The sequence below is a fragment of the Rhodococcus sp. ARC_M6 genome, assembly GCF_022810305.1.
Classification (GTDB): Bacteria; Actinomycetota; Actinomycetes; order Mycobacteriales; family Mycobacteriaceae; genus Rhodococcus_F.
The window spans coordinates 1-41,092 of sequence record NZ_JALGQH010000042.1; the positions used below are offsets into that span (position 1 = coordinate 1).

Here is a 41,092-nt window from a genome sequence, read left to right on the forward strand (position 1 = left end):
GTTGGACTTCTGCGACCATCCGAACCGCCCGCTCACGCAGCTCGGGTGGGTACCTCTTGTTCGTTGCTGACGACATGACTCCATCTTTCCCAAAGGATGAAGTCTCCGGAAACTCCGGTGCGATTCAGAACCTCCATCCTCACATTCCAGGGCCCTCTACATCTTGTGTCTCATCGGATCATCGGAAACCGAGTTCACGCACTCCGGATCCGGAAGAGCCAAGAAACCCGGCACGGTTCACAGTTCAAATATTGGCCCTTACGATGTTCCTTCATACAACTTCACCAAGAACGGATCGACTATGAATCCTGCTGCTGGTTGGCACCAAGATCCCTACGACTCAACCATCGAACGATTTTGGGATGGTCAGCAGTGGACATCGGAGACCAGGCCTCACGAGAGTGACGATACGCGGATAGTGGGCGCTGTCGATTTCGGTGATCCGACCAACACGGGGACTAGGAGCCGGCCATGGCAGTGGGTGATCGGCGCAGGTGTTCTCGTCGCTTTTGTACTCGGTTTCGTTCTCGCTGAGGCAGTGATCGATGCCGACCCGAAACCTGATTCGGCGGTAGGGGTATCAGCGACCACCGACTCGGCCGCATCGCCAACGTCACAAATGCCGGCCGTAGCTACTACCGCTACCGTGGCTTCCTCGGTAACTCCTGCACCTGAGGTCGCGGAGACCACAAGCGAGATTTACGTGCCGACGATCCAGACTGCTCCGACGACTAAGGCTGTGCCGACAACGCAAAGGTCGCTCGAGTATTCGTGCAGCGATGCAGACTGGAGAGACACGATGGGTACTGAAGGAAATGCACTGTGCGGTTCGACCTGGACGCCGCGCAACCAGCAGCAGTACACGCTGGTTCAACCGCCAGCGGATCCCACCAACCATCTCTCGGAACCGAGCATCCCTCCGGTGCCGCCCAAGACATCAACCGTGAATACGCCGACGCAGGACTACACCATCAAAGAAGTTTATCAAGGCCAACCATGTTCAGGACCGGAGGAACGCGGTAAATTTGGCAGAGTACCGGCAGGGTGCATCGAGGATGGAAAAGGTCACTACTACTGGCAGATATTTTTCTAGCGATGGAAGTTGCGTGCTTCGCTTCGAGTGTTTCCAGAGTTGTGTTCTCGACGGTGCCGCGACTGCTGGAATCCCAGCCCCTCTCGAACGGGTGATCAGTAAGCACCAATTGACTTACGACAGCTGAGTAAATCTGACTGATCCGCCACGAGGTGACGGGCATCGTCGGGCCAACCCAAAAACGAGGTCACAAACTCTGTCGAGTTCGTAACCTCGTTGCACTTTGTGCCGGCCGTGGCCACGGAGGTAGTCGACGATCTCGGCCGGATAGCTAGCCACCGACAGATCGTAGCCACTCGCCAGAGAATGGCACGAGCGCTTCGGGCCGTCGGGGCGGCTCATCGTCACCGACACACAAGGGCAGATGCTCTCCGTGTCCGGCAACGACACAGATCCGCGCAACGTGCTGATCGACCAGATTTTCCTCGACGATTGGCGTAACGGTTGGTTCGGCGCGAACTTCAATGACGAGGAACTCAAACTCGGCCCTAAACTACGTGACGCCTTGGCGTTCTCGTATGCGGAGCAGCAGGAGATCGACGAAGACAACGCGGGCATCATGATGTCCGCGCCGTTCGAAGGTTCACCTCTCGAACAGCCCGATCAACACCAGAAGCGCACTCCAGTAGGTGAGCGGGCCGCACGACGAAAGGGCTCTCATGGTTCCGTACCTACCTTTGGGGGTACGGCATTGTCCGAGGTGCATGAAACTCGGCGCAGTCGCCAACCCCATCGTTCCGCATATGCTGACATATGCGCATCTAATTTAGAGTTCCACGGAGATCGACATGAACGTCGACCCTGATAAACACCGAATCGATGCACGAATCATACGTCCGATTAACACTCCATCGCTAAAGATACGATGCCCCTCATTTACCGTCTGTGTACCAATACCCGAACGGCACCTTGACGGTGTATATATTTAACTGCTTCGAGATACATCCGATCCGCTCAGGCGAACTTGGCGCAGACATCATGCAGACGTCACGCCACTCGTCGATTTCGTCCACTGCCTCCGAAACACCTGCTCGAGTTTCATTGAAAGAGACGGGCAGTCGTGAGTCGAACTCACTGAGAATGTCGACGACCTCTCCAAGCGCTCTGTAGCATCCCATACCCATTGATGCCAATGGTATCGATACAAGAATTGAACTTTTCACTCGCTTCAGCCTCGTACTTCTCAACGTCAACTTTGGTCAGCGCTGATATCTTTGCCGCACTCGACACTGCCGATGTTGTCGTATCCGAACCCGCCGCGGATGATGCGTCTGATTCCGATTGATTCGTCGCGCATCCCGCTAGTAGCAAAATTCCGGCACTCAATGCGGCGACTGCCACGTTCATTTTCATCAGCGCATGATGTCACGAAAATCGGACATCGCATCAACTTTGATGCTGCCGAAGGCAGTTGAACTTGGCGACCCAGGGCCACAGCAACTGCCCCACGTCGAGTAACTGAGACTCGCATCGTGTCTCAATCGCATAGCTAGATTCCCCTCTGCTCCACTACGGTGAGAAGGGTGCAAATTGGGGGCATGGTCGAGAGTTACCGCAGTTGGTGAGCAGCCCGATAGCCCCTCGTCGATTCAATGACTGTGGTAGACAGCACATTCGTGTCGACAAGACGGATCGTCGCCACTTCGGGCCTCGATCTGGACGAAGTCGGAGAATTCGTGGGTGAGTTCGAACGCTCTGCCGGAGGATGACTCTCTGTCACCCAAACTTTGAATTTTTGAACCCAGGAAACGATTCATTGTGGTCTCAGTTTTCGCATGGAAGCCAAAATCCGCCGAGGCTGTTTTGCCGGCAGTTCTGCGCGCGGCGAGCGAGAAACGAACAACCTGAGGCAGCACCGCGTCCATTGATCGCACTCGATCTGGCGCATCGAACTCCGGAAATGCCAGGATGACCCAATGTTAGGCGCGGAACGCATGCGGCGAACTCACTAAGAAACTATTCGATGTCCGACATCTGCAATTCACCATTTCGAACCGGGGGAGGAATTTTTCCACACTCTTGGTAGTAGTCGCGGGCAATCGTCTTGTTCGAGTCGTAAGCATTTTCGCTATACCAACTCTGCAGTTCAGAGCATCGATCCGATCCCCCCGAACTAGAAAATGAATCAAAGATTGCGCCACCCACGATGTACACAAGATAGCAGGCCCCGAAGATAAGTGCAGCGATCACTAAATAGGTAAAGGCGCCGATAACCTGTTCCGCCGTAATTTTGACTCGCGGACTCGTAGATTTATTGATCTTTTCTGCAGGCATTTTGGAACCGGACGGAGTTTGCGGTTCTTTCGGAAAATTTTCCTTGAACGTAGAATTTTTCTCGACCAAAACTTTGGATTTAGGCGATGGCGTGTACGAACTACCGGTACCTGGATCCTTTTTCAGCAGCACCTTGTCACCTGTCGGATGGCGTTCCGGGTCCCGCGACCTCGGTCCATGAACAGTCAACGGTGCGACTTCAGAAATCTTTTGCCCAATAAATTTAGCATCAGCATTACGCATCAATCGAAATCTGACGGTCGGCGTATTTTTGGCCGTAATATTGACATACTCGCCGTCCGCTACGTCAACTCCAGCCAAGTCCGAAATATTGAATTGTTGATTGTTGACACGACCCTCGGACGGCGTTGAACTGCGAACGAGAATTCGCATAGTTGTTACACCCAGAATCATTCCGATCTTGTCACGACCCCCGATAATGTGAGCAACTCCCAGTAGAGATTCACCTGGCCGGCAGTAAAAATACTGTCGGTAGTCTTCCCCTTCACCGCGGTTCATGGTTGGTGACGAAATATCGCTCATTTCAACACAATTCCTGTTCGTCACTTATCGGGTGGGGCGCAATAATCTCGGCGTTATTCTGTACTGAATATCACTGGGAGTCGTCAAAGCGTTACAACGCTATCCGAAGAAGGACGCCCCGTTGGGGGGAAGGACAATCGGCACCGCGATCCAGGCCAACTCAGAACACCTGACATGAGCACAGTCATCACGAAAATTTCGGCGCACTTGCGCTGACAAAACTTTCTGCGTTCGGACAGTGACCACGAGCCATCCGAACCGTTCCTCGGGCGCGAAACCCGTGCTGCCCTAGGTGTCGAGTTAATATGGCGACCCCACTCGCGCAGTCGAGAGGGAGAGCACATCGCCGAACCACCGCCGGTGCGCCCCAATTGCCCACCTTGCAGTTCCGCTCGTCAGTGTTGAGGTCCGATGCCAGCGACCGCACTGTCCTCCTGCATCCGTTCATGCTCACCGAGAACATGGTGCACAACAGCGTCAGCCATATTCGGGAAGTGGCTTCGTAGCCAAGTCTCAAACAGTTCGACGGTAGGCGCATACTCGTCGACCACCGGCATCAAGGATGTCGAGACACTTGCCGCTGATCCAGGTTCCGCCATATGTTGCACACCGCATCTCTCAGTATGGTTATGCCCCAAAGTTTTCCGCCCGTTCGATCAACGCAATCAAAATGCACTGCCACGGAACTCTTGCCCACGAAGTCGGCCTTGTCCGAGAATCGTGCCCAATCACATCGCTCGCACAAACCGCCCGAATACCGCCATCATTCCGTACCCGAGCCATCCAGACGAATCCGCTCAGATTCTATATCCGCCTCACCCCTGGCGGCCCCGTCGGACCCCGCATAATCGCTTCCCCACTCAGGCAGGAACTTTCGGACAAGTCCCCTAACCTTCTTGCCTCCGCGGGCGCACCCCTGCCAAGCCAGTGCCGCTCAGAACCCGTCCGTCCCTGGCCGGCGCATCGTGACGACCACAAGTTCTGGCTATCCGCACTGAAAAGGAAATCTCGAACGCGCGCATCGAACTTCGTGACGGTAACGGCGTGCGTCCCATACCCGATACGTAGTCGACGCACTGAGGAGAATCACGATGACTGCCGACAACAACGATGCACCCAAGGAAAAATGGTGGGCTACCGGTTCCCGCGGCGGCGCAGCACTCGCATTGGGCTTCCTTGCCACTATCGCCATGATCGGCTCGCTCACATACTTCGCACAAAAAGAGGAACCACCGCAGTACAAGGCGTTCATCCTTGATTGGCCGGGTAGTTCTTCGCAATGGAACTACCCTGTTCGCGACGTCGCACTGTACAACGCACTCAACGTGAACGCCCCGAAGGCATTCGACTACGGCGGCGAATCAACCGCCAAGAGATTAGCAACGATGATGTGCAGCGACCTCTCGCGCGGACTCAGCAAGGAACAGGCGATCAAGAATGCCATGGGATCGGCCAGCAAGTTCCCACGTCAAGATGCGCTGGGTGTATACAAATCGATCGATGACATCGGATACTGCTGATAGATCGGCTGATCGCGCAGTGAACTCCCTTGCACAGCTGAGCAGTTCGAGCCGGCACTGAATCAACCCATGTACATCTCGACCACTCACATCACTCTCCGGCCCCCTCAGATATTCGGAGAGCCGTCTGTTCTCGCCAAGGTCGCTTCCGTCCACTCCTCTCCATCGAACCAGCGAACTCTGGTCGGATCCACCTGATCGGGATACCAACCTGCTCCAACCGATGAGACGGGCCGAGCACGGGACTGTGGTTGGTGCTGCGGAGCAGTCAGGGGTTGGTACTGCATATGCTCATTTGCCGTAGCCGTGTGTGGTGCGGCAATCCGCCGCGGACGGGTCCTGTTCCACGCAAGGAAACCGTAGACCGATCCTCCTGCGCCGATGAGCATCAGAGGCCATCCAATTCCGTGACGTAGCGAAAGCGCATTCGTGCATTTCGTGTAGGCGCTGTCTGCGAACGGTCGACTGGTACTTCGCCCCAGAGCCTTGTTGTAGCTGTCGAAGAGTTCGTCGTCGTCGTTGGCCTCAGCGTTGTCCCGGGAGAACGGAGCGCCGCAGTTGACGGTCGAGAAACCGTACCCTTCGATCGTCGCGGGGAACGCGAGGACACCGAGGCCCACGATAAACAACGCGATCCCCACCCAAATAAACTTCGTTGGTGCAACGCTTCGGATCCGGTCTGACAGCGACAACTGTTGCTCCTCGTAGCTCGCACCGTCGCGTCAATACGACAGCCTATTTTCAGACGTATCGGTCTGTACGACACTTTCGTTGCACGAGGCAATCGAGTACCCATCTACTCACAGCCAAATGCAGTCAGCGGCATGCCCCCAGTCCCGGCTGAGACCGAAAACTGACGCCCGTTCCCTCTGACTACGCGAGACCACGAAATCCAGGAAAAGCACTCTGGCCAATCCGCCTGCTACACAGGTGTGTTGATCACTGGTGCACATGTCGGTCGACCGGGTCGCCCTCGACGCACTCCTCATGGCTGCGACGATTCGACGGCACACTTTCCTTCAATGGTGTGGGCGGGAGGTTCACGGATGGACTTCATCCCCGTGAGGTCCGCGCCGCACATCCGAGGAAACCTGAAGCCGTCAGCGAGAACAAACTCGATGCAGACCCCACTAATCGTGCATCGAATGATCAACTACATCACCGGACTAACAAACATCCTCCCGTAACCCGGTCACGGCGACAGCGCACGCCACTGTCATCTGATCGATGGACACGAGGTAACAAGCCGTTACCGGTTAGCGATGCTTCCAAACATGTGCGCAAACAACTCCGTTCCGGGACAACTGCTTCGAAAACCCGACCATAAGCGCATTGCCATCCTGGTCGCCGGACTCTGCGGGATCGGACTCATCGCAGGATGCAGTTCTTCGTCAACCGCAATTCCCGAATCACCAGACCAGAGCTATCTCCGCGAAGTCAATAACGCTGAAGTTCCTTTCGACAGCGACGAAGTGGCCGTCAAAGTGGGAACAGGCATGTGTGAACTGATCGAACGAGCAGTCACTAGTGGCCAGAGTATTGCCGATGCGAAGACCATCTTGAAGCAACAATCCGACCGTGCCGGTGTGTACAGCGCCGCCCACAACCTGACGATCATCACCGCTGCTGTGAACTCGTACTGCCCGGAATACGCCCCCACCAAAGTCCAGTCGACCGTACCAACTCCCCGGGCCACCACCGCCACCATGACACCCGAGGACACCCTGAACCGGATGATCAAGCAGTTCGACCAGGAAGGACTCCCGTACGAAAGTCCCCAGTGGCTGCAGGACCGCGCAACCGAAGTGTGTGCCGACTGGGAAAAGATGGGCAGCGCACGCGGATTCGAGTATTCGGTCCTCGGGCAGTCGTTGAACTTTCGTCCGGTCGACTTCGAACGATCCGGTTTGGCGGTCACCTATCTGACCCAATACGGCTGCCCGCAGTGGTTCAAGTACATCCGCTAGACCGACCCGCCGAAGGAGGAACCACATGAACAAGACACTGCCCTCGACCGCATTCAAGGTGGCTGCCGTCGCTGCTGCAATCGCAATCCTCTTTGGCGTACTCGCGCTACTGATCCCGGTGAGCGTCTCCCACGCAGGGTCCAAAGTCGGCTGCGGGAATGCGCTGATCCGCGACCGCGGACCGACTGAGAGTTACTTGATCGATCATAGTTCCAGCAGTTGGGGGAAGATACTCGGCTACGAATCCCGTTCTGTGTCATCGGATTCCTGGAATCCGTCCAGCGAGTGCACCGATGCACTGACCTTGCGTCGTTGGATCGCGTGGGTCCCGATCATCGGTGGCGTCGCGGCAGCAACCTTCGCTTTCACACGAAGACCCGCCTCGGGAACCGGACCGCGGTCGCAGGACCCTGATAGCAACCACGACCATCCCACATCGACTCTTGTTGCCGAGCGTTCCGAGGGAACACCACAGACCATCGCGACGGGAGCAATGGGCGCGCCTTCAGCAGGGTGGTACCCGGACCAGGTCGACCGCACACGTCTGAGGTGGTTCGACGGAACGCGTTGGACCGAAGCCACACTTCCCAATCCCAATCCGAACGCCGGACCGCCATCGACACCATGAACGTCGCCAACCACCAAAGATTACCGGTGGCAATCTTTTTGGAGTAAATGCGCATGAACGCCAAAATGCCTACGCCACACGCGACTCGACCGCATTGATCGGTCCACTTTCAACTCGGTCGACTATGTTGTCGGGACGATTCCCTCTCGATTCGCGGCGCCCGAACCATCCCATCCACCTGGCACACGCCTGACCGATCGGATCCCTAACTGCTCCAGAAACTCGACATAGCCCTCACCAACTGAAACTAATGTGCCTCAGCGAACTTGCACATCAAGGTCGCCAGGTCGGCCATCTCCATCGGTGCTGGAATCGTCTTCATCACCAACGGCATCAGCGAAAGGACGCAACGCGGACTGAACACTGCGGTGGTGTCTAGGGGCCCTTGTCGGCGGCCCACGGTGAGACGATCCGTCTGTCAAGTTCGCTCGATTTTGTTCGGTGTAAGCCATAAAAGTGCGCCGATGATCGCGACCATGAAGATCGCAACAAGGGCATCTACTGCGTTGCGATCTCGAAATCCGTTGACTGCGAGGATGATCAATGCCGCGGCCGCGAGTACCCACAGCAGCTTCGCGATCGATATGTGCCGCCGCCTCACAGTGCTGGCGCCGATGATCAGGGCCACAGCTGCGATCCAAACGAACCACATAATTTGCACTCCCCGCCGATTTTCGTCGCCCCTCTACCTAACACTGCAGTCTCGCACACAGTCCCGATACATCGGTACCACCGACCTGGGGAAGGCAACAACGCTGTCGCGGCACCGTCGCGTCAGTGCGCGGCCGCGATGGTAGGTGCCTGGTCCGGTGAGGACGTCGAGGTCAGGACCCGAAGATCGCGCCGAGGGAGCCGAGGGCCCGGTCCAACAGGATTCGTTGTCACACCTCAGGCTGTGCATGATTGGGTCATGAGCAGGGTGTCCCGGTGTGTCGTTGTGAGTGCGGCACGCTCAGCGTCGCGACGAACCGGTCGGCATTCGGGCTTCGTTTTGCGTAGTCGTAGGTACTCGTTCAGGGCGGGACCCGACGGCCAACCATTTCGAAGTACCGAAACACTTATCGAGTGACACCAACGATCGACCGTTACGACGCGTTGCGATCGTTCCGAGCGCAATCAACCAGTGTATCGGCTGTTCCCGCAGTGTATCCCGCATGATTCGAAGGTTCTCGTCGCCTCCGAATTATCGGGAGCACACCGAGTCGATAGCGCCACATGATCTCTCCGACAATCAGACCGGCGAACACACCGATCTTCGTTCCGTACTCCACAGACCTCACGATCAGTTCGGTGGCAGGTCCGCCGGATGGGTCGTCGACTCCCAGTCAGGTAAGCACGAGAGCCCACGTCATCAGATAGCCGATGCCGGCACCGATCACTGCGCCGCCGAGGATAGGCAGTGCCCACTCGGAACGACTGCGTCTGCGAGCCCCCGGCAACCAGATAACCGACCAGATTCGACCAGTTCGCTTCAACCACACCGTCGACACGCTGCCGACACAGTCGCCTGGTAGCCCTTGCACAGGGACATCCGATCGTCCCGCCTGATCCCGCACGTCCGGGTCGAAGCCATCGTATTGCGAAAACTGTTCAGGCACTTCAATATTTCCTTCCGCTCGTACTGTGATATCGGGTCCGCCGCGATCACCTGCCGACCCTGGACTCGCGCGTATCAAGAAGCCCGACTGCGGTGGCGATCTTCTCAACGGAATCGGATGAAGTGCACGGATGCCACCGCCGTCGACAACAGGACTTCATTTGAGATCAGGCAAACGGGAGCGATTCAGGCCTCCGCGAAGCCCAACGCGGATCCGGTGGCTGCACTATCCGGCCGCGACACCGACGATCATCATAGAAATGACCGACATCACCGCGATCGCCACGATGCCTAATAGCGGCCAGAAAAACGTGGGCATGTGATTTCGCTTTGACCGCCAGATGCCGATGATCGTTGCGACTAGGACAACAGGAATCCCGATTCACATCAGCATCATCGCCACCCCGATCGCGGTGGTGCTGCAGTCCTTGTAACACGAGGCAGTGACCATCGGGTAGAACATACTCAGCCAAAGTCCCACGAGTGCTGCACCGACGGCCAATATCCCGAATGCAATGGTGGCGATGATATCTACTGCCACCCAACGGGATCGGGGAACTCGAGTCCGACTGGCGGAACGGATAGATTTTGCGGTCACGATTTTCTCTCTGAAATTCGAGCCCTGCTAAGTGTGCGCTTTCGCCCGCAGAATTTACTGTCCCGCGGTGTGGGTCAGCACCGTCCGAGAAGGGTGTTGTACACCAAAAAGAATGACAACCGAATGCGGGGATGCAGCCAGAGCGGAAAAGAAGCAAAAGTGCGCCTAGAATTCGACGGATTCGACAGGATCCATGACATGAGCACGACGTACGCGCCGAACACCGCGACAGTCATCACGAACCAGACCACCAACGAGATGACACCGAGCTTCTTGGTGCGATCCGCTGCACGTTGGGCACCGGCGTGGTCGCCGCTCGCCCACAACGGATACACGCTCAGCGCGTGAGTGAATGCCGAAAACGCCAACGGCCAGAAGAAGACCACCGCTGCAACCGCCCAGCCGACATTCGGTCGCGGCAGGTCAGGTTGTCCGGTGAAGTCCGCCGATACAACAGCGCTCTCGTGAGTGGGTTCGTACGTGGAATACATCGTCAATGTCCTTAGCTGCTTGTTGTGAATCCGTCAGAGATTAGATGCGGGCCGAGCATGAAAAGTTCCCGAGAACAGACAACTTCTTTGCGGGCAGTGCGCCGAACACGGTCAGACCAGGGCGCTTGCCGGTCGCGCAATTATGTTCGCCGACAACGCTTTTCTATGTGAGTAGTGGTCGAGATCCTTAACTGCCCAGCGAGGAAGCGGTGGAGATCGCCATAAAAGCTCACCCGCATGATCGGGCCGTCAATGCTGCACCCAGACCCACTCTGGTCGCAGCCTCGGACTGTGTGGGCTGCAACTTCACCCTCTGCGTGAAGGGCCGGCAGCGGACTCCGCCCACATCTACGTGAGGGCCGTGTCCGAGAAAAAATATTGGTCGGGAACTTTTTGCATTCCCGCCGCATCTAACTACTGACACCAGCGAACACCTCGCTGCGTCACCACAGCGAAAGGGCTCCCATCATGGCTACTCCAACCGACACCTCCTCCACTGCTCAGGTCACCGGCAACCCCGACGATGCCCAGTTCAGCGGCAGCACCGACGCTCCCTCAGCCTCCCCCTGGACAGCTCCAGCCCCGGCCCCGGCCACGTCGCCGGCTTCGACCCCCCCGGAATCGGCACCTGTGTCCGGTTCAGATTCCGGCGGGTACAGCTCCGCCCGCGACATCGACGGCGACGGCATCATCGACACCCTCGAAATCGATCTCGACGGTGACGGCGACGTCGACCAGATCAAGCACGACACCGACGGCGACGGCATCGCGGACGTCGTGGAGATCTCCTCCGCCGGTAACGGGCAGTTCGACATCGTCGACATCGACAGCAACGGTGACGGCTATGCCGATGTCACCCTCCTCGACGTCGACAACGACGGCCGCATCGACGGCAACATCATCGACCTCAACCTCGACGGCACCGCCGACCAAGCAAACTTCGACTTCGACGGAGACGGGCGCGTCGACACCGTCCTGGTCGACACCAACAGCGACGGAATCCTCGACGCCGGCGGAATCGACACCAACGGTGACGGCTACGCCGACCAGTTCATCACCGACCCCACCCAGACCGGCGCCTGGGAACCTGTCACCGACTACCCCGATACCTCCGAAACGTACGTCCCGGAGCCGACCGCACCCGACATGACCGATCTCTGAACCGACAGATCGCAGTTCGCTTTACGTTGCTCTGCAACATCTTTCGTCGTCTTCCGCACTTCGGTGCCGTTATCTGATTGGGAAAGCTATGTACGAGTCTTTCGGTACCGACCTCACCGACACCGACAACTACACCGGTGGTGACAACTACCCCGATGACGGCACCGATCTGCTCGGCGACCTCGACCAGAACCCGCTCGGGGACAGTGCGGTGACCTGCATGCCGGCGATGCCGACCATGTTCGACGACACCCCTGCTCCGGACCCGGTGACGATGCCGGTCATGCCGTCGATGACGGTCCCCGACCTCGACCCTCAGGTGCAGCCACTGCCGGAACCGGCGGCTCCGGCGCCGCTCCCACCGAACGACGAAACCCCCCCGGCTCCCGCCGAATCCCCCGCACCCGATACCGAGGGCACGCCGGTGCCGGAGGACGGAACGTACGGCACCCCCACCGCATGGACGGGCGACTGGTTTTACCAGGAAGTCGACGGTTACTGCGGGCCGTCGTCCGTCGCGCAGGTCGTCTCCGAGTACACCGGTCTCGACATCAGTGACCCGCAGCAACTCGTCGACCGCGCCCTCGAACTGGGTTTGTTCGCGAACGGTGATCCGTCGCAGGGAATGACGTCTGCGAACATGGAAATCCTGATGGAAGACCAGGGTGTCCCGTGTCATCTCGAGCCCGGCTCGATGAGTGGTCTGGAAGAGAAACTTTCCGACGGGTACGGGGTGATCGCGATGGTCGATTCCGGTGAAATCTGGTATCCCGGAGAGGAAACCACCGAAGACAACACTGCCGATCATGCTGTCGTCGTCGTCGGGATCGACACCGAGCGTGGTGTCGTCATCCTGTCCGACCCCGGGCATCCGGACGGAAACCAATCCGAGGTCCCGATCTCGGTGTTCGAGGATGCGTGGGCCGATTCGGGGCACGAGATGCTCGTCGCCGACGCCCCCGATGTCGACCTCGCGGACAGCACTACGGTCGATCCGACGCTGGCGGCGTTGACTCCGCGGCCGTGGGCGATCATTACGCTGACCCACAGCTGACCCACCACCGAACCCCGCCACGCATGATCGATGAAAGTGAGACCGACAATGTCCGGTGACGAGCGCAGCCTGTTCGAGGAACTGGGGATCTCGAAGGAGTCGCTGCTGCCCGAACCACCCGAGGACGTGTGGTCGGCGGCTCTTGCGCGCGCGCTGGACCCCGAGAGTGCGCCGGTCGACGACGCGCTGGTTCCGCAGATGGACGACGATCCCGTTTACACCGAGTTCGGCGGGGATGGTTCGGCGTTGCTCGATGGGGACGACGGTGCCGATTCCGCTGATGGTGACGGGTCTGATGTGGACTTCCGGGACTTCGGCGACATCGACAGTTCCGACGACGCGGTGGAGGACATCGACGACATCGACCTCGGCGATGGCGGCGGCTTCTAAAGCCCGCCTCGAGGGTTTTCGGGACGAACCGGATAACGCTCCCACCGGCGAATCTTCGCAGAACGGACGCGGCGGCGGGCACCCGACCACGCACTGAGCGGCGGCCGATACTCTGACCGCGAACCAACCGGGGGGATACCGATGGACGACACCGAACTACTGGCACTGTGCCGAGAAGGCGACGCCGCAGCGTTCGGCGAACTCGTCCGCCGGCACCGCAATCACGCGTGGGCGGTGTGCCTGCAGATCACCTGGAATCAGCACGATGCGGAAGATGCTCTCCAGGACGCACTGACCGCGGCCTGGCAGAACTTGCACCGCTTCCGCGGCGACGCGAGGTTCGGTACGTGGTTGCAACGCATCGCCGCGAACGCGGCACTCGCCGCGATCCGCCGCCGCACCCCAATCCCGACAACGCCGGACGAGCATGTCGAACTTCATGATCTGGCGCCGTTGACGGCGGAGCGCGTCGTCGACGTCGATGCAGTCCGGACCGCTCTGGCCAGGCTTTCGGAAGATTTTCGGGTCGCGATCGTGCTTCGCGAATTTGCTGATTTTTCCTACGAGGAGATCGCCGAACATCAGGGGATCAACGTTCAAACGGTGCGAAGTCGCCTCAACCGGGCCCGCCGACAGCTCGCCGCCGCCCTCGCGCCCGTCGAATGACCCCAGGTCGCCGAGCTTTGGCACTGTGTTCGCCGCGGCGGTAGGTTCGTCTACCGTCCCTGGCGGTGTTTTCACTTCAGGGCGGTGGCCCGCTCGGTACCGGGTTGCGATCAGGGGAGTTGGTCGTTGAGACTACCCGCTCCGAAGCTGTCTCTTGCCTTCCGTCACAGAGAAACGCTGTGCGGGTAGACCACTTTTCCGTTCTCCTTCACCCACGTCTCGTCTGCGCCGTCGAAGCTTTCGACGAACAACTCCACCGTGGGAATCTCGGCGGCGAGCGGATCGTCAAAGGTCGCGCGGGCGTTGTGGGCGCACACCGTAAACTGCTGCCTCCGGTGTAGAGGGCGTCGATGACGAACGCGGGCGTGAAGCGGCCACCGAGAGGATCGCCGCCACGCAGCGCTGTTTCACGGCCCCGCCACCACCGGTTGAGGGCGCGTGCCCGCGTAATATCTTGTGGCGCTTCGACATCGAGGATCGTCAACTTTTGGTAGTCAGCTTCGACGAGTTCGGACAGCAGGCGCCGGCCCAGACCTGGCCAGCTGAAAGTCCCTTCCTTGACTTCCTCTCGGCCGTTCAACGACCAAGATTCCCCACGAGACTCACACCCCGTAGTCGCCCCTGAAACTCACATCCCAGGGTTCCTGTTTCACAGACAGTTGCCTCGCCTCGCTTACACGAGAAGAGGACTCACACCATCTCCACAGGCTGACACCGCCAGTCCGACGGCCAAAATATTGATCGCAGCATTCACATCCCGATCGTGAACGGCACCGCACCGACACGTCCACACCCGCACATCCAACGGCAACGACTCCACCACAACACCGCATACCGAGCAGGTCTTCGACGACGGATAAAACCGGTCGATCGCCACCACCCGCCGCCCGTACCAGCCCGCCTTGTATTCGAGCATCGACCGGAACTCCGACCACGCCGCATCCGAAATCGCCCGCGACAAACTGCGATTCTTCAGCATGTTCCGCACACTCAACGTCTCGACGGCGATCACTTGGTTTTCGCGCACCAGCCGAGTGGAGAGTTTGTGCAGATGATCGCGCCGCCGATCGGCAACGCGCCCATAGATTTTCGCTACCTTCAACCGGGCCTTCGCCCGGTTTGCGGATCCTTTCTGTTTCTTCGCCAGCGCCCGGTGGGCTTTCGCCAATCGGACGCGATCCTTCGCCTCATGACGCGGGTTGTCGATCTTCTCCCCCGTCGAGAGTGTGAACAGGCTCGTGATCCCGGCATCGACCCCCACCACTCGATCCGCCGGAGTGAACTCCGTGATCGTCTCCTCGACGAGAATCGAAAGATGGTACTGGCCACGCGAATTGCGGGACACCGTCACCTGAGATGGAACGGCACCGTCGGGCAATGGTCTCGACCATCGGATGTTCAACGGCTCCGACTGCTTCGCCAACCGAACGACACCGCCCCGGTAGGTGAAGCAGTTCGCAAAATACGTTGCCGAATCCTTCGAGACACCCTTTTTCTTGAACGTCGGATACCGGGTCTGTTTCCGCCAAAATTTGTCGAATGCGCCTTGCAGCTGCCGTAATGCTTCCTGCAGTGGCCCTTTCGACGGCTCCGCCAACCACGTCGTGTCCGGCTCACGTTTCCAGCCGGTGAGCATCTTCGACGTATCCGCATACGAAACCCGCTGCTGCTCCTGCTGCCAGGCGCGGGATCGCTCAGCCAGTGCACGGTTGTAGACGTAACGAGTGCATCCGAACGTACGGGCAAGCTGCTCAGCTTGCCCGTCGCTCGGATAGAAACGGTACTTGTAGGCCCGCTTCACCACCCCCGTAGCCATACCCGAGACACTAACGGCAGCCACCGACAGGTTCGGCTATCCCGGCCCTGAAGGACCGGGTTTGCGCCGAAGGATCATTGATCACTACGTTTTCGCCGATGTTCACGCAGCGTTCGGTAATGGCATCGATGATGATCATCGACTCCGTGTGTACGAGTGTCGCGAGCTCACGGGGCATCAGGTGGTGTCCGTCTGCGAGTTCAATCTCGAGGAGGTCGTCGTAGAAACCCTGCTCGAGCGCGTCGCGCAGTAGATAATCCTTGACTCGGTCGGCGTCGAGGACTCTCCATCCTCGGCCGGCGAGTTCGCGGCGTTCGATGCTGGAGCTTTTCCCGGCCGCGGGTGGGCCGGCCGTTGCCAGCGCCAGGAATTGCCCGCCCACGGCGATTTCGGTTTGCTCGGCCAGGTACATCTCGACGATGGTCCTGCGGGTTCGGCTACGCGATTCCGCATCCCGTGCGTGTGCGGAGGATCGGGCTCCGTTCTTGTCCAACGGCTGATTCGTGCCACAGAGTGTTTCGAGCTGAGCTGCAACCGCCTCTAATTGTTCAGAGTGCATTCGCCTGCGCACGCTGATCGGCGGTGCCCTCGAACAGTGCATGACGGTCGTCATCGGTGAGGAGGTCCCCGGCGCGTTCGATCTGATCCCACGTTCCTCGTACGTACGATTCCCCGATCGGGTCATCCTGTGCGATGTGACCGAAGGTGTAGTCCCAGTGGAGGAGTTCGCGCATCATCTGCTCGTGGCTGATGTGGCCGGCAGCGTGTTCGAGCATCACTTCACGGGGACTGCGCTCGCGGGCAGAGGGGTTCAGGCGCAACTTCTTCAGGATCCGGCTGACCTCGGGTTGCTGGACACCGAGCATCTGGGCGATGGTGCGTTGCGGGACGTTGTCGTCGGTCGCTTTGCCTACTGCTCGCAGGAGTTTGAAGTGCAGCAGTTCCTTCTCCGCTGGGATGGCGCGGAGGTCACGTTCGATTCCGTAGTCGACGGTCATCATATTCCCCTCTCAGCTGCTGTTATACGAAATTGTATCAGGTTGCCTCTTTGTTCGGGGCCTTGCCGATCGCGGCGACACCCGGATCGCCTCTGGCCGCCGACCGACAAGCCCCAACCCACCACCTCGGCCACCTGATCCGTCGCCAATGTCCCACCTGGCCGCAGCTGCTCGAATACTCTCAACCAGACGCGCACGTGTTGCCGAGAACAGGATGACCCCGATGACCGAACTCCCCGACGCCCCTTCCCCGGAGATGACAGGCCCACCGAAGGGCACGCCTGACGAGGTCATGGAGCTCGAACTCACGTTGCGACTTCCGCACCCCGTCCTCACATTGTTCTTCCGCATGGGCGAACAGTTGAACCTCGACAGCAACAAGCTCGCACGTCTGGCGATCGAGGAGTATGCCCGCAACTACTTCGATCCCGACCTCCCGAAGCCCGACCTCGGGTGGCCCGCGGTCAACGAACCGTAGCGGCAGCCCGGTGGGCGCTGCAGCCGCCGAAGGGACCATCTGACGACCCTCGATAAGGGGCGGAGCAGATTGCTGTGTCCCTCACCCCGCTCATACCCCAAGCGTGACGTTGTTGACAGTCGACTTTCGCAAAGATCTGCTCTCGTCCACACGAAAAGCTACCGGCGCTCGTGGGCAACTCGGGAGCCTTCGAATTCTCGCATCGTCAGGATCTCACGAAACATCAAGTGCGATAAGTCCTTTTACCGAATATCTCTACCCGCCCGCCAGGATCGGTGTCGGGGTGGGCAGGTACATTGTTCTCGGCATCCTTTAAAAGTGTCCAGCGATAACAACCATCCCCCAAGCAGTTATCGCTGCTGGTGGCGGAGTACGCCTCGCAATCTCAACCCTCTGCGAGATGACGCCTCCGCCACCCTGAAACGCAGTCCGGCGCACACCCACTCGGGTGTGCGCCGGAATTCGTTGCTGTGAAACTTATTTCACTGTGTCGCGAGAATCTGATACTGCGCTGTCGTCATCTGGTGGACCTTCTTCTCGTCGTCGAGGACGCTGATCTCGCCGAGGTAACGTCCCTGGTGGACGATGCAGTAGTTGTAGGTTCCGCGCGGGGTGTCCTTGGTGAAACACGCCGTGTTGGGGATGCCGGGCGGGTTCGCGGACTTCGTGAAGCCTTGATTGGTGATGTCGCTGCTGAACAGGTCGAACAGTGTCGAAGCTCCCTGCTCCGTTTCGGACCGGTACACACCGGTGCCGGCAACCGCGTTCAACGTGGTCTTCGATTCGCTCATGAACTCGATGGTCAGAGTCGGATTGGACGAGAAATGCGCCGCGCCGCGGGGCCCGTACACCGCACTGGAGCTGGTGGTCTTGTTGCCGTCTTCCTCCGGGACAGTCAGGACAAGGACGTTGTCGATGTCCATCGGCAACTCTGCGAATTTGTCGGCGGGTGTGGCGGGGAACTTGTCGATCATCGGGGCCTGCTGTGCGAGAGCTTTCGCGGTGACCTGCGCGGTCCACGCTTTCTCGGCGATCGGTGCGGACGCCCAGGTGTAGATGATGTATTGCCCGTGCGGGGTGAACGAGTTGGAGCTGAACGAACCGTCCGAGGCTTCGCGGGTGGTGGTCAGCGTGTCGGGCAGGATGTCGATCGGTGTGGGCACACCGCCATCCGAGTATTCGCCGGGCAGTGCGTCGTCGGCGGACATGTCGACTGCGGCGCGTTTCGCGGATGCGGCATCCGGAAACCGCAGGACCGCATGCACGATGGATTTGTCGGCGACTTTGTCCTCGTATTTGCGGGAGGTGGAGAAGCCGGTGAGCATCCCTTCGCGTTCGGCGATGTCCGGCGACTTGCCGGTCAGCAGAATCGAAAGCGCCTTGCCGGATTTGATCACATACGTCGACATCGGTACCGACCCGACCAACAGCGGATCAAGTTCACTGGGGAGGACGACGAACTCGGCCATCCGCTGACCTTCGACGTAGCGGCCACTGTTGACGCTGGTCACTTTCCCGAAAGCGGGCTGCGGGGTGGTGCGGAACGTCCCCGGATCCATCTCCCCGGGTGCGGCGTCCTGCGCTGCGACCGTTGCACTGCCGCCGCTTTCACCTTCCGCGTTGGGTTGACCATCGCTGGTACTCGAGCATCCGGTCACCAGCAAGATCGCTGCTACCGCCGCTGCTATCGGCGCAAATGTTGTCGCGCGCATCGTATGTCCCTCTCTCGGTGCTTCCATATCCCCTGACGGTGTTCCGGCCGCGGTACGTGTCGTACCGGAGTGAAATCTGTCGAGGAGCGTCAGAGATTAGATGCGCCGAGATGGCGATTAGTTCCCGCTGGGCTCAAACTTTTTTTCGGGACTGATAGGTGAGAGTTCCGTCGGTGAACGCCACTAATGCCGTGATCTGCAACATGCTTGCGTCTCTGTCGGTCGAGCCCGTTTATCGGACAGGTTGCTCCACCAGCGTCAGCATTTGCTCGTCAAGCTGGCGGGATGCTGATGCGCCGCGTTCGTCGAGTACCTGGTCGAGTGCAGTTGTCGGGATCGTGAAGTCGGCGCCTTCCTTCGAGCGTAGGAACCGGCGGACGTCGGCGAGCATTGCCAGTTCTTCATCGATACGTTCGGTCACACGGTGCAGTATGCCGCGGCGGCAATACCGAGAGATCCTTGGTCCAGAACTGGGATTGCACCCAAATCCCCCAACCCGCACAGATATAGGCGGTGCGCTCAACTACTGTCGTCTCCGAAGTTCAGCTGTATTCGGTTACCAGGAATCTGCGGTGGCGATTGCATACTGCGAGAGAAGTTTTCCACCGCATGTTGCTGCGGCAGCCTGGCGACGGCACGGCAATTCCTGCCCGCCGCACCCGATATGTCCGCTACATCCGCAATCTTCGTGCAACCAATTTTTGTTGCGCGGGAACTTTCCGCCCTCTCGCCGCATCTAACGTACATATCCGCAGAACACTGCGCTGCCACCTCCGATAAGGTTTCATCCGCGAGTCGTCTGCGGCTCACGATCCCAGGGGTGGGCGGCAACTCGGCACATGACGAGTTACCGGATAGGGAGAAGCAAACAGGGGGACATACAGGTGGGAAACGACGCTGCCGCCGCACCAGCGCACGAGAGCACCGACAACCCGCTCACGCCGGTCGAAACGACGTTGGCCGGCGCGACGAAAATTTTGCGCACCTACGGTTTCAACGCGACAGCCGATCTGGCGGCCGAGAAAGCAACTGCCGGGCAAGTGCAGCGGACGGTGGTCGTGGTCGGCGAACTCAATCGCGGAAAAAGTTCCCTCGTCAACGCCCTCGCCGGAATTCGCGGTCTCTCCCCCGTCGATGTCGATCCCACCACCTCCGCCACCATGTCCGTGGTGGCGGACAGCGCGGAGCATCCGTGGGGATCGGCGGACCTGGTGTTTCCCGGCGCAGTGCGGCGCATCCCGGTCGCCGAAGTCGCGGACTGGGTCAGCGCCGCCGGCCGCCACGTCACCGACCCGGCGGTCGAGGTGTTGCCGACCCGCGCGATCGTCCCCGTACGTTCCCCGCACCTGGCGAACCTGATCCTCGTCGACACTCCCGGATCCGGAGGGCTCGATGCGGCGGCCGCGAAACTGTCCGCGCAGTCCGCTGAGCAGGCCGGTGTCCTCGTCGTCGTCTGCGATGCCAGCTCCCCACTGACCGCCCCGGAAATGAACTTCATCCGAGACTGCACCGCCACAGTCGAAGCCGTGATCGTGGTCGTGACCAAAACGGACAAGCACCTGCGCCGCTGGAAACTGATCGTCGAAGAGAATCAGCGACTGCTCCGCACCCATCTGCGGCGCACCATCCCCGTCGTGGGCGTCTCGAGTGTCCGTGCGCTCGCCGCCGTCGAGATCACTGATCCCGTACGGCGTAGCGCGGCGGAAGCCTCGTCGGGGATCACCGCACTGCGGACCCTGATCGGCAGTGCGCTGGACTCCGATCACCGCGCCCAGGTCGACGGGCTGCGGACAGCCCGCGAAGGTTTGCGGTTGGTGCACGGCAAGGTCACCGCGCACATCACCCGCACCAAGGACGGTGATGCCGCGCTCCCGGAACTGGAGGCGCAGCGGGATCAGCTCACTGCACTGACCGAGCAGTCGGCGCAGTGGGATCAGCATCTGGGCCGGGACCTGACTCTTGCTCGTCAAGCGGCAGTCATGCACCTCGAGGAACAACTCGACGTGGTGAAAGAAAAATGGACCACCAAGATCAACGCCTCCGGGATGGAAGTGCTGCGGAAGAATCCGCAGGTGTTCACCAGTGAGATCGAATCCGATCTCCTCGCGGCGATGACGTCGGCGGTGCAACTGTTCCTCGACCGCCTCCGCGGTATCGTGACCCCGCTCTTCGGGTCCGAGTCCGAAACCGTGTGGCGCAGTATCGAATCGGAGATCGTCGCGTCCATGCAGTCGGACCCGCTCACCACCGGGCAGGTGGTCAGTAAGAAGCAAGGCTTGCTCGATCCGAGTGTGTTGACGATGGGCATGATCGGCACGTCGATGCTCGGCGCGCTGATCGGGGTCGGCGCAATCGCCGGTGTGGTGTGGATCGGGGTGAACCTCGGCTACAAGGCGATGCGGGCGGGAAAGACGAACTTGCTGACGTGGCTGCGGGAGACAGTCGCGACTGCGAAGGTGAGTACCGCCCGGATGCTTGATCTGGGTTTGGCTCTCTCCCGGCCGGAGATCGTGATCCGCTACCGCGAGCACCTCAAATCGTCTATCGCGCAGGTGCAATCGCAGATTGCGCAGGCGCAGGATGCCCAGCGTCTCGATGCGGCGACGCGGGACAGCACGCTCAAAAAGCTCAACACCAATTTGCGGGTGGTGACCGCGAAGTCGTCGGAGATCGAGAACCTCATCGCACGACTGACCACGCCTCCGCCTGCGCCGACCCCCGAATCCGTAGCCGAGAAGGTGACCGTTTCATGAATGCACCGTTCGCGTTCGCGTTGATCGTGCTGGCCTGCGCCGGCGGCATGGCGGCCGGCTGGATGCTGCGCGCCGCCCGAACACCGGCAGCGGCACCTGGTGGTATCTCTGCCGGTTACCCACCTGCCCATCACGGACCTACCACCGTCGTACCTACCGGCGCCGGGGCGGTCCCGGCAGCGGTCCCCGCCCCGTTGATGCCGGTGGAGCCGGATCGGCGACTGATCATCGCGATGATCGGACTACACGACCTCGACGGCGGTATCTCTGCCCGTGAGCGAATCCGCGAAGACCTCGCCCAGGTCGGTGTCCAGATTCTCGACGCCGCCCCCGGCACCGTCTTCGATTCCGCCCACCAGAAAGCTGTCACCGGCGTCGCCGCGCAGACACCCGATCAGGTCGGCACCATCGCCGCCCTGATCCGGCCCGGCTGGACCAGCCCGGCGGGGATCATCCGGTTCCCCGAGATCGCCGTGTACATCGCCTCGAACGACCCGATGCCCACATGAGCGCTCCGTACCCGCCGCATCCGGCGCAGTTCGACCGCCAACAAGCCGTCCGCATCGCCCTCGACCGCGGCCTGTATTCCGTCAACCAACTGGGCGGCGACCTCGCCGATCACGCCCACCGGATCCGCGCGATCCTGTGGTCACCGCCAAGGGTGGTGATCGTCGGACGTCTCAAAGCCGGTAAATCAACGCTGGTCAACGCCCTGATCGGGGCTCCGGTCGCCGAAACCGCAGCGTTGGAAGCGACGAACGTCGTCACCGTCTACCAGGCCGGGGCACCCTCGCGGGCGGAGTTGGTCGGCCTCGACGGCACCCGCCGCCCGGTCCCGCTCGAAGCCGGACGCACCGTGAGTCTCGGCGCGGAGGCAGCGGACATCGCGTACGTTCACCGGCACCTGCCGTCCCTCTCCCTCGAGAACCTCACCCTCGTCGACACCCCAGGGTTGGCGACTCTGACCGTGGAGAACGAACACCGCACCCGCGCTGCGTTGATCGACGGATTCGCGCAAACCCGCTCCGCGTCCGTCGATGCGGACGGCGCGGTGTTTCTTTTCGACAGTGCCCCCCGCGCCGACGAGATGGATTTCCTACGTCAACTCGGCTTCACCCCGCTGAACACGCTCGGGGTGCTCTCGCGGGCGGACAGTTTCGGGGAAGGCGCTCTCGGTGGGCGTAATCCGATCGAACACGCCCACGCGCACGCCCAGAAGTTGGCGCAGGCTCTCGCGTCGACCGTCTCGACGGTGGTGCCGGTGGCGGGGTTGCTGGCCGAGAGCACCTATACCGGGCAGGTCACCGAAGCCGACGCCATTGCCCTGCACACCGTCGCATCGATGGACACCCTGGAATTGATGGACCTCCTCGAATCAGAGAACCCACAGCACCTCGGCCCCGTCATGCGGGACCGGTTGCTCGATCTGCTCGGCGAATACGGTGTCCTCGGCGGACGGGCGGTCGCCGGCCGCGGCGCGCACGCTCTGAACCGGTGGCTGATCGAGCATTCCGGGATCGCGGAGGTGAAATACCTCCTCGACAGTGCGGTGCAGGATTTCGCGGCGGTGCACCGCGCGGACCGCATCCTCGCCGAACTCGACACGCTCGCCGCCGCGCACCCCGCCCGCCAGCAGATCCGCACCATCACCGACTGGGTGCGCAGCGATCCGGCGATGCAACCGGTACTGCTGTATCGGGCACTGCGGGCAATGTTGCTTGCCGACCCGCACGCACCGGTTGTCGCGGAGTTGACCCGGATGCTGGCCGGGCGCACCGACGCCGAACGTCTCGGCGTGCACCCCGGCAGCACGCCGGAGCAGATCGCCGGCCATGCCGGTGAGCGGTTGACCCAGGTTCAGCGGCGAGCGATGTCGACGGCTACCGCCGCCGAAGACGCCGCGTTGGCGGAGCTTGTCCGCACGTACACGAGCATGCGGAGGCAGCCATGAACCAACCCCACCCCACCCCGATCAGTGCGCCGCCGGGATCTCCCGCGTGGGTTCTCGCGGTCGACTTCGGAACCTCCAACACCGCTGCCGCCCACACCGGAATCCGCTCCGGAGCACCGGAAACACTGCCCCTGACCCACGAGGGAAACCTGATGGGTTCGGCGGTGTTCGTCGAGTCTCCGGCCAGCATCGACGTCGGTGACGTTGCCGTGAATCGGGCGCAAACGAACCCGGCGGCCTTCATTTCGTCCCCGAAACGTGTCATCGGCCAAGGCATGGTGCACGTCAACGGCTACGATCTCCCCACCTGGGTGCCGGTGGCGGCGGTGTTGCGGTTCGTTCTCGAGCGGGCCACCGCCGTGCACCGCGGCCTGCCGCCGGTCAGGCTGGTCCTGACCCATCCGGAGGGGTGGGCGCTCCGCGAAATTCAGGTTCTCCACGGCGCCGCCGCCCAACTGGGATTCGTCGGTGACGGCGTGGCGACGGTGTCGGAGCCGCGGGCGGCTGCGCACTTCTACACCCGCACCGAGCGCATTCAACCCGGCGAGGTGATCGCGGTGTTTGACTTCGGCGGCGGAACCTTGGACGTCGCCGTCCTCACCGCCACCGGCATCGACACCTTCGAGGTGATCTCCGCGCGCGGCGACAACGCCCTCGGCGGAAAGAATATCGATGCCCTGATCCGCCGCTGGGTCGATCACCAACTCGCGGACGAGAACCCGGAACTACTGGCATTCCTGCGTTCCGATGCGCCGCCGCACATTCTGCGGACCCTCGACGACTCCATCCGGCGTGCGAAAGAGCTGCTCTCGTCGACGGATTCGGCGACGATTTCCGTGGTGGACAGTCGCCGCGATCACCGCGAAACGCTGACGTTGACCCGGGGCGAGTTCGAGTCGATCATCGCACCGGAAATCGAGCGCGCCGCCGTGTTGACGCACGCCGCGCTCGTCGACGCCGGTGTGCGCGGACCCCAGGATCTGACGGCCCTGTATCTGACGGGTGGTTCGTCGCGGATTCCGTTGGTGGCGCAGCGGATCGCTGCGTTGGGTCCGATCGCGACGCTCGATGATCCGAAAACTGTTGTCGTGCAGGGCGCGTTGATTGCCGCCGCACGGCCTGCTGCGCCACTGCCGGTGGCCCCGCCGCCGGCCGCCGGCGGCTCTCCGACCTCTATCTCGCCGCCGGCTGTGTTGTTCGGTGCGTCGCCTCGCACCGGCGCAACTCCCGTCATCACCGCGCCCCCGCGGCCTGGTACACCGCCGCCATCGCAGCGCCCGCGCCGCCGTGGTGTGCTCATCGCCGCCGGAGCAGTGGTGGTCCTGGCGGTGGTCGGCGGCGCAGTATGGTTCGCCGGATCCTCCAGCACCGACAACGCTGCACAGTCCAGCACTTCCGGTCGCTCCGCGAACACCACACCCGGTACAGCACAAGACATTCAAGCCGTCCAGGACCGCACCACCGAATACTTCGCTGCCCTCAACTCCCACAACCGCAGCAAGATCGACGCCATGAAATGCACCGGCTACATCGGTGTCACGACGACACCGGGCGAAGCTCCCCCGTCGCAAAACCTGACCTTCACGCTCAAAGACTTTGTCTCCACGACCGTGATCGGCGACACCGGATCCGTCCGCGTCCGCATGAACACCCGCGACGGCGACACCTCAGCGGACAGCGACGGCGTCGTGCTGATGGAATTCGTCCGCGAACACGGCACCTGGATGTTCTGCGCCGTCACCGACCAATAACCCCCACCGACCAATAGCCCCACTACACAACACTGTTCGGCCGGCGCCGCCTGCCACCACACACTCCACGCAGCACACAGGAAAGAGCACATCATGTCGGGTTGGATGCTGAGCGTCGACTTCGGAACCTCGAACACCGCCGCCGCGCACACCGGAGTCGTCACCGGAGCCGTCGAAACACTGCCGCTCACCCACCAGGGCAACCTGATGTCCTCGGCGGTGTTCGTCGTCTCCCCGGATGCGATCGACGTCGGCGACGTCGCCCTCAACCGTGCGGAAACGAACCCGGCAGCGTTCATCCCGTCCCCGAAACGTCTCATCGGCCAGGGGATGGTGCACGTCAACGGCTACGACATCGCGCCGTCACTACCCGTCACCGCTGTCCTGCACTCGGTGATCGGACGCGCCGTCGCCGCCCACCGCGACCAACCGCCCTCCCACCTGGTCCTCACCCACCCCGAAGGCTGGTCCCCACGAGAGATCGGGGTACTCCTGGAAGCGGCCGCACGTCTCGGATACGGATCCGGCCGCGTCAGCACCATCTCCGAACCCCGAGCCGCAGCGCACTACTACTCACGCACCGAGACAATGCCTCCCGGAACGAAGATCGCGGTCTTCGACTTCGGCGGCGGCACCCTCGACATCGCAGTCCTCACTGCCACGGATACCAGCACGTTCGACATCATCGCCGCACGCGGCGACAACAGCCTGGGCGGCAAAAATTTGGATGCCGTCCTGCGCCGCTGGGTCGACGGGATGCTCGACGACCGCAACCCGGCGCTGCTCGCGTTCATCCGCTCCGACGCACCGCTGCATGTCACGCGCAGTCTCGAAGACTCCATCCAACGCGCCAAGGAACTCCTTTCATCGAGTCCGTCGGCGACGATCACCGTCAGCGGCAACGGTCATCAGGAAACGTTCACGATCACCCGCCCCGAATTCGAATCTCTCATCGCTGTTGCCGTCGATCGCGCGGTCTCGTTGACGCAGCAGACGTTGACTGATGCCGGCATCAGTCATCCGAGCGAACTGTCCGCGCTGTATCTGACGGGTGGTTCGTCGCGGATCCCGCTGGTTCATCAGCGTCTCGCGGCGCTCGGCCCGATCGCGACCCTCGATGACCCCAAAACGGTGGTCGCGCAAGGCGCCCTGATCGGTGTGGGCGCTACGCGTGATGTCACGAACCCTCAACTCGCACCACCGGGCATCGGAGTCGGACCGAACCCGCCCCACGGGCAGAGACCATCCCCGTTCACCTTGAGCAACAACAGGTTTCCGGAATCAGCTCCGGCGGCTCCGCGTGTGAGCGGCGGATCGCTGCGCACCCGGGTCCTCATCGGCGCCGGCGCAGTGGCAGTTATTGCCGCGATCGCCGCGGCCGTCATCCTGATCCCGGGCAACAGCAGCGACACCCCGACCGCGACCGGCGGCACCTCGTCCGCCCCGACAAGCGCCACCAAAGCCGGACCAGCCCAGGACGCCGACACCATCATGGCCGCATTCCCTGCTGGCTTGAAGGCTGCCGTCGAAAAATGCGAGCGCAGTCGCTTCACCAGCGATCAAGCCCTCGAAGTCAACTGCACCGTCAACAAATCCAACGCTCTCGCCGCGAAATTTCCGGAGTACGGGAAGACATTCACTGCCAGCGTCGACCCGAAGGAAGCGAAGAAAACGCTCCTCGGATACCGCGAATACGACAACACCGGCTACACCCTCACCGAAAACGCTGCCGGCACAGCAGGAGTGAACATCCGCGACGGCTCTGAATACGTGTACGGAACCTACGTCAACTTCGAGAGCGGCCTCACCCTCGCATTCAGCGGTCAAGACTCCGCCGAGAGCATCCTGAGCGTCCTGCGCACCGTCGGACTGCTCTGACACCCGACCTGCCCTACCGCGCGCATACGCGCCACGCCTGCGCGCATCCAACTGGTACCGGTCCCACAAAAAGGGGCCACCACCACTCGAGCAAGGACACACCCATGTACAAGGTTCGACCCGTATTCCGCACCGCGATCATCGGCACGGTCGGCGCACTGACATTGAGCATCGCTGCGTGCGGCGCAGACTCCGGTAGCTCTACACCGGCTGCAAGCAGCACCCGCGCCGCAAGCTCTGCCAGCGACGGTGATTGTCGGTTGGCGCTAGGCGCCGGGACCGAAATATCGACGCGGTTGAGCGCGTACAACTCCAAACGCGACCCTAAAGACTTGATCGTCATCGACAGCACCATGTCGCTCCATCAGCGGACGGCCGCACTGATCAAAGACCCAGCGCTCCGTGAGCTTGGCGATCAGACCATGGCTAGCCTCACTGCGTGGAACACCGCCGCAGCTTCCGGCGACACTACCGAGCTGAAGCGCCTCATCGGCGCACAAAAAATCGTCATGACCTCGATGTTGGATTCATGTCGAGATGTCCTCGATACGGAGACGTTCTCGACTTTCGCGAGTTTCCTGGATTTCCTCGAACGGGGTCTGGCCGCACCGTCCACCACCACCTCCGTAACACCGAAACCAACGCCGAAACCAACGCCTGTAGCGCTCACACCTGCCGCCACCTTCTTGAAGGTCGGGCAGCCCGCGTTTCTCGAATTCGCCGATGACGAGAAGAAAGGTACTTTCAGCTTCACCATCACCGCTATCGACAAGGCTCCCGACGCTGATCTGAAGACGTTCGACAAGGACTCGCTCAAGGGCGTCAACTACATGTTCTATGTGCGAGCCGAGGTGCAGCAAGTCAATCCTGAAGCATCATCGTCTCCTGAATCACTGATACGGGCGATGACCCCGGCCTACACGATGGTCACTTCCGACCACAACCGGAGCGGGGAGATCACCGCCTTCAGGACGTTCAAACCGTGCGCCGATGACATCGGATCCGCGAGCGAACCGACAGGTCGATCCACACTGTGCGCGATGATCGGTGTGCTCAGTGAAAGCGGCGCACAGCCAACTGTCACCGAAGTTCAATTGAACTCGCTCACCTCGTCGCTGAAGACGGGTGAACCCCCGCTCGCAATCTGGAATCCGTGACCGGGCGCTCGGCCGGCTCCCTCGCGGCCCAATCCCCGAACAGTGGGCGCTGCCGAGCTTCATCGCTTGATCGCCCAGTCATGAGTGAATGAGAAACAGGTCGCCGCATGTGACCGATCCACAAAGGGTTCTTGCAGATCAGGACCGCCGATGGTGCTGGCGATCGAGGTCAGTGTGTGGCGACCTGTTGCTCGTCGCGGTATCGACGATAGTTGCAGGGTCCGACATTGATGCGTCCCCGACGGATACATCGCTCGCAAAGTAGCCGGCGAAGTCGACCCGATCCTCGGTCCGGTCACCATCTGGCAAGAAACGTACCTCCACCGCCGGCACTGACGCGCACGAAAAGGGCCCTCACCGAATACCGGTGAGGGCCCTGCTGTTTCACGAGTTACGCGGGTTCTGGTACTAGTACCCGCGCTTCTATGTGTAGACCTACGGTGCCGATCATCTCCGCGAGTTTGTCTACGGAGAACTTGGATACCTTGCCTCGCATGAGGTCGGAGATTCGGGGCTGTGCGACGCCGAAGTGTTCTGCGGCTTCGGTTTGGGTCCATCCTTGTTTGCTGATGTGTGTGCGGAGTGCTCGCATGAGGGTGGCTCGTAGTTTGAGCTGCTCCGTCTCGGCGGGTGTTCGGCCGAGCGAGTCGAATGCGCTTGCGTACTCGGGCATGTGGGTGTTCCTCTTGGTCGGGTCGGTGTAGCTGGGTGGTGATGCTGCGCGGCCGGGGTGACCGCGCAGCGTCACGGGTTCCTCTGGGTGGTGGTGCTAACGCCGCCGCTGAACTGGAAGCATCACGCCGACGATCTGGCGGATCCGTACAGGTCACAGCCATGTTTCGCGCGAGCCACCTTCGTTTGCAGGGTGGGTCGGGCATGTCACTGAGCCGTGTCCCACCCTGCCTGAAGGAAGGGCCTCACAGTGTGGAGAGTGTCGATTATCTGGTGGACTACTCGCTCGATAGCGGCGGCGCCGAGCAGTGGGGAACCGTCTGAACAGCCGAGTTCACCGTTCCAGATCACGCCGCCTGCGGCTCGTATCTCCAGCACGTCGCTGTCCGCGACGTACAGGCCGTAGCCGGTGGCGGTCTGCTGTTCGGTGATTTCGTCTCGATGTACATATGTGGACGTCAACCTTCCCGGTGCCGGGAGTACGACGACACCATCGTCGACCGCCTTGCGGATCAACGCTTCAGGAAAAAAGACGTACGGGGTATACGGGATTCCTGGAAGATCGCTGCGAACATACGCCGCATCCAGCGCCGCGGTCGGTGCATCAGCCATCTCCGCCGGCAACCATGTACGCGCCCACTCCTGTGCGTCTCCGACAACACGGAACGGCCATGTGCGTGAGTCGAACTCGGCTTGAGCCTGATCCCACGCTACGCGTCGACGCTCGTAGAACTGAGTGTGCGCGCTGGGTGTCTCCGGCACCTCGACCTGCGGTTCGTCCGGCTACTGCCGCTGAAACCACTTCCGCATTGACCATGTCATGTCCAGAGTCAAGCACAGCTCGCAGGTCTGCCCGTGGCCCGGCACGTGAGCAAGCCATAGCCCGGTTGCAGCACGGGCGAAAATTAGACAGATCCGACTCCACAGGCGCCTCCAAATCCTTGAATTGGCAGCTCAGGACGCTGCGAGTCCTCTGATCGGCCCGTTAAAGTAGCGTCGAGTTTCACCAATCTTCGCCGCATCTCGGCAATCTCGACGGCCTCCAATTCACGCCGAGAGCGCCGACCTACTGGTCTGGCTGGACCTGCCGTTCATCCGCGTGACTCTGGATCCGGCGAACCCTGTGCCGCAGATGGCGACGCGAGGTCCTGCGGAACGGCAATATTGAACCGCCCTTTCACAACGTGAGGTCGACTACTGGGTTGACGGTCCACTCACGAACTGGGCGCAGTGAAACTACTGATCTGATCCGCGGAAACACCGAGGACCTGACCCCCGATCGGCACCAGCGCGGCCAGTTCGTCCATGGACCACAGGACTTTTCCGGTCCGAATGTCAATGGCCCGAACGACTGCCGACCGACCGACGTTCGTCGAATGGGGTTCGGTGAATAGGCCGATCGTTCCGTCTATCGCAACAGCCGACACGGGCGCCCCGATGTCATCACCGGGATGAGTCCATAGCACCTGTCCAGTGAAGGTATCGACGGCTGCAACGTAATGTGTTGTCAAACCGGTTATTTCATGACCGGAGATGCTTTTGACCAGACTGACCCGCCCGAATGTGGTCCCCGGACCGGGCGCCGGAGCTCCAGGAAATCCAGGCATGGCGGTGGGCAGTGGCGGAAGTTTTTGACCAGATTCAACGTCGAAAAACTGATACCTAGGCAGCGGCGACGAAGCCAAGCCGTCTAGGACATAGCTCTGGGAACCGTCGTCAGCCGGGGGATTGACTGTGAGGTCCAGGTAACTCTCACCGGGATGGTGCGTGATCACTTCCCCAGATCGGTTATAGATGTCGATCCCGTGTTCTCGTATCACTGCGACCCGTTCGCCAGGCATCGACCTAGCCCGGTGCGCTCCCCCAGTATTGGGTACATCCGCCACGATATTTCCGGAATCGACTGCAACGACAAAGGATTCATTGTCCCCACCGAAGACCTGGATGAACCCATCGGACAACGGAAGGATTCTCGCCGCCTCGTTGTCAATTGCCCAGTCCGGCTGATCGGCCCTGTTCACGGGGACTCGCGTTGTCCACGCAATCGATCCGTCGCCGGCATCCTCGCGGGTAACCAGAATCTGCCCATCTAAGTCGCGCAGCGGCTCCCATGCGGCAGTCACCGCCGAATTCCCAGCTGCGGCGAGATCATCGAGGTCGCCGCGATGCTCGACGCGACTCTCACCGTCATCCAGGTTGTAGTAGTGAAGAAAGAGACCATCGCCCTGCTCAACGTCGGGCGCCACGTCTCCACGACAAGGCGGCATCTTGGACGCGTCCACCACGGCCGCGTACCCACAGTAAGACCGGTTGACCTCAGCCGGATTGACCGCACACACGATCTCGCGGCCCACCGGCCCGGACTCGCATTGCGCGCCCCGCGGCAACGCGGATTTCCACAACACCCGACCGGACGCGGGGTCAATGGCGACAAGTTTCCGGTCACCAAGAAGTTGATACAGCGAGGAACCATCGTCTACCGGTGGCGGCGAGACAATCACCGCGATGAGCCGTCCGCACATCAGCTGCGGACCAGGCGATCCGACGGAGTGTTTTTGGTTCAACGCCTCGACGTCGAACTGAGAGTTACTGACGATGTCCCCAGGCTGCAATGCCCAACCAACCTCAAGCTTGCGTTCAAGATTCACCGGTGTGGCGCGGTCAGAATCGTCGCATCCCGACTGACCCGCGCCCAGCCGGCCGCTGGTCACTGTCGACTCCGTGACCGGAGATGCCCCGCTCGCGCATCCGACACAGAGCGCCAACAGCGCCAACAGCATCCAGCGCAGATTCTCTCGAGGACGCCACATACCTGGTAGATCATCCGCGTCACACAGTTTGTTACTCGTGTTGTTACTCGTGGCGCCACGGGAACGACCATGATGGATGATCAAACCCAGATCTCCCATTACCCAATCGCCCGGGGCGGGCCGTGCGCGGCGAAGAGATCGGCGTAGACGTGCGCGGTGCCGGCAGGCCTCTCGAGGCGGACAACCTCGCAGAAGAACTCCACGGAGCCGCCCGCGACAAGACGCCAGTACCGGGTTCGGGTCTGTTGCCCGGCGACTACCCGTGTCCCGAGGGTGTCGACCTCCTGAACTGGTCTGTTGCCATTGGGGAACAGACCGCTGGGCGCACCTACCGCGCACGAGTCGCGGCGGCGGCCGCTCAACACTGATTTGATCCAACGCATATAGACCGACACCGCGTCAGCGCTGAACTGGAACCATCACACAGGGCGCTTGCAGCATCTAAGCAGGTCACAGCCATTTTTTGTCCGATCCACCTTGCTCGGCAAGATGGGCCGCTGTGCCGATTTTTCGCGTCATCTCGGCCCTCTCGACTTCCCCGATTCACGCCGAACCGGTCTCCTCTACCTCCCGGCATTGTCACTCACTATTTTTGCGCGATTACCGACGAGAATTTCCTTTCTCGCAGCGTCTCCGAGAAAAGGCCACCTCGGCGCGTCCATCAGCTCCGCCCGGGATTCTCAGTCGCAGGTATCGCATTTTCCATTGAGCGGCGTGGATACAAAGCATGTCGGGCACAGCGGTCCAGTTGACCCAGCGGAGCCTCGTGCCCGCGACTCGCGTTCGCCGGAGGACGTTCGGCTCACGCAGTCCCGGCAGGGGGGCAAATTTCGCATCTGCTCTTCGGTGGCTAGCTGTGGTTGACCAGGAACTGTGCCGTCATCGAATTTGAAATGTCCGCAGTCCAGGTCATGTCGCTTTCGGGGCGCTTGGCCTGTCGCCGCCCCGTTCATATCAGCCGGCGGTACGACGTACTTGATCTCTGGATGACTAATCGTGTCCATGTCGACGCCTTTCGCTCGGGTGCCCATGCAGGTTAACCCGCACACCGAAACTAATCGTTTCTGGCCAGACCTGCGAATAGGTTCTCCGATGTTTCCAGTAGTGGGTGCATCAACTCTGACCGTCCCGCGGCGTGACACAGCGTCAGTGGTGCCCGATAGTGTGATGCCCCCGACCTGAACCAGGTTGGGGGCATCCTTCACTCGGGAGAGAATCGCTCATCTCACGAGGAGGTTTTCTACTGCCATACGTCACCGGCTGAATGTCCTGGCGTCTGGTCGACAGTGCTCCAAGTTGAGCACTGTTCTGATGGTGCGAAAGATGGTTGCTAGCACCCCGTTACGTGCGCGCCTTTGGTCAAGACACCGAGCGCCAAGTCCTGACGAATTCAATGGTGGTGGCTACGCTGGGGAAATGCGAGTGGACGGTGTCGACGACCGCCTCATCGAGGATGCAGGCGAGTTGCTGCTCGATTCCCTCGACGTGCTCCTCGAACGTGTAGCCAGCCGGCCAGAATTCGCACCCAAAGCGGGCTCCCCACAATGGCTTACCGAATGGAATGACCGCGATTCCGATGCGGGACGTGTCCGCGCACGTCAACACGTGCTCGTCAGAATTGCGCTTGCTGCCACCGCTCACATCACCCCGCGCCTTGACATCGAGCTAGCTCGACGGATGGGCATCGCCGAGGACGTTATCGAACGCGCTCAAGGAGTGCACCCTCGGTCCGGGAAACGTAAGCGCCAAAACATATCCGATGAATCACCCTCGCAACCTGCACTGTGGTGAGGTTCGAGCAAGCATCATGCCCACCCGAAAATTCAGGTGGAGGATGACCGTTCGAGTCGATCTTGTCGTTCCATAGCTGCCGCGCCACCGCTTCGCGCCGGCTTGCCAACGGATAAACACTCGACAGACTCAGCGACCGCGGTCCTGATCGCGCTCAATGCCGTCGAGAACTCCTGGCACCCGCAACGATTCGACATTGATTCTCGACACGGGTTTTCGACAAACTCGACCTGCACAATCGCCGCGGCCGACCAGATGCCGAATAACGATCTATTTTCGACGCCAAGTTCTACTATTCGCGTCCGATAACCATCCTTCACCCCAGCCACCATCTCAGGGTCTACCTCTTTCCGATGCGCCGTAGGCTCCTTCGCTCGGCCATCGGTGTGATTCCCAGCAGTATTTGGCGCTGGTTTCACAGCGCTATCTGGCACGGCACTGCCCTTGAGCACTGCGTCGCAACTGAGCGGTTATGATGCCGAGCTACCGATGCACCCGATCTACGGGTTGCCGGGGTTCGACGCTGACAACAAAAAACGGAGAAGCCTACATGCACAGACAACGAGCTGGTGCGGCCCTGGCGCACGGGAGACTGCGACGGATGCGGGCCGGCATGGTTGCCGCGACTAGCCTTATCGTCGCGGGGATGGTGTTGCTTCCCGCGCAGGCGACTGCCGAACCTGATTCGGCGCCTACCCAGACCGCTCTGCCATTCCCCGGTGTTGTAGCTGCGCCAGTCGACGTGGCGGTGAACAGCGCGGGCGATGTGTTCGTCGCCAACGGGTCCTCCGGATCGGGTGCAGGCCAACCTGTCTCCATCCTCAGGGCTGGCGAGACCACGCCTACTGCCCTGCCATTCGCAAGAAATCGGTCGTACTCCAGCGTCGCGGTAGACAACTCAGGAAATGTGTTTGCCTCCGTTTCGGGTCCGGGGTCGAACCCTGTCGTGCTCAAAGCTGGTACGAACGTTCCGGTTGAACTGGAGCTTCCCAACGCCGTCGTCAGCTTTCTAACGGTGGACCGGTCCGGCAACCTCTACATGGCCGACATCCGTGGCAAACGAGTGTTGAAACTCGAGGTAGGCGCGTCCACCCCGATCACACTGCCTTTCGGCGATCTGAGCTTTCCCGAGGGCATTGCCGTAGACGACAGCGGAAATGTGTTCCTCGCCGACGCTATGAGCAACCGGGTCCTGGAACTGAAGCCTGGCGCGTCCGCCCCAACAACCCTCCCGATCGAGGTTGATTTCCCTGCCGGGGTTGCGGTCGACGGCAAGGGAAACCTGTACGTCGCCGACATCATGAACGGCGGCGGCCGTGTGCAGAAGCTCAAGGTTGGCGCGACTACCCCCATCACCTTGCCTTTCACTGGCATCAAGAGCACCGGCGGTGTCGCGGTCAATGACAAGGGAACTGAGGTCTACGTATGCGACTACAACGGCGTAGACAACAAGGTCCTGAAGCTATCCATCCCAGCGTCCGAACCGACCACCCCGCCCGCACCGGTAGCCCCGCGCTTCGTAGATCCCCCGGCAGAACCGCTGCCCGCAGTAGTCGGCACACCCTTCACCCACACCTTCACTGCCACCGGAACACCCGACCCCGCCCTCACAGTCCTCGGCAAACCCGACTGGCTCACCCTCACCAACGGAACCCTGACCGGAACACCCACCGCCCCCGGTTTCTACTACTTCACCATTGCCGCAGCAAACGGCACCACCCCCAACGCCACCCTTCAGGTGACGGTCAACGTCACCGCCGCGCCGGTGGTTGAACCACCCGTGACGGGATCCCTCGGCTCGCTAGGTAGCTCATTCTTCGCTTTCGGAAGCTGATCTTTCTGCCTGTTCCGACATGCTGACGACATGGCCCTCTACCCCTTAATGAACTGGGGTAGAGGGCCATGTCAGTTCGTGGCCATTTCTCTCGCCGATCAGTGTCCGAGAATGGATCGGTTGACGGACACGGCGGCTTCGATAGGAACACCGATCAATGCCAGGACTCGACTGGTTCAGTCGTCCGTGCCAATAATTTTGTAAAAACGTGCCAAATAATTCCGAGAGTCACAAGATTCAATCACCGTCCGATTGTCGGTAACCGATCTTGGTCTCAACACGTCAACGCATCACTACTGGTGACATGATGCGTGATCGTGGAGGCATGGATGGGCAACAAAGGCGCTCGGGTTCACCGTGGAACAAGAGAACACGATCTGGGAGATGTGGCGGCGAGGCGAATCGCTGAGTGAGGCCGGTCGGGCCATCGGGGAGAGCGTCCCTCAGATCGGCCGGTTCCTGCGTAAATCCGGCGGTATCCGGCCGCTCCCACGTCGCCGGCGAGCATCGCATCTCACTGTCGGGGAGCGTGAAGAGATTTCCCGTGGGATCGCCGCCGACGACAGCGCTCGGACGATCGCCGACAAACTCGGAAGATCCCCGTCCACGATCGCACGCGAGATCGCCCGCAACGGCGGCCGCGCACACTATCGGGCGGTCGAGGCGGATGCCGCGGCGGATGCCCGCGCGCGCCGCCCTCAAGACTCGACCCTCTCTACCAGGCATTTTCTGCGGGAGATCGTCACGGGGAAGCTGAGCGAGCAGTGGTCACCGCAGCAGATCTCCGCTTGGCTCCGGCGCGAGTACCCGGACGATCCGCAGATGTGGGTTTCGCACGAGACGATCTACCGTTGCCTCTACATACCGTCACGACAAGTATTCGACGACACAAAATTTCACGAACTGCGTACTGATCGGCGGATCCGCCGACCTCGCGGGAAGAAACGCTCCCACGGGCGCGGACAGATACGGAACAGAGTCTCAATCGATCACCGCAGCTCCGCGGCCGGCGATCGTAGCGAGCCCGGACACCTCGAAGGTGATCTCGTGTTCGGCACCCGCCCGTCGGCGGTCGCGACGCTGGTGGATCGACAATCCCGCGTCACGCATGTGGTGGCATTGCCGGACGGGTACCGGGCCGAGACGGTAGCGGACGCCTTAATTGCCTATCGGGGCAGATTGCCTGCGCATCTGCGTCGGTCGCTGACCTGGGATCGGGGACTGGAAATGGCCGCGCATGAGCGCATCACCGCAGCGCTCGACCTGCCCGTCTACTTTTGCGCTCCGCATCATCCGTGGCAACGCGGGACGAACGAAAACACGAACGGGCTCCTTCGCCAGTACCTGCGAAAGAACGCTGACCTGCGTACTTTCACCCAAGACGACCTGGATTCGATCGTGGCCCGACTCAACGATCGACCTCGGCGGGTGCTCGACTGGGACAGCCCACGCCAGCGAGAAGAGCAGGTGTCCGGAAGCTGCGCAACGGCATAAATAACGGTTGTCACCAGCGGTTGGCATGATGATGGTCATGGCTGCTACCGGACTTCCCGAACTCGATGTCGCCCGGATCGTGAAGTATTGCGCCAGTAGAGTTCCCGATCGCCTGCGTCATGAGATTCGGGTCGAATGCGACATCGCGCCGCGCCATGTCACGATCTGCGAATGCCGGCCGCCGTGGCGTGAGGACTTCGGACCGGAGTGGACGCGTTTCCCGATTGCCCGGCTGCATTTCACGAAGAAAACCGGGTTGTGGACGTTGTTTTGGCGGGACCGGCACCTAAAGTTTCACCGTTACCAGTTCTTGGATCCGAGTCCGCATGTTCAGGATTTGCTCGATCACATCGAAAGCGGTGGGGATCCGATCTTCTGGGGTTGATCCGTTATCGTCGGTGATGCGTTGACCTATTGAGACCAAGTTCTCTTTCGGAAATCGGGGAACAATTTTCGGTGACCTGGACGACGCATGTTCCGAAACTCATGTCCAATATCGATGGTTCGTTATATGGATTATCGACGAGTTGTGGAACACCATTACTTTTGAGATACGCCCGAGTCTCGGACTGTAACTCCCGGAATTATTTGGCACGGTGAGGCCCGTCAGGCGAGATGCCGTCCGGAAGAAACTCGTACACGAAGCGGTCCTGGACAAGATCGACCGCGAACACCTCTCGATCGACACCGACAAGGTGCGCGCCAGATTGCAGACCAACCGTGAGCACGTTCACGGGAAATTGCTCCGCAACTGCCTGGACCGGTGGGAACGCATCATCGCGGACAACCACATCGACACCGTTCGAAAGATCAGCGTTTCCGATACCGAGACCGACCGTGAGATGCGAAACATGTCGCCCCTGTCGGTGTTGTTGAGTGAGAGCGAACGCCTGCGGGTACTCGACCTTCTCGTCGAGAGAACCCTTATGCAACCGGACGACTAAAGGGTAGGTGCCGCACTGAAGACCCGACCCACACCATAATTCTTAGAATCTGCCCCCGCAATTCATTTGTCAGATTGCAACAACTGACCGCCGAGTACGGACTGAACTTCCTTGCATACTTCCGTCTGAGTGCACTTGACGGCCCACTGGTCACCCCAGACCCAGTTGGGTGCTGCCGGGTTCTTGCGCCGCTCACCCATTGGTAGACCGAAAGTGGTGTACCAAGATGAGGCTACATTCGCTGACGAGAAGACCACGATGTTCATCGAGTACTCGATTGCGTAGTTTTTGGAGGGGTTCACGGTGATGCACTGCGCTAAGGCTGGATCGGATCCCGGTTCGTGGGGTGCGTAGTCGCCACATGGGAGACCGCCGGCGACGAGCGCTTGCGCTACCTCTTCCGGGCTTGCAAACGGTACTGCTATTTCAGTGGCTGTCCGTGCGTCATTGTTCATGACTACGTCGTGCCCATCACCTTCAGTGCTGCTGCATCCACCAACCGATCCAAGCAACAACACCGCACACACGAAATGCCATTTCATTGGGCAAGTATCGCATTCAGGATGATGAGTTCCGTTGAATGTTGAAACGGAATGGGACCGAGTGAGCGAACATTGGCTAGCACTCGCCAGCGCCCGTTACCACGTAGCACGGAATCTCCTATCCAACCGGCTACCCCGGAAACCCTGAGCGCCTTCCTGCCGGTTTAGGTGTGCGTTTTGACCATCGTCAAACAGCACCGTCAGTTTCAAGAGTTGACTGCACCGCACGGCGCAGGGGATCGACTTCGGTCAAGCTTTGGCCGCAACTTCGAGTTCCGCCGCATGCCGCTCGAAGATCTCGCGGAACTCGTTTTCGCTGATCAGATTGCGGTGGTATGCGCTTTCGACTTCATCCCACGTGCCCGGGTCGTAGGCGTCCAGTTGCTGCCCATTGACGATGGGAACCCGACCGAAGGTGTAGTCCCAGTCGAGTAGCTCTTTCATCATCTGACGTGCGGTGATCTTTCCTGCGACGCGTTCGTTGATGACCTCGCTGGGCGAACGATCAACCAACGACGGATGCTCACGCAGTCGTCCCAGAATGCGAACGATTTCCGTCTGGGAAACGTCAGCCAGATCGGCGATCTTTCGCTGCGATGTCCTTTGCCGGGCCGCCGCTTGGACAAGGCGGTACATCTCGGTCTTGTCCAGTCTCCGTTGCGCAGCGTTGGCCATGATGGCCGCCGTTGTCGTATCGGTGGGACGTTGCTCGGTGATCGACATCAACTCCACCTCCCCCGAACCATAATGTATCAGATTTGGGCGGAATCGAACGCTCCCATCCCCCTCGCACGTCGAACTTCTCCGACTCAGCGCTCCTCACCTCCAGCACAGTGAACAGCGCGAATGCCTCGCCACTGGGCGATCGCGCTTTGACAATTGGAAACAGATCCCCACCCTCGACCCACCGGCCGACCCGGCTCAGCACACCGGTCTACGAAACGATCCGCACCAACCCAGCCTGGACCGGGCAAGCGGTCGATGTCATCACCCGCATCATCGGTGAACACCCCGCCTACCAGCCACTCCTAAGGCTCCGCTCGTAGTCTGCGAGAGCCGCAAATAGGCTCATTGCCTTCCGTCCGTCAGATCACCTGATAACCCAATGCCACTGCCGCACTGTCGATACGGCGACTGAGCCCGACATGAGACAACGGAAGCGACATCGTCGGCGCCGACAAGAACGCGTCAGCAGCCCGCTCGAACAGCGCCACACACAACTCACCGGAAAACCTGCCGCGGTACGCGATCCCATCCACATTCACGTACTCACGATGAATCGCCCTGGCCCAGGACTGAACTCGAAGGTGAGGGCCAGAATCGAGCATACGATTGCACCCCAACCTGATCGGCCACGTGCCTCCGGAGAACCCTCCGACATCTAGAAGCTCAAGCGGGCGATCGAGCGCAACAGCCGACAGATACGGAGCACCATCGACCCGATCGATCACCCGCGTCCCCTGAAATACTTCGGCGAACGCACCACGCGGGCTACTCGCCCCATACCAAATACTGAACTCGGCATGATCGGCCTTGGGCCGCGGGTGATGATCGAACCGCAACAGTGGCCCATACCCACGAAACCCGTTCCACGGCAACACGTGAGAGCCGTCCGCGGAATGAATACGCCACAGAAGCGATGCCGTCGAGATCCTGACCAACTCGTCGTCGCGCACCCCGCCCTCGCGCAGTGCAGCGATCAGAGGCGGGTCGGCGGTTGCCACTAACCGAGGCACGTCGCGCGTTCCACGACCTCGAGAACAGTCGGCAGATCGCTCTCGACAGCTGCAGAGGTGAGGAATTCGACGACCGACACAACTCTGCCCGCAACGGTGAGGTCCTCGCGCGGCAAGGTCAACACTGCAGAGATGGTGAGAGGATGCAGGCTGGCGGGAAGGTGCGGCAGCACCTGATCGAGGTACGGCACCATCCCCTCATCAGTGAACTGCACCTTCGGATACAAACGCCCGCGGCGATCCACATCGTCGAGGGCCCAGAGCTTACGTTCGATCGACGTCAGTTGACGGATCCGCGGGGCCTTCACCTTCAGTAAGTCGGCGACCTCCGATGAGGTCAGTGCTGTGCTCCGCAGGTCACTCATGGTCTGTGCCCGCCCCAGAACCACGGCCATGCCGGCCTTCTCCCCGTCATCGGTCAAACCGGCCGCGTCGAGCAGGTCCGCATCGTGGCGAGAGAGGCCTCCTTGTGGCTGTTGAACACCCAACGAAGCGAGGTACTCCAGCACACCGGCGACTGCTGTTCGATCGACCGGATGACCGAGCGTGCGGGTCAACGCATCTTCGAACGACAACTCACCGATCTCATACTGATGTGCGACAGTCACTTGACTTCTCCTAACACCTACTAACAGCGTAGTTCAGCGTTGATCCATTCGCTACATCGTGCAGACCCGCGACACAGCCGACCCGAAGGCGTTGAGTCGCCGTGAACGAACACCCGCCGCAACGTAGCCCCATCCATCAAGCACACACACCACCAGCGCCATGCTTGTCACTCTCTCGCGTTCGT

At 60.7% G+C, this 41,092-nt stretch carries 41 protein-coding genes and 2 pseudogenes; 24 read left to right on the plus strand and 19 right to left on the minus strand.

Annotated features, from left to right (window positions below):
• Nucleotides 1-301: 301 nt before the first annotated feature.
• The 3 genes and pseudogenes from MTX36_RS30645 to MTX36_RS27140 all read left to right on the plus strand — a co-directional run.
• A pseudogene (locus MTX36_RS30645) lies at nt 302-391 on the plus strand (DUF2510 domain-containing protein); the annotation flags it as partial.
• Between the two features lie 408 nt (nt 392-799).
• Nucleotides 800-1,093: a hypothetical protein gene (locus MTX36_RS27135; protein WP_243622767.1), complete on the plus strand. Its 294-nt coding sequence runs from the start codon at nt 800-802 to the stop codon at nt 1,091-1,093.
• Nucleotides 1,094-1,433: 340 nt separating this feature from the next.
• Nucleotides 1,434-1,640: pseudogene (locus tag MTX36_RS27140) on the plus strand (hypothetical protein); the annotation flags it as partial.
• A gap of 1,409 nt (nt 1,641-3,049) precedes the next feature.
• On the opposite strand, the gene MTX36_RS27145 reads toward MTX36_RS27140, so the two are convergent.
• Complete coding sequence (locus MTX36_RS27145; RefSeq protein WP_243622768.1) at nt 3,050-3,910, minus strand: hypothetical protein; 861 nt, start codon at nt 3,908-3,910, stop codon at nt 3,050-3,052.
• 305 nt (nt 3,911-4,215) lie between these two features.
• Between MTX36_RS27145 and MTX36_RS27150 the strand changes: the two genes are divergently transcribed.
• Together MTX36_RS27150 and MTX36_RS27155 are read left to right on the plus strand one after the other, a co-directional pair.
• Nucleotides 4,216-4,416, plus strand: coding sequence for a hypothetical protein (locus MTX36_RS27150; RefSeq protein WP_243622769.1), 201 nt, complete (start codon nt 4,216-4,218; stop codon nt 4,414-4,416).
• Between the two features lie 585 nt (nt 4,417-5,001).
• Nucleotides 5,002-5,430 carry a hypothetical protein gene (locus MTX36_RS27155; protein WP_243622770.1) on the plus strand — a complete coding sequence of 143 codons (429 nt, stop codon included), beginning with the start codon at nt 5,002-5,004 and terminating at the stop codon, nt 5,428-5,430.
• Between the two features lie 107 nt (nt 5,431-5,537).
• On the opposite strand, the gene MTX36_RS30360 is transcribed toward MTX36_RS27155, so the two are convergent.
• Nucleotides 5,538-6,071, minus strand: a complete 534-nt coding sequence (locus MTX36_RS30360; RefSeq protein WP_243622771.1) for a DUF2510 domain-containing protein — start codon at nt 6,069-6,071, stop codon at nt 5,538-5,540.
• 633 nt (nt 6,072-6,704) lie between these two features.
• Here MTX36_RS30360 and MTX36_RS27165 point away from each other — a divergent pair.
• Both MTX36_RS27165 and MTX36_RS27170 read left to right on the plus strand, forming a co-directional pair.
• Nucleotides 6,705-7,397, plus strand: a complete 693-nt coding sequence (locus MTX36_RS27165) for a DUF732 domain-containing protein (protein ID WP_243622772.1) — start codon at nt 6,705-6,707, stop codon at nt 7,395-7,397.
• A 25-nt stretch (nt 7,398-7,422) separates the two neighbouring features.
• Nucleotides 7,423-8,025 carry a DUF2510 domain-containing protein gene (locus tag MTX36_RS27170; RefSeq protein WP_243622773.1) on the plus strand — a complete coding sequence of 201 codons (603 nt, stop codon included), beginning with the start codon at nt 7,423-7,425 and terminating at the stop codon, nt 8,023-8,025.
• A 418-nt stretch (nt 8,026-8,443) separates the two neighbouring features.
• On the opposite strand, the gene MTX36_RS27175 is transcribed toward MTX36_RS27170, so the two are convergent.
• The 4 genes from MTX36_RS27175 to MTX36_RS27190 form a co-directional block, all read right to left on the minus strand.
• Nucleotides 8,444-8,677, minus strand: coding sequence for a hypothetical protein (locus MTX36_RS27175; protein ID WP_243622774.1), 234 nt, complete (start codon nt 8,675-8,677; stop codon nt 8,444-8,446).
• Nucleotides 8,678-9,350: 673 nt separating this feature from the next.
• Complete coding sequence (locus MTX36_RS27180; protein WP_243622775.1) at nt 9,351-9,623, minus strand: hypothetical protein; 273 nt, start codon at nt 9,621-9,623, stop codon at nt 9,351-9,353.
• Nucleotides 9,624-10,004: 381 nt separating this feature from the next.
• On the minus strand, nt 10,005-10,163 hold the full coding sequence (locus tag MTX36_RS27185; RefSeq protein ID WP_243622776.1) for a hypothetical protein: 159 nt from the start codon (nt 10,161-10,163) through the stop codon (nt 10,005-10,007).
• Nucleotides 10,164-10,294: 131 nt separating this feature from the next.
• The gene (locus MTX36_RS27190) at nt 10,295-10,711 is read right to left on the minus strand and encodes a CD225/dispanin family protein (protein WP_243622777.1); all 417 of its coding nucleotides are present in this window, start codon (nt 10,709-10,711) and stop codon (nt 10,295-10,297) included.
• Between the two features lie 468 nt (nt 10,712-11,179).
• On the opposite strand from MTX36_RS27190, the gene MTX36_RS27195 reads away from it, so the two are divergent.
• The 4 genes from MTX36_RS27195 to MTX36_RS27210 all read left to right on the plus strand — a co-directional run bounded on the left by MTX36_RS27195 (nt 11,180) and on the right by MTX36_RS27210 (nt 13,982).
• The gene (locus MTX36_RS27195; RefSeq protein WP_243622778.1) at nt 11,180-11,872 is read left to right on the plus strand and encodes a hypothetical protein; all 693 of its coding nucleotides are present in this window, start codon (nt 11,180-11,182) and stop codon (nt 11,870-11,872) included.
• Between the two features lie 88 nt (nt 11,873-11,960).
• Nucleotides 11,961-12,926, plus strand: coding sequence for a C39 family peptidase (locus MTX36_RS27200; RefSeq protein WP_243622779.1), 966 nt, complete (start codon nt 11,961-11,963; stop codon nt 12,924-12,926).
• Between the two features lie 36 nt (nt 12,927-12,962).
• Nucleotides 12,963-13,316 (plus strand): hypothetical protein, encoded by a 354-nt coding sequence (locus MTX36_RS27205; RefSeq protein WP_243622780.1) that lies wholly within the window; start codon nt 12,963-12,965, stop codon nt 13,314-13,316.
• 141 nt (nt 13,317-13,457) lie between these two features.
• A complete protein-coding gene (locus MTX36_RS27210) occupies nt 13,458-13,982 on the plus strand; it encodes an RNA polymerase sigma factor (protein WP_243622781.1) in 525 nt (174 codons plus the stop codon).
• Between the two features lie 164 nt (nt 13,983-14,146).
• Here the strand turns inward: MTX36_RS27210 and MTX36_RS27215 are convergent, their stop codons facing one another.
• From MTX36_RS27215 to MTX36_RS27230, 4 genes are all read right to left on the minus strand, one after another.
• A complete protein-coding gene (locus MTX36_RS27215) occupies nt 14,147-14,299 on the minus strand; it encodes a hypothetical protein (protein WP_243622782.1) in 153 nt (50 codons plus the stop codon).
• Between the two features lie 356 nt (nt 14,300-14,655).
• Nucleotides 14,656-15,798, minus strand: a complete 1,143-nt coding sequence (locus MTX36_RS27220; protein ID WP_243622783.1) for a transposase — start codon at nt 15,796-15,798, stop codon at nt 14,656-14,658.
• Nucleotides 15,799-15,808: 10 nt separating this feature from the next.
• Nucleotides 15,809-16,291, minus strand: a complete 483-nt coding sequence (locus tag MTX36_RS27225) for a hypothetical protein (RefSeq protein ID WP_243622784.1) — start codon at nt 16,289-16,291, stop codon at nt 15,809-15,811.
• 55 nt (nt 16,292-16,346) lie between these two features.
• A complete protein-coding gene (locus tag MTX36_RS27230) occupies nt 16,347-16,799 on the minus strand; it encodes a hypothetical protein (RefSeq protein ID WP_243622785.1) in 453 nt (150 codons plus the stop codon).
• 220 nt (nt 16,800-17,019) lie between these two features.
• On the opposite strand from MTX36_RS27230, the gene MTX36_RS27235 reads away from it, so the two are divergent.
• Nucleotides 17,020-17,274: a hypothetical protein gene (locus MTX36_RS27235; RefSeq protein ID WP_243622786.1), complete on the plus strand. Its 255-nt coding sequence runs from the start codon at nt 17,020-17,022 to the stop codon at nt 17,272-17,274.
• Between the two features lie 482 nt (nt 17,275-17,756).
• Here MTX36_RS27235 and MTX36_RS27240 read toward each other — a convergent pair whose 3' ends face one another.
• Both MTX36_RS27240 and MTX36_RS27245 read right to left on the minus strand, forming a co-directional pair.
• Nucleotides 17,757-18,986 (minus strand): hypothetical protein, encoded by a 1,230-nt coding sequence (locus MTX36_RS27240; RefSeq protein WP_243622787.1) that lies wholly within the window; start codon nt 18,984-18,986, stop codon nt 17,757-17,759.
• A 232-nt stretch (nt 18,987-19,218) separates the two neighbouring features.
• Nucleotides 19,219-19,407 (minus strand): hypothetical protein, encoded by a 189-nt coding sequence (locus MTX36_RS27245; RefSeq protein WP_243622807.1) that lies wholly within the window; start codon nt 19,405-19,407, stop codon nt 19,219-19,221.
• A gap of 463 nt (nt 19,408-19,870) precedes the next feature.
• On the opposite strand from MTX36_RS27245, the gene MTX36_RS27250 reads away from it, so the two are divergent.
• From MTX36_RS27250 to MTX36_RS27275, 6 genes are all read left to right on the plus strand, one after another.
• Nucleotides 19,871-21,739 carry a dynamin family protein gene (locus tag MTX36_RS27250; protein WP_243622788.1) on the plus strand — a complete coding sequence of 623 codons (1,869 nt, stop codon included), beginning with the start codon at nt 19,871-19,873 and terminating at the stop codon, nt 21,737-21,739.
• Nucleotides 21,736-22,248: a hypothetical protein gene (locus tag MTX36_RS27255; RefSeq protein ID WP_243622789.1), complete on the plus strand. Its 513-nt coding sequence runs from the start codon at nt 21,736-21,738 to the stop codon at nt 22,246-22,248. Before MTX36_RS27250 ends, MTX36_RS27255 begins: the two co-directional genes overlap by 4 nt.
• Complete coding sequence (locus MTX36_RS27260; RefSeq protein ID WP_243622790.1) at nt 22,245-23,690, plus strand: GTPase; 1,446 nt, start codon at nt 22,245-22,247, stop codon at nt 23,688-23,690. Before MTX36_RS27255 ends, MTX36_RS27260 begins: the two co-directional genes overlap by 4 nt.
• Complete coding sequence (locus MTX36_RS27265; RefSeq protein ID WP_243622791.1) at nt 23,687-25,441, plus strand: Hsp70 family protein; 1,755 nt, start codon at nt 23,687-23,689, stop codon at nt 25,439-25,441. Before MTX36_RS27260 ends, MTX36_RS27265 begins: the two co-directional genes overlap by 4 nt.
• A gap of 93 nt (nt 25,442-25,534) precedes the next feature.
• Complete coding sequence (locus tag MTX36_RS27270; protein WP_243622792.1) at nt 25,535-27,319, plus strand: Hsp70 family protein; 1,785 nt, start codon at nt 25,535-25,537, stop codon at nt 27,317-27,319.
• A 104-nt stretch (nt 27,320-27,423) separates the two neighbouring features.
• Nucleotides 27,424-28,476 carry a hypothetical protein gene (locus MTX36_RS27275; protein WP_243622793.1) on the plus strand — a complete coding sequence of 351 codons (1,053 nt, stop codon included), beginning with the start codon at nt 27,424-27,426 and terminating at the stop codon, nt 28,474-28,476.
• 391 nt (nt 28,477-28,867) lie between these two features.
• Here MTX36_RS27275 and MTX36_RS27280 read toward each other — a convergent pair whose 3' ends face one another.
• From MTX36_RS27280 to MTX36_RS27290, 3 genes are all read right to left on the minus strand, one after another.
• Nucleotides 28,868-29,149 carry a helix-turn-helix domain-containing protein gene (locus MTX36_RS27280; RefSeq protein WP_243622794.1) on the minus strand — a complete coding sequence of 94 codons (282 nt, stop codon included), beginning with the start codon at nt 29,147-29,149 and terminating at the stop codon, nt 28,868-28,870.
• Between the two features lie 206 nt (nt 29,150-29,355).
• A complete protein-coding gene (locus tag MTX36_RS27285) occupies nt 29,356-29,910 on the minus strand; it encodes a hypothetical protein (RefSeq protein WP_243622795.1) in 555 nt (184 codons plus the stop codon).
• A gap of 452 nt (nt 29,911-30,362) precedes the next feature.
• Nucleotides 30,363-31,958, minus strand: a complete 1,596-nt coding sequence (locus MTX36_RS27290) for a PQQ-binding-like beta-propeller repeat protein (RefSeq protein WP_243622796.1) — start codon at nt 31,956-31,958, stop codon at nt 30,363-30,365.
• A gap of 122 nt (nt 31,959-32,080) precedes the next feature.
• On the opposite strand from MTX36_RS27290, the gene MTX36_RS27295 reads away from it, so the two are divergent.
• From MTX36_RS27295 to MTX36_RS27320, 6 genes are all read left to right on the plus strand, one after another.
• On the plus strand, nt 32,081-32,326 hold the full coding sequence (locus tag MTX36_RS27295; RefSeq protein ID WP_243622797.1) for a hypothetical protein: 246 nt from the start codon (nt 32,081-32,083) through the stop codon (nt 32,324-32,326).
• 1,048 nt (nt 32,327-33,374) lie between these two features.
• Nucleotides 33,375-33,749 (plus strand): hypothetical protein, encoded by a 375-nt coding sequence (locus tag MTX36_RS27300; protein ID WP_243622798.1) that lies wholly within the window; start codon nt 33,375-33,377, stop codon nt 33,747-33,749.
• A 550-nt stretch (nt 33,750-34,299) separates the two neighbouring features.
• Complete coding sequence (locus MTX36_RS27305; RefSeq protein ID WP_243622799.1) at nt 34,300-35,583, plus strand: hypothetical protein; 1,284 nt, start codon at nt 34,300-34,302, stop codon at nt 35,581-35,583.
• 357 nt (nt 35,584-35,940) lie between these two features.
• Nucleotides 35,941-37,077 (plus strand): IS30 family transposase, encoded by a 1,137-nt coding sequence (locus MTX36_RS27310; RefSeq protein ID WP_243622800.1) that lies wholly within the window; start codon nt 35,941-35,943, stop codon nt 37,075-37,077.
• Between the two features lie 37 nt (nt 37,078-37,114).
• A complete protein-coding gene (locus MTX36_RS27315) occupies nt 37,115-37,462 on the plus strand; it encodes a DUF3024 domain-containing protein (protein ID WP_243622801.1) in 348 nt (115 codons plus the stop codon).
• A 211-nt stretch (nt 37,463-37,673) separates the two neighbouring features.
• The gene (locus tag MTX36_RS27320) at nt 37,674-38,021 is read left to right on the plus strand and encodes a hypothetical protein (protein ID WP_243622802.1); all 348 of its coding nucleotides are present in this window, start codon (nt 37,674-37,676) and stop codon (nt 38,019-38,021) included.
• Nucleotides 38,022-38,083: 62 nt separating this feature from the next.
• Here the strand turns inward: MTX36_RS27320 and MTX36_RS27325 are convergent, their stop codons facing one another.
• The 4 genes from MTX36_RS27325 to MTX36_RS27340 form a co-directional block, all read right to left on the minus strand.
• Nucleotides 38,084-38,476 (minus strand): hypothetical protein, encoded by a 393-nt coding sequence (locus tag MTX36_RS27325; RefSeq protein WP_243622803.1) that lies wholly within the window; start codon nt 38,474-38,476, stop codon nt 38,084-38,086.
• A gap of 336 nt (nt 38,477-38,812) precedes the next feature.
• Nucleotides 38,813-39,286, minus strand: a complete 474-nt coding sequence (locus tag MTX36_RS27330) for a winged helix-turn-helix domain-containing protein (RefSeq protein WP_243622804.1) — start codon at nt 39,284-39,286, stop codon at nt 38,813-38,815.
• 362 nt (nt 39,287-39,648) lie between these two features.
• The gene (locus MTX36_RS27335) at nt 39,649-40,287 is read right to left on the minus strand and encodes an RES family NAD+ phosphorylase (protein WP_243622805.1); all 639 of its coding nucleotides are present in this window, start codon (nt 40,285-40,287) and stop codon (nt 39,649-39,651) included.
• Complete coding sequence (locus tag MTX36_RS27340; RefSeq protein ID WP_243622806.1) at nt 40,287-40,907, minus strand: hypothetical protein; 621 nt, start codon at nt 40,905-40,907, stop codon at nt 40,287-40,289. The genes MTX36_RS27335 and MTX36_RS27340 overlap by 1 nt, the downstream gene beginning before the upstream one ends.
• Between the last annotated feature and the right edge of the window lie 185 nt (nt 40,908-41,092).

Bases quoted from the DNA above. Each gene is read 5' to 3' on its own strand.
- MTX36_RS27135 (WP_243622767.1), top strand. From the start codon at position 800: ATGGGTACTGAAGGAAATGCACTGTGCGGTTCGACCTGGACGCCGCGC.
- MTX36_RS27145 (WP_243622768.1), bottom strand. From the start codon at position 3,910: ATGAGCGATATTTCGTCACCAACCATGAACCGCGGTGAAGGGGAAGAC.
- MTX36_RS27150 (WP_243622769.1), top strand. From the start codon at position 4,216: ATGGCGACCCCACTCGCGCAGTCGAGAGGGAGAGCACATCGCCGAACC.
- MTX36_RS27155 (WP_243622770.1), top strand. From the start codon at position 5,002: ATGACTGCCGACAACAACGATGCACCCAAGGAAAAATGGTGGGCTACC.
- MTX36_RS27165 (WP_243622772.1), top strand. From the start codon at position 6,705: ATGTGCGCAAACAACTCCGTTCCGGGACAACTGCTTCGAAAACCCGAC.
- MTX36_RS27170 (WP_243622773.1), top strand. From the start codon at position 7,423: ATGAACAAGACACTGCCCTCGACCGCATTCAAGGTGGCTGCCGTCGCT.
- MTX36_RS27175 (WP_243622774.1), bottom strand. From the start codon at position 8,677: ATGTGGTTCGTTTGGATCGCAGCTGTGGCCCTGATCATCGGCGCCAGC.
- MTX36_RS27190 (WP_243622777.1), bottom strand. From the start codon at position 10,711: ATGTATTCCACGTACGAACCCACTCACGAGAGCGCTGTTGTATCGGCG.
- MTX36_RS27195 (WP_243622778.1), top strand. From the start codon at position 11,180: ATGGCTACTCCAACCGACACCTCCTCCACTGCTCAGGTCACCGGCAAC.
- MTX36_RS27200 (WP_243622779.1), top strand. From the start codon at position 11,961: ATGTACGAGTCTTTCGGTACCGACCTCACCGACACCGACAACTACACC.
- MTX36_RS27210 (WP_243622781.1), top strand. From the start codon at position 13,458: ATGGACGACACCGAACTACTGGCACTGTGCCGAGAAGGCGACGCCGCA.
- MTX36_RS27220 (WP_243622783.1), bottom strand. From the start codon at position 15,798: ATGGCTACGGGGGTGGTGAAGCGGGCCTACAAGTACCGTTTCTATCCG.
- MTX36_RS27230 (WP_243622785.1), bottom strand. From the start codon at position 16,799: ATGATGACCGTCGACTACGGAATCGAACGTGACCTCCGCGCCATCCCA.
- MTX36_RS27235 (WP_243622786.1), top strand. From the start codon at position 17,020: ATGACCGAACTCCCCGACGCCCCTTCCCCGGAGATGACAGGCCCACCG.
- MTX36_RS27240 (WP_243622787.1), bottom strand. From the start codon at position 18,986: ATGCGCGCGACAACATTTGCGCCGATAGCAGCGGCGGTAGCAGCGATC.
- MTX36_RS27255 (WP_243622789.1), top strand. From the start codon at position 21,736: ATGAATGCACCGTTCGCGTTCGCGTTGATCGTGCTGGCCTGCGCCGGC.
- MTX36_RS27260 (WP_243622790.1), top strand. From the start codon at position 22,245: ATGAGCGCTCCGTACCCGCCGCATCCGGCGCAGTTCGACCGCCAACAA.
- MTX36_RS27265 (WP_243622791.1), top strand. From the start codon at position 23,687: ATGAACCAACCCCACCCCACCCCGATCAGTGCGCCGCCGGGATCTCCC.
- MTX36_RS27270 (WP_243622792.1), top strand. From the start codon at position 25,535: ATGTCGGGTTGGATGCTGAGCGTCGACTTCGGAACCTCGAACACCGCC.
- MTX36_RS27275 (WP_243622793.1), top strand. From the start codon at position 27,424: ATGTACAAGGTTCGACCCGTATTCCGCACCGCGATCATCGGCACGGTC.
- MTX36_RS27280 (WP_243622794.1), bottom strand. From the start codon at position 29,149: ATGCCCGAGTACGCAAGCGCATTCGACTCGCTCGGCCGAACACCCGCC.
- MTX36_RS27290 (WP_243622796.1), bottom strand. From the start codon at position 31,958: ATGTGGCGTCCTCGAGAGAATCTGCGCTGGATGCTGTTGGCGCTGTTG.
- MTX36_RS27300 (WP_243622798.1), top strand. From the start codon at position 33,375: ATGCGAGTGGACGGTGTCGACGACCGCCTCATCGAGGATGCAGGCGAG.
- MTX36_RS27305 (WP_243622799.1), top strand. From the start codon at position 34,300: ATGCACAGACAACGAGCTGGTGCGGCCCTGGCGCACGGGAGACTGCGA.
- MTX36_RS27315 (WP_243622801.1), top strand. From the start codon at position 37,115: ATGGCTGCTACCGGACTTCCCGAACTCGATGTCGCCCGGATCGTGAAG.
- MTX36_RS27325 (WP_243622803.1), bottom strand. From the start codon at position 38,476: ATGAACAATGACGCACGGACAGCCACTGAAATAGCAGTACCGTTTGCA.
- MTX36_RS27330 (WP_243622804.1), bottom strand. From the start codon at position 39,286: ATGTCGATCACCGAGCAACGTCCCACCGATACGACAACGGCGGCCATC.